Source organism: Pseudomonas borbori (assembly GCF_900115555.1).
GTDB classification, from domain to species: domain Bacteria; phylum Pseudomonadota; class Gammaproteobacteria; order Pseudomonadales; family Pseudomonadaceae; genus Aquipseudomonas; species Aquipseudomonas borbori.
The window spans coordinates 1-55,580 of record NZ_FOWX01000029.1; the positions used below are offsets into that span (position 1 = coordinate 1).

At 60.0% G+C, this 55,580-nt stretch carries 52 protein-coding genes, 1 pseudogene and 1 riboswitch (1 of these 54 running past the window's edge); of the genes and pseudogenes, 27 read left to right on the forward strand and 26 right to left on the reverse strand.

Annotated features, from left to right (window positions below):
- From istB to bfr, 3 genes and pseudogenes are all read left to right on the forward strand, one after another.
- Nucleotides 1-205, forward strand: a pseudogene (gene istB / locus BM315_RS18465) (IS21-like element ISPre4 family helper ATPase IstB); the annotation flags it as partial.
- Between the two features lie 299 nt (nt 206-504).
- The gene (gene katG / locus BM315_RS18470) at nt 505-2,655 is read left to right on the forward strand and encodes a catalase/peroxidase HPI (protein WP_090503905.1); all 2,151 of its coding nucleotides are present in this window, start codon (nt 505-507) and stop codon (nt 2,653-2,655) included.
- Nucleotides 2,656-2,799: 144 nt separating this feature from the next.
- Nucleotides 2,800-3,264, forward strand: a complete 465-nt coding sequence (gene bfr / locus BM315_RS18475) for a bacterioferritin (RefSeq protein ID WP_090503908.1) — start codon at nt 2,800-2,802, stop codon at nt 3,262-3,264.
- A gap of 92 nt (nt 3,265-3,356) precedes the next feature.
- Here bfr and uvrA read toward each other — a convergent pair whose 3' ends face one another.
- Nucleotides 3,357-6,212 carry an excinuclease ABC subunit UvrA gene (gene uvrA, locus BM315_RS18480; RefSeq protein WP_090503911.1) on the reverse strand — a complete coding sequence of 952 codons (2,856 nt, stop codon included), beginning with the start codon at nt 6,210-6,212 and terminating at the stop codon, nt 3,357-3,359.
- Nucleotides 6,213-6,346: 134 nt separating this feature from the next.
- On the opposite strand from uvrA, the gene BM315_RS18485 reads away from it, so the two are divergent.
- From BM315_RS18485 to BM315_RS18500, 4 genes are read left to right on the forward strand one after another with little or no spacing between them, the layout of a single operon-like run.
- Nucleotides 6,347-7,735, forward strand: coding sequence for an MFS transporter (locus tag BM315_RS18485; protein ID WP_090503913.1), 1,389 nt, complete (start codon nt 6,347-6,349; stop codon nt 7,733-7,735).
- Nucleotides 7,736-7,753: 18 nt separating this feature from the next.
- The gene (locus BM315_RS18490) at nt 7,754-8,254 is read left to right on the forward strand and encodes a single-stranded DNA-binding protein (RefSeq protein WP_090503916.1); all 501 of its coding nucleotides are present in this window, start codon (nt 7,754-7,756) and stop codon (nt 8,252-8,254) included.
- Between the two features lie 22 nt (nt 8,255-8,276).
- Complete coding sequence (locus BM315_RS18495; RefSeq protein ID WP_090503918.1) at nt 8,277-9,161, forward strand: sugar nucleotide-binding protein; 885 nt, start codon at nt 8,277-8,279, stop codon at nt 9,159-9,161.
- A complete protein-coding gene (locus BM315_RS18500) occupies nt 9,154-10,086 on the forward strand; it encodes an NAD-dependent epimerase/dehydratase family protein (RefSeq protein WP_090503920.1) in 933 nt (310 codons plus the stop codon). The genes BM315_RS18495 and BM315_RS18500 overlap by 8 nt, the downstream gene beginning before the upstream one ends.
- Before the next feature lie 57 nt (nt 10,087-10,143).
- Here the strand turns inward: BM315_RS18500 and BM315_RS18505 are convergent, their stop codons facing one another.
- On the reverse strand, nt 10,144-10,830 hold the full coding sequence (locus BM315_RS18505) for an OmpW/AlkL family protein (RefSeq protein WP_090503923.1): 687 nt from the start codon (nt 10,828-10,830) through the stop codon (nt 10,144-10,146).
- Between the two features lie 385 nt (nt 10,831-11,215).
- Here BM315_RS18505 and BM315_RS18510 point away from each other — a divergent pair, with 385 nt between their 5' ends.
- From BM315_RS18510 to BM315_RS18535, 6 genes are read left to right on the forward strand one after another with little or no spacing between them, the layout of a single operon-like run.
- On the forward strand, nt 11,216-11,989 hold the full coding sequence (locus BM315_RS18510; RefSeq protein WP_090503927.1) for a DUF3450 domain-containing protein: 774 nt from the start codon (nt 11,216-11,218) through the stop codon (nt 11,987-11,989).
- Nucleotides 11,986-13,335: a MotA/TolQ/ExbB proton channel family protein gene (locus BM315_RS18515; protein ID WP_090503929.1), complete on the forward strand. Its 1,350-nt coding sequence runs from the start codon at nt 11,986-11,988 to the stop codon at nt 13,333-13,335. The genes BM315_RS18510 and BM315_RS18515 overlap by 4 nt, the downstream gene beginning before the upstream one ends.
- 55 nt (nt 13,336-13,390) lie before the next feature.
- Complete coding sequence (locus BM315_RS18520; protein WP_090504058.1) at nt 13,391-13,873, forward strand: MotA/TolQ/ExbB proton channel family protein; 483 nt, start codon at nt 13,391-13,393, stop codon at nt 13,871-13,873.
- Nucleotides 13,874-13,884: 11 nt separating this feature from the next.
- Complete coding sequence (locus BM315_RS18525; RefSeq protein WP_090503932.1) at nt 13,885-14,295, forward strand: ExbD/TolR family protein; 411 nt, start codon at nt 13,885-13,887, stop codon at nt 14,293-14,295.
- On the forward strand, nt 14,295-14,978 hold the full coding sequence (locus tag BM315_RS18530) for an energy transducer TonB (protein WP_090503934.1): 684 nt from the start codon (nt 14,295-14,297) through the stop codon (nt 14,976-14,978). The genes BM315_RS18525 and BM315_RS18530 overlap by 1 nt, the downstream gene beginning before the upstream one ends.
- A 1-nt stretch (nt 14,979) precedes the next feature.
- Nucleotides 14,980-16,077 (forward strand): tetratricopeptide repeat protein, encoded by a 1,098-nt coding sequence (locus tag BM315_RS18535; protein WP_090503937.1) that lies wholly within the window; start codon nt 14,980-14,982, stop codon nt 16,075-16,077.
- 244 nt (nt 16,078-16,321) lie between these two features.
- Here BM315_RS18535 and BM315_RS18540 read toward each other — a convergent pair whose 3' ends face one another.
- The 5 genes from BM315_RS18540 to BM315_RS18560 all read right to left on the reverse strand — a co-directional run bounded on the left by BM315_RS18540 (nt 16,322) and on the right by BM315_RS18560 (nt 22,887).
- On the reverse strand, nt 16,322-18,214 hold the full coding sequence (locus tag BM315_RS18540) for a TonB-dependent receptor plug domain-containing protein (RefSeq protein ID WP_090503939.1): 1,893 nt from the start codon (nt 18,212-18,214) through the stop codon (nt 16,322-16,324).
- A gap of 101 nt (nt 18,215-18,315) precedes the next feature.
- Nucleotides 18,316-18,547: riboswitch (cobalamin riboswitch) on the reverse strand.
- Between the two features lie 77 nt (nt 18,548-18,624).
- Nucleotides 18,625-20,544, reverse strand: a complete 1,920-nt coding sequence (gene dxs / locus BM315_RS18545) for a 1-deoxy-D-xylulose-5-phosphate synthase (RefSeq protein WP_090503942.1) — start codon at nt 20,542-20,544, stop codon at nt 18,625-18,627.
- A gap of 346 nt (nt 20,545-20,890) precedes the next feature.
- The gene (gene ispA / locus BM315_RS18550; RefSeq protein WP_090503944.1) at nt 20,891-21,778 is read right to left on the reverse strand and encodes a (2E,6E)-farnesyl diphosphate synthase; all 888 of its coding nucleotides are present in this window, start codon (nt 21,776-21,778) and stop codon (nt 20,891-20,893) included.
- Entirely contained in the window at nt 21,775-22,017 is a 243-nt protein-coding gene (locus tag BM315_RS18555; RefSeq protein WP_090503946.1) for an exodeoxyribonuclease VII small subunit, read from the reverse strand. The genes ispA and BM315_RS18555 overlap by 4 nt, the downstream gene beginning before the upstream one ends.
- 99 nt (nt 22,018-22,116) lie before the next feature.
- Nucleotides 22,117-22,887, reverse strand: coding sequence for a sulfite exporter TauE/SafE family protein (locus tag BM315_RS18560; protein WP_090503949.1), 771 nt, complete (start codon nt 22,885-22,887; stop codon nt 22,117-22,119).
- Between the two features lie 300 nt (nt 22,888-23,187).
- Between BM315_RS18560 and mnmL the strand changes: the two genes are divergently transcribed.
- A complete protein-coding gene (gene mnmL, locus BM315_RS18565) occupies nt 23,188-24,186 on the forward strand; it encodes a tRNA modification radical SAM protein MnmL/YtqA (protein WP_090503952.1) in 999 nt (332 codons plus the stop codon).
- A 57-nt stretch (nt 24,187-24,243) separates the two neighbouring features.
- Here mnmL and BM315_RS18570 read toward each other — a convergent pair whose 3' ends face one another.
- A complete protein-coding gene (locus BM315_RS18570) occupies nt 24,244-26,220 on the reverse strand; it encodes a putative bifunctional diguanylate cyclase/phosphodiesterase (RefSeq protein WP_170862258.1) in 1,977 nt (658 codons plus the stop codon).
- Between the two features lie 454 nt (nt 26,221-26,674).
- Here BM315_RS18570 and BM315_RS24845 point away from each other — a divergent pair, with 454 nt between their 5' ends.
- The 3 genes from BM315_RS24845 (at nt 26,675) to BM315_RS18585 (ending at nt 28,977) form a co-directional block, all read left to right on the forward strand.
- A complete protein-coding gene (locus BM315_RS24845) occupies nt 26,675-26,833 on the forward strand; it encodes a heavy-metal-associated domain-containing protein (RefSeq protein WP_090503958.1) in 159 nt (52 codons plus the stop codon).
- Between the two features lie 315 nt (nt 26,834-27,148).
- On the forward strand, nt 27,149-27,481 hold the full coding sequence (locus BM315_RS18580; protein WP_090250716.1) for a DUF2790 domain-containing protein: 333 nt from the start codon (nt 27,149-27,151) through the stop codon (nt 27,479-27,481).
- A 173-nt stretch (nt 27,482-27,654) separates the two neighbouring features.
- A complete protein-coding gene (locus BM315_RS18585) occupies nt 27,655-28,977 on the forward strand; it encodes an OprD family porin (protein WP_090503960.1) in 1,323 nt (440 codons plus the stop codon).
- 375 nt (nt 28,978-29,352) lie between these two features.
- Here BM315_RS18585 and BM315_RS18590 read toward each other — a convergent pair whose 3' ends face one another.
- From BM315_RS18590 to BM315_RS18620, 7 genes are all read right to left on the reverse strand, one after another.
- Nucleotides 29,353-29,838: a toll/interleukin-1 receptor domain-containing protein gene (locus BM315_RS18590; RefSeq protein WP_244527327.1), complete on the reverse strand. Its 486-nt coding sequence runs from the start codon at nt 29,836-29,838 to the stop codon at nt 29,353-29,355.
- A gap of 490 nt (nt 29,839-30,328) precedes the next feature.
- Nucleotides 30,329-30,784 carry a DUF411 domain-containing protein gene (locus tag BM315_RS18595; RefSeq protein WP_090503967.1) on the reverse strand — a complete coding sequence of 152 codons (456 nt, stop codon included), beginning with the start codon at nt 30,782-30,784 and terminating at the stop codon, nt 30,329-30,331.
- A complete protein-coding gene (locus tag BM315_RS18600) occupies nt 30,774-31,637 on the reverse strand; it encodes a c-type cytochrome (RefSeq protein ID WP_090503969.1) in 864 nt (287 codons plus the stop codon). The genes BM315_RS18595 and BM315_RS18600 overlap by 11 nt, the downstream gene beginning before the upstream one ends.
- 9 nt (nt 31,638-31,646) lie before the next feature.
- Nucleotides 31,647-32,687, reverse strand: a complete 1,041-nt coding sequence (locus BM315_RS18605) for a copper resistance protein B (protein WP_090503972.1) — start codon at nt 32,685-32,687, stop codon at nt 31,647-31,649.
- Nucleotides 32,677-32,976, reverse strand: coding sequence for a hypothetical protein (locus tag BM315_RS18610; protein ID WP_090503974.1), 300 nt, complete (start codon nt 32,974-32,976; stop codon nt 32,677-32,679). The genes BM315_RS18605 and BM315_RS18610 overlap by 11 nt, the downstream gene beginning before the upstream one ends.
- A gap of 12 nt (nt 32,977-32,988) precedes the next feature.
- Nucleotides 32,989-34,806 carry a copper resistance system multicopper oxidase gene (locus BM315_RS18615; RefSeq protein ID WP_090503977.1) on the reverse strand — a complete coding sequence of 606 codons (1,818 nt, stop codon included), beginning with the start codon at nt 34,804-34,806 and terminating at the stop codon, nt 32,989-32,991.
- Nucleotides 34,807-35,003: 197 nt separating this feature from the next.
- Entirely contained in the window at nt 35,004-35,210 is a 207-nt protein-coding gene (locus BM315_RS18620) for a co-regulatory protein PtrA N-terminal domain-containing protein (RefSeq protein ID WP_090503979.1), read from the reverse strand.
- A 314-nt stretch (nt 35,211-35,524) separates the two neighbouring features.
- Here BM315_RS18620 and bufA2 point away from each other — a divergent pair, with 314 nt between their 5' ends.
- The 3 genes from bufA2 to BM315_RS18635 are packed head-to-tail and all read left to right on the forward strand — an operon-like array spanning nt 35,525 to nt 37,443.
- The gene (gene bufA2, locus BM315_RS18625) at nt 35,525-35,785 is read left to right on the forward strand and encodes a BufA2 family periplasmic bufferin-type metallophore (RefSeq protein WP_090503982.1); all 261 of its coding nucleotides are present in this window, start codon (nt 35,525-35,527) and stop codon (nt 35,783-35,785) included.
- 45 nt (nt 35,786-35,830) lie between these two features.
- A complete protein-coding gene (gene bufB, locus BM315_RS18630; protein WP_090503983.1) occupies nt 35,831-36,673 on the forward strand; it encodes an MNIO family bufferin maturase in 843 nt (280 codons plus the stop codon).
- Nucleotides 36,664-37,443 (forward strand): HvfC/BufC N-terminal domain-containing protein, encoded by a 780-nt coding sequence (locus tag BM315_RS18635; protein WP_090503986.1) that lies wholly within the window; start codon nt 36,664-36,666, stop codon nt 37,441-37,443. The genes bufB and BM315_RS18635 overlap by 10 nt, the downstream gene beginning before the upstream one ends.
- Nucleotides 37,444-37,523: 80 nt before the next feature.
- Here the strand turns inward: BM315_RS18635 and BM315_RS18640 are convergent, their stop codons facing one another.
- Genes BM315_RS18640 through BM315_RS18650 form a run of 3 tightly spaced genes read right to left on the reverse strand, consistent with a single transcriptional unit; the run spans nt 37,524 to nt 39,343 of the window.
- Nucleotides 37,524-38,186 carry a transmembrane anchor protein gene (locus BM315_RS18640; protein WP_090503988.1) on the reverse strand — a complete coding sequence of 221 codons (663 nt, stop codon included), beginning with the start codon at nt 38,184-38,186 and terminating at the stop codon, nt 37,524-37,526.
- Nucleotides 38,187-38,198: 12 nt separating this feature from the next.
- Nucleotides 38,199-38,936 carry a HupE/UreJ family protein gene (locus BM315_RS18645; RefSeq protein ID WP_090503991.1) on the reverse strand — a complete coding sequence of 246 codons (738 nt, stop codon included), beginning with the start codon at nt 38,934-38,936 and terminating at the stop codon, nt 38,199-38,201.
- Nucleotides 38,937-38,983: 47 nt separating this feature from the next.
- Nucleotides 38,984-39,343: a hypothetical protein gene (locus BM315_RS18650; protein ID WP_090503993.1), complete on the reverse strand. Its 360-nt coding sequence runs from the start codon at nt 39,341-39,343 to the stop codon at nt 38,984-38,986.
- A 118-nt stretch (nt 39,344-39,461) separates the two neighbouring features.
- Here BM315_RS18650 and mreA point away from each other — a divergent pair, with 118 nt between their 5' ends.
- Together mreA and BM315_RS18660 are read left to right on the forward strand one after the other, a co-directional pair.
- Nucleotides 39,462-39,749 (forward strand): metal-sensing transcriptional repressor MreA, encoded by a 288-nt coding sequence (gene mreA, locus BM315_RS18655; RefSeq protein WP_045733414.1) that lies wholly within the window; start codon nt 39,462-39,464, stop codon nt 39,747-39,749.
- Between the two features lie 9 nt (nt 39,750-39,758).
- A complete protein-coding gene (locus BM315_RS18660) occupies nt 39,759-40,880 on the forward strand; it encodes a nickel/cobalt efflux transporter (protein ID WP_090503996.1) in 1,122 nt (373 codons plus the stop codon).
- An 80-nt stretch (nt 40,881-40,960) separates the two neighbouring features.
- On the opposite strand, the gene BM315_RS18665 is transcribed toward BM315_RS18660, so the two are convergent.
- Together BM315_RS18665 and BM315_RS18670 are read right to left on the reverse strand one after the other, a co-directional pair.
- Nucleotides 40,961-41,353: a VOC family protein gene (locus tag BM315_RS18665; RefSeq protein ID WP_090503998.1), complete on the reverse strand. Its 393-nt coding sequence runs from the start codon at nt 41,351-41,353 to the stop codon at nt 40,961-40,963.
- Between the two features lie 56 nt (nt 41,354-41,409).
- On the reverse strand, nt 41,410-43,980 hold the full coding sequence (locus BM315_RS18670) for a heavy metal translocating P-type ATPase (protein ID WP_090504001.1): 2,571 nt from the start codon (nt 43,978-43,980) through the stop codon (nt 41,410-41,412).
- A gap of 371 nt (nt 43,981-44,351) precedes the next feature.
- Between BM315_RS18670 and BM315_RS18675 the strand changes: the two genes are divergently transcribed.
- From BM315_RS18675 to BM315_RS18685, 3 genes are all read left to right on the forward strand, one after another.
- Nucleotides 44,352-44,957 (forward strand): DUF6088 family protein, encoded by a 606-nt coding sequence (locus BM315_RS18675; protein WP_090504004.1) that lies wholly within the window; start codon nt 44,352-44,354, stop codon nt 44,955-44,957.
- 104 nt (nt 44,958-45,061) lie between these two features.
- Nucleotides 45,062-46,045, forward strand: coding sequence for an AAA family ATPase (locus BM315_RS18680; RefSeq protein ID WP_090504006.1), 984 nt, complete (start codon nt 45,062-45,064; stop codon nt 46,043-46,045).
- A 188-nt stretch (nt 46,046-46,233) separates the two neighbouring features.
- Nucleotides 46,234-48,582, forward strand: coding sequence for a S8 family peptidase (locus BM315_RS18685; RefSeq protein WP_090504009.1), 2,349 nt, complete (start codon nt 46,234-46,236; stop codon nt 48,580-48,582).
- Between the two features lie 106 nt (nt 48,583-48,688).
- Here BM315_RS18685 and BM315_RS18690 read toward each other — a convergent pair whose 3' ends face one another.
- The 6 genes from BM315_RS18690 to BM315_RS18715 all read right to left on the reverse strand — a co-directional run bounded on the left by BM315_RS18690 (nt 48,689) and on the right by BM315_RS18715 (nt 53,527).
- Nucleotides 48,689-48,889: a heavy-metal-associated domain-containing protein gene (locus tag BM315_RS18690; RefSeq protein ID WP_090504012.1), complete on the reverse strand. Its 201-nt coding sequence runs from the start codon at nt 48,887-48,889 to the stop codon at nt 48,689-48,691.
- Nucleotides 48,890-49,047: 158 nt separating this feature from the next.
- Nucleotides 49,048-51,414: a heavy metal translocating P-type ATPase gene (locus tag BM315_RS18695; protein WP_090504015.1), complete on the reverse strand. Its 2,367-nt coding sequence runs from the start codon at nt 51,412-51,414 to the stop codon at nt 49,048-49,050.
- A 5-nt stretch (nt 51,415-51,419) separates the two neighbouring features.
- Nucleotides 51,420-51,665: a DUF2933 domain-containing protein gene (locus BM315_RS18700; protein ID WP_090504017.1), complete on the reverse strand. Its 246-nt coding sequence runs from the start codon at nt 51,663-51,665 to the stop codon at nt 51,420-51,422.
- A 102-nt stretch (nt 51,666-51,767) separates the two neighbouring features.
- Nucleotides 51,768-52,301, reverse strand: a complete 534-nt coding sequence (locus tag BM315_RS18705; RefSeq protein WP_090504020.1) for a cupredoxin domain-containing protein — start codon at nt 52,299-52,301, stop codon at nt 51,768-51,770.
- A gap of 145 nt (nt 52,302-52,446) precedes the next feature.
- Nucleotides 52,447-53,004 carry a cupredoxin domain-containing protein gene (locus BM315_RS18710; RefSeq protein WP_090504022.1) on the reverse strand — a complete coding sequence of 186 codons (558 nt, stop codon included), beginning with the start codon at nt 53,002-53,004 and terminating at the stop codon, nt 52,447-52,449.
- A gap of 163 nt (nt 53,005-53,167) precedes the next feature.
- Nucleotides 53,168-53,527: a co-regulatory protein PtrA N-terminal domain-containing protein gene (locus BM315_RS18715; protein ID WP_090250653.1), complete on the reverse strand. Its 360-nt coding sequence runs from the start codon at nt 53,525-53,527 to the stop codon at nt 53,168-53,170.
- A gap of 207 nt (nt 53,528-53,734) precedes the next feature.
- On the opposite strand from BM315_RS18715, the gene BM315_RS18720 reads away from it, so the two are divergent.
- Nucleotides 53,735-54,418 (forward strand): heavy metal response regulator transcription factor, encoded by a 684-nt coding sequence (locus BM315_RS18720; RefSeq protein WP_090250649.1) that lies wholly within the window; start codon nt 53,735-53,737, stop codon nt 54,416-54,418.
- On the forward strand, nt 54,415-55,580 hold the 5' portion of the coding sequence (locus BM315_RS18725; RefSeq protein WP_090504025.1) for a heavy metal sensor histidine kinase. The gene runs 214 nt beyond the window's last position; the window shows 1,166 of its 1,380 coding nt (coding positions 1-1,166); its start codon is at nt 54,415-54,417; its stop codon lies beyond the right edge, outside the window. Before BM315_RS18720 ends, BM315_RS18725 begins: the two co-directional genes overlap by 4 nt.

A 55,580-nucleotide genomic window follows, 5' to 3' on the forward strand; every position in this document is an offset into this window, starting at 1 on the left:
ACTGCTGGACGACCGCTACGGCAACCGCTCGACGCTAGTGACCAGCCAGATGCCAGTGGACAAATGGCACGCACTGATCGGCGATCCGACCTTGGGCGATGCGATCCTCGACCGGCTGGTGCACAACGCTTATCGGATCGAACTGAAGGGCGAATCGATGCGCAGACGCGCAACGAAATTGACGGCGACAGAGACTTCAGACTAACAATGCAAACCTGCGTCGCTGCGCTCCGACTGCCTGTCCAACTGGACGTGGATCAGGTGTCCAAGTGAGCATGGAACGAGTGTCCAAATGATCGTGGGCTGAGTGTCCAAGTGTCGTGGAATCCGCAATCGTGGACAAAAAACGGGCCTGTTGGCCCGTTTTTTGTCCGGAAGAGGCAAGGAAATAACTATCGAGTTGTTACGCTTCATAAATTGGTTCGCCTGCCCAAGCGGGTCTAGGCTTGTTCCATCGTCGGCCGCAGTCGATGGGTCCGACCCGATGAGGAGAAGGAGAGAACGATGTCGAACCAAGGTAAATGCCCGTTCAATCACGTGGCTGGCGGTGGCACTGGCAACAGGGACTGGTGGCCGAGCCAGTTGCGTGTGGATCTGCTGAATCAGCATTCTGAGAAATCCAACCCGCTGGGCGAGAAATTCAACTACGCCGAAGAATTCAAGAAGCTCGACTACAAGGCGCTCAAGGCGGATCTGGTCAAACTGATGACCGATAGCCAGGACTGGTGGCCGGCCGACTTCGGTCATTATGGTCCACAGATGGTCCGTATGGCCTGGCACGCCGCCGGCACCTACCGCACCACCGACGGTCGCGGTGGTGGCGGTCGCGGCCAGCAGCGTTTCGCCCCGCTGAACTCCTGGCCGGACAACGTCAATATCGATAAATCGCGCCGCCTGCTCTGGCCGATCAAGCAGAAGTACGGGCAGAAGATTTCCTGGGCCGATCTGATTATCCTCGCCGGCAACGTCGCCCTCGAGTCCATGGGGTTTCGCACCTTCGGCTTTGCCGCCGGTCGTGAGGACGTGTGGGAGCCGGACCTCGACGTGAACTGGGGCGCGGAGATTGCCTGGCTCGGCGTCGATCCGGAGCGGGTCAAGGGCGACCGCGAGCTGAGCGCACCGTTCGGCGCCACCCACATGGGCCTGATCTATGTCAATCCGGAGGGCCCGAACGCCAGCGGCGACTATATGCTCGCGGCCAAGGACATTCGCAGCACCTTCGGCCGCATGGCCATGGACGACGAGGAGACCGTTGCCCTGATCGCCGGCGGCCATACCTTCGGCAAGGCTCACGGCGCCGCACCGGAGTCGCACAAGGGGCCGGAGCCCGAAGCCGCGCCGCTCGAGGCCCTAGGCCTGGGCTGGCTCAGTGACTTCGGCAGTGGTCATGGCAAGGACACCATCTCCAGCGGCATCGAAGTCACCTGGAGCAAGACCCCGACGCTATGGAGCAACAACTTCTTCGAGAATCTGTTCAAGTACGAGTGGGAGCTGACCCAGTCGCCCGCCGGGGCCAAGCAGTGGGTGGCCAAGGATGCGCCGGAGATCATTCCGGATGCGCACATCCCGGGCAAATTCCACAAACCGACCATGCTCACCACCGACCTGACCCTGCGCTTCGATCCGGAGTTCGGCAAGATTTCCAAGCGTTTCCTGGACGATCCGCAGGCCTTTGCCGAAGCCTTCGCCCGCGCCTGGTTCAAGCTGATCCATCGCGATATGGGGCCGAAGGCCCGTTACCTGGGGCCTGAAGTGCCGAAAGAGGATCTGATCTGGCAGGACCCGCTGCCGGCGCCGACCCATAACCCCAGCGCGGCCGATATTGCCGACCTCAAGGCCAGGATCGCCGCCTGTGGGCTGTCGGTGGGCGATCTGGTCTCGCTGGCTTGGGCCTCGGCCTCGACCTTCCGTGGCGGCGACAAGCGTGGCGGCGCCAACGGAGCGCGTCTGGCCCTGGCTCCGCAGAAAGACTGGGAGGTCAACCGGCGCGCCATCCAGGCTCTACCCAAGCTGGTGGAGATCCAGAAGGCATCCGCCAAGGCCTCGCTGGCCGACCTGATAGTGCTGGCCGGCAATGTCGGCGTGGAGCTGGCTGCCCAGGCCGCCGGGGTGAGTGTCGATGTACCCTTCGCCCCGGGGCGGGTGGATGCCCGTCAGGATCAGACGGATGTCGAGTCCTTCGCCCTGCTCGAGCCCGTCGCCGACGGCTTTCGCAACTACCGCATGGGCGCGCTCGGTGTGCCGACCGAGGCCATGCTGGTCGACAAGGCCCAGTTGCTGACCCTGAGCGCACCGGAGCTGACCGCACTGGTCGGTGGCCTGCGGGTGCTGGGGGCCAACCATGACGGCAGCCAGCATGGTGTGTTCACCGACAAGGTCGGCGTGCTGAGCAACGACTTCTTCGTCAACCTGCTGGACATGGGCACCGAGTGGACGGCGGTGGATGCCGAGGCGGAAACCTTCGAGGGCAAGGATCATAAGAGTGGCCAGGTGAAATACACCGCCACCCGCAACGACCTGGTCTTCGGTTCCAACTCGGTGCTGCGTGCCTACGCCGAGGTCTACGCCAGTGCCGATGGCAAGGAAAAGCTGGTCAAGGACTTCGTCGCCGCCTGGACCAAGGTGATGAACCTGGACCGTTTCGACCTCGCTTGAGCCGTTGCCGGTGGAGCGCCCTGTGGCGCCCCGCCGGCCGGGTTCAACCGCCTCGCTGATGCAGGCGCCCTGCTTTTCGCTTGACCGTAACGAACGGCAAGCGGAGCATTCGCCCATTCCACGGATGTCGCAAGGATTCCAGGCATGAAGGGTCATATCGAAGTCATCGACTATTTGAAAATGCTGCTCAAGGGCGAACTGGCTGCGCGCGACCAGTACTTCATTCACTCGCGTCTGTACGAGGATTGGGGCTTCAATAAGCTCTACGAGCGGATCAACCACGAAATGGAAGAGGAGACTCAGCACGCCGATGCGCTGTTGCGGCGTATTCTGTTCCTCGAGGGGTTGCCGGATATGACACCCAATCCCTTCAGGTTCGGGCAGAGCGTGCCGGAGATGTTCAAGCTCGACCTGGCTCTGGAATACGAGGTGCGGGCCGCGCTGAGCAAGGGCATCGAGCTGTGCGAACGCCATCAGGATTATCCGAGCCGTGACATTCTGCAGGCTCAACTCAAGGACACCGAGGAAGATCATGCCTATTGGCTGGAGATTCAGCTTGGCCTGATCGACAAGATGGGCCTGGAGAACTATTTGCAGAGCCAGATGTAGATTTCAGCTACAAGCTACAAGCCGAGCCAGGGCGGAGGTGATCCGTCCTGGCCTTTTTCTTGCCGCTTATCGCTTGAGCGCAGCGGCAAGCCTCAAGCGCGATCCCGTTCCAGCAATGGCTTGAGGAAGTGACCGGTGTGCGATTGCGGCATCTCGGCGACTTCTTCCGGGGTGCCGCAGGCGATGATCTGGCCGCCCTTGGAGCCGCCTTCCGGGCCGAGGTCGACCAGCCAGTCGGCGGTCTTGATCACGTCCAGGTTGTGCTCGATCACCACCACGGTATTGCCGTGGTCGCGCAGGCGATGGAGCACGTCGAGCAGTTGCTGGATGTCGGCGAAGTGCAGGCCGGTGGTCGGCTCGTCGAGGATATACAGGGTCTTGCCGGTGTCGCGTTTGCTCAGCTCGCGGCTCAGCTTGACCCGCTGCGCCTCGCCGCCGGACAGGGTGGTCGCGCTCTGCCCCAGCTTGATATAGGACAGGCCGACATCCATCAGTGTCTGCAGCTTGCGCGCCAGGGCCGGCACGGCATCGAAGAACAGCCGCGCTTCCTCGATGGTCATGTCCAGCACTTCGGTGATGCTCTTGCCCTTGTACTTCACCTCCAGGGTTTCGCGGTTGTAGCGCTTGCTCTTGCACACATCGCAGGGCACGTAGATGTCCGGCAGGAAGTGCATCTCCACCTTGATCAGGCCGTCGCCCTGGCAGGCTTCGCAGCGCCCGCCCTTGACGTTGAAGGAGAAACGCCCCGGCCCATAACCGCGCGAACGCGACTCCGGCACGCCGGCGAACAGCTCGCGGATCGGGGTGAACAGGCCGGTGTAGGTCGCCGGATTGGAGCGCGGCGTGCGGCCGATTGGGCTCTGGTCGATATCCACCACCTTGTCCAGGTGCTGCAGGCCGTCGATGCTGTCGTGGGCGGCGGCCTCCAGGGTAGTGGCGCCATTCAGCGCGGTGGCGCTGAGCGGGTAGAGGGTGTTGTTGATCAGGGTCGATTTGCCCGAGCCGGACACCCCGGTGACGCAGGTGAGCAGGCCGATCGGGATCTCCAGATCGACCTTTTGCAGGTTGTTGCCGCGCGCGCCCTTGATCTTCAGCGAGAGCTTCTTGTCCTTTGGCGTGCGCTGGGCCGGTACGGCGATTTTCACCCGCCCGGAGAGGTATTTGCCGGTCAGCGAATCCGGGTGGGCCATGACCTCGGCCGCGCTGCCCTGGGCGACTATCTGGCCGCCATGCACGCCGGCGCCGGGGCCGATGTCGACCACGTAGTCGGCCATGCGGATGGCGTCTTCGTCGTGTTCGACCACGATCACCGTGTTGCCGATATCGCGCAGATGCCGCAGGGTGCCGAGCAAGCGTTCGTTGTCGCGCTGGTGCAGGCCGATCGAGGGTTCGTCGAGGATGTACATGACCCCGACCAGGCCGGCGCCGATCTGGCTGGCCAGACGGATACGCTGGGCCTCGCCACCGGACAGGGTGTCGGCGCTGCGGTCCAGGGTCAGGTAATCCAGGCCGACGTTGACCAGAAACTGCAGGCGCTCGCGGATTTCCTTGAGGATCTTCTCGGCAATCTCGCCGCGCCGGCCGGGTAGCGTCAGGTTGCCAAAGTACTCGGTGGCGTCGCCGATCGGCAGGCCGCTGACCGCCGGCAGGGTCTTCTCGCCGACCCAGACGTGCCGGGCCTCGCGGCGCAAACGGGTGCCGCGGCAATCCTGGCAGGCCTGGGTGCTGAGGAACTTGGCCAGCTCTTCGCGCACGCTGGCCGATTCGGTCTCGCGGTAGCGGCGGTCGAGGTTCGGCACTATGCCTTCGAACGGGTGGGAGCGCTTGACGATGTCGCCACGGTCGTTGAGGTACTTGAAGTCGACGTTCTGCGTGCCGCTGCCGAACAGAATGCATTTCTGATGCTCGGCGGCCAGGTCGTCGAAGGGGATTTCCAGGCTGAAACCGTAATGCCCGGCCAGCGCGCCGAGCATCTGGAAGTAGTAGACGTTGCGCCTGTCCCAGCCGCGGATCGCGCCCTCGGCCAGGGTCATCTCGCCGTTGATCAGGCGCTTGGTGTCGAAGAACTGCTTCACGCCCAGGCCGTCGCAGGTCGGGCAGGCGCCGGCCGGATTGTTGAAGGAGAACAGCTTGGGCTCCAGTTCGCTGATCGAATGGCCGCAGACCGGGCAGGCGAAACGCGCGGAGAAGATGATTTCCTCGCCGTCTTCGCCTTGCTCTTTGTCGCCTTCGGCGGGGAGGGGGGCAACCAGGGCCAGACCGTCGGCCAGCTTGAGCGCGGTCTCGAACGACTCGGCCAGGCGCTGCTGCAGGTCGCCACGGGCCTTGAAGCGATCGACCACGGCATCGATGCTGTGCTTCTTCTGCTTGTCCAGCTTGGGCAACTCGTCCAGTTCGTAAAGCTTGCCGTTGACCCGCACCCGCACGAAGCCCTGGGCGCGCAGTTCGTCGAACACCGCCAGGTGCTCGCCCTTGCGTTCACGCACTATCGGCGCCAGCAGCATCAGCTTGCTGCCTTCGGGCAGCGCCAATACCTGGTCGACCATCTGGCTGACGGTCTGCGCTTCCAGCGGCAGGTCGTGATCCGGGCAGCGTGGAATGCCGGCGCGGGCATACAGCAGGCGCAGGTAGTCGTAGATCTCGGTGATGGTGCCGACGGTGGAGCGCGGGTTGTGCGAGGTGGATTTCTGCTCGATGGAGATCGCCGGTGACAAGCCTTCGATGGTGTCGACATCGGGTTTTTCCATCATCGACAGGAACTGCCGGGCGTAGGCCGACAGCGACTCGACGTAGCGGCGCTGGCCCTCGGCGTAGAGGGTGTCGAAGGCCAGCGAGGACTTGCCGGAGCCGGACAGGCCGGTGATCACGATCAGCTTGTCGCGCGGCAGGGTGAGGTCGATGTTTTTCAGGTTATGGGTGCGGGCACCCCGGATCACAATCTTGTCCACAAACAGCGGCCTCGCATGGCGGGCGGAAAACCAGCGAGTATACGGCCCTGTGCCGCAGTGCGGCAAAGCATGACGGCTGTGCCGCGTCGAGCGGGGCTGCTAGAATCGCCGCCTATTTTATCAAGGCGTTCTCCATGCACGATTCCTACAGCGAGCGCATGAGTGGCGGTGAAACCCGTGCGGCCGCCGGGCTGGCACTGGTGTTTGCCTTCCGCATGCTCGGCATGTTCATGGTCCTGCCGGTGCTGGCGACCTACGGCATGGAGCTGCGCGGCAGTACGCCGGCATTGATTGGCCTGGCCATTGGCGCCTACGGCCTGACCCAGGCCCTGCTGCAGATCCCCTTCGGCATGCTCAGCGACCGCATCGGCCGGCGGCCGGTGATCTATGCCGGGCTGCTGATTTTCGCCGCCGGCAGCCTGCTGGCGGCCAATGCCGATTCCATCTGGGGGGTGATCGCCGGCCGTGTGCTGCAGGGCGCCGGGGCGATTTCCGCCGCGGTGATGGCGCTGCTCTCCGATCTGACCCGCGAACAGCACCGGACCAAGGCCATGGCCATGATCGGCATGAGCATCGGCTTGTCCTTCGCCGTGGCCATGGTGGTGGGTCCGTTGCTGACCCGCGCCTTTGGCTTGTCCGGGTTGTTCATGGCCACCGCCGCCATGGCCTTGCTCGGTATTCTCATCGTCGCCGGGGTGGTGCCGCGCGCGGCCGGACCGCTGCAACACCGCGAGTCCAAAGTGGCCAGTCAGGCATTGCTGCCAACCTTGCAGCATGTCGATTTGTTGCGTCTGGACTTCGGCATCCTGGCCCTGCATGCGATTCTGATGGCCAGTTTCATCGCCTTGCCGCTGGCGCTGGTGGAGCAGGGAGGGCTGCCCAAGGAAGAACACTGGTGGGTGTACCTGACCGCGCTACTGATCGGCTTCTTCGGCATGCTGCCGTTCATCATCTATGGCGAGAAACAGCGGCGCATGAAGCGTGTGTTGCTCGGGGCGGTAGCGGTGCTGCTGGCCTGTGAGCTGTACTTCTGGCAGTTCGGCAGCAGCCTGCGCGCACTGGTGCTGGGCACAGTGGTGTTTTTCACCGCGTTCAATCTGCTCGAGGCGTCGCTGCCGTCATTGGTCAGCAAGGTGGCGCCTGCCGGCGGCAAGGGCACGGCGATGGGGGTGTATTCGACCAGCCAGTTTCTCGGCGCGGCCCTGGGCGGTATCCTCGGCGGTTGGCTGTACCAGCATTACAGCCTGTCGGGGGTGTTTCTCGGTTGCGCCGCCATGGCTCTTCTCTGGCTGGTCTTTGCTGTTACTATGCGCGAACCGCCTTATGTCACCAGCCTGCGCTTGCCGCTTTCAGTCGCGGCATTGCACGAAGTGGGGTTGGCCGAGCGTTTACAGGCAGTGCCCGGAGTGGCGGATGCCGTGGTGGTGCGTGAAGAAGCCGCCATCTATATCAAAGTGGATACCCAACAATTGGATCGCATGTCCCTCGAGCGCCTGATCGAAGCGCCGCCGGCGACGTGCTGAAAGCTCTAGGAGAACGTTATGGCCCGTGGGGTTAACAAAGTCATTCTGGTCGGTACCTGCGGACAGGATCCGGAAACGCGCTATCTGCCCAGCGGCAATGCGGTCACCAACCTGAGCCTGGCCACCAGCGAGCAGTGGACCGACAAGCAGACCGGGCAGAAGGTCGAGAAGACCGAGTGGCACCGTGTCTCGCTGTTCGGCAAGGTTGCCGAAATCGCCGGCGAATACCTGCGCAAGGGTTCGCAGGTGTATATCGAAGGCAAACTGCAGACCCGCGAGTGGGAAAAGGACGGCATCAAGCGTTATACCACCGAGATCGTCGTCGACATGCAGGGTACCATGCAACTGCTCGGCGGCCGTCCGGATAACGCCGGTGGCGACTCCGCGTCGCGTCAGCAGCGCCCTGCGCCGCAACGTGAAGCGCAGCGCGAACAGCAGCAGGCACCGCGTCCGGCAGCGCCGCAGCAGACCAAGCCCGCGCAGGATTTCGACAGTTTCGACGACGACATCCCGTTCTGATTAGTTGAGTCAGCGTTCTATCATGCGTATGCGGCTGATGCTGCTGGGCGGTGGCAATGCCCTGGGGCAGGCGCTGATCCGCCTCGGCGCCGAGGAGGACATCGCCTTCCTTGCGCCGCGCCCGCCGGAAACCGGCTGGGATGCCGCCAGCCTGACCCAACTGCTGGACGACACGCGCCCCGATGCGTTGATCAACCTTGCTTACTATTTCGACTGGTTTCAGGCCGAAGAAGCGAGCGAGGCGCGGCTGGCTGCCCAGGAGCAAGCGGTCGAGCGCCTGGCCGAGCTTTGTCAGCACCATGAGATTCGTCTGCTGCAACCGTCCAGCTATCGGGTGTTCGATGGTTCGCGGGTCACCGCCTACAGCGAAAAGGAAGAGCCGGTGCCCTTGGGCATGCGTGGTCAGGCCTTGTGGCGGATCGAGCAGCGCGTACGGGCGGTGTGCCCGCGGCATGTGTTATTGCGCTTCGGCTGGTTACTGGATGAGAGTCCGGATGGCCAGCTCGGGCGTTTTCTGCGGCGTGCCGAGCGCGATGACAGCATTGCGCTGGCCGATGATCGACGCGGCAACCCGACCCCGGTCGACGATGCCGCGCGGGTGATCCTCGCGGTGCTCAAGCAGCTCGATTGTCAGGCGCCGTTATGGGGGACTTTCCACTATGGCGGCCAGGAAGCGGCGACCTCGCTGGCCTTGGGCCAGGCGGTGCTGAGCGAAGCGCGCAACTTGCGCAGCAACCTGCTGGAAGACATCACGGCGCAGGCCCATGCCGCGCGCCCGGATGCCGCCGAGGAGCCGCAACACGCGGTGCTGGCCTGCAAGAAAATCCTGCATACCTTCGGTATCAAGCCGCGCGCCTGGCGCTCGGCATTGCCGAGTCTATTGGATCGTTACTACCGTCATGTCTGATGCACCTATTCTGATCACCGGAGGAGCCGGTTTTATCGGTTCGCATCTGGTTGACGCGCTATTGGGCCAAGGCCATGCGGTGCGCGTGCTGGACAACTTATCCATGGGCAAGCGCGCCAATCTGCCGCTGGATAACCCGCGCCTGGGTTTTATCGAAGGCGATGTGGCCGATGCGCGCCTGGTCGATCAGGCCGTGGCCGGTTGTGCGGCCGTGGTGCACCTGGCAGCAGTGGCCTCGGTACAGGCCTCGGTGGATGACCCGGTGAGTACGCACCAGAGCAACTTCGTCGGCACCCTCAACGTCTGCGAGGCCATGCGTCTGCACGGGGTCAAGCGGGTGGTCTATGCATCGAGCGCGGCGGTCTATGGCAACAATGGCGAAGGTCAGGCGATTGACGAAGATACGCCCAAGGCGCCGCTGACGCCCTACGCCGCAGACAAACTGGCCAGTGAGCATTACCTGGACTTCTATCGCCGTCAGCACGGTCTGGAACCAGCGATTTTTCGCTTCTTCAATATTTTCGGTCCACGCCAGGATCCGTCCTCGCCTTATTCCGGGGTGATCAGCATCTTCACCCAGCGGGCGCAGCAAGGGCTGCCGATCAGGGTGTTCGGCGATGGCGAGCAGACCCGCGACTTCTTCTATGTCGGCGACCTGTTGGCGCTGCTGATCCAGGCGTTGGAGATGCCGCAGGTGGTGGCGGGCGCGGTGAATGTCGGCTGGAATCAGGCGGTCAGCCTCAACCAGCTGCTGGCCGAAATCGGCAGTCTGTGTGGCGGTTTGCCGGCGGTTGACTATCGGGCGGCGCGGCCCGGCGATATTCGCCATTCGCGAGCGGACAACCGGCGCTTGCAGGATTGTTACCGGCTGCCGCCTGCGACCGCCATGCGTGAGGGCTTGCGCAGGTTGCTAAACCAGGGCTGATCTGTACCCACAAAAAAAACCGGCGCTGAGCCGGTTTTTTGTGGGTGGCGGTTTGCCTTAGAACTTGTAGCCGAGGCCGACCATGTAGACCAGCGGATCGACATCCACGTCGACCTTGACCTTCTCGCCGCCAAAGGAGGTGGTGCCGGTGGTGTCGATGTCGATGTAACGCACGCTGGCGTTGAGCAGGAGGGTGTCGGTCAGCAGATAGTCCATGCCCAGTTGGGCGGCGAGGCCCCAGGAATCTTTCATGTCCAGGCCGCTGAAGCCTTTGCCTTCGGCTTCGCTGCTCAGCTTGTCGTCGAAGAACCAGGTGTAGTTGATGCCCGCTCCCGCATAGGGCTGGAAGGCGGAGGCGCTGTCGAGCGGGTAGTAGACGACGCTCAGGGTTGGCGGCAGGTGCTTGAGTTCACCCAGCTTGCCGTTCAGGCCTGCGAATACTCCAGGCATGCCTTTCACGCCGACGTCGTGGCTGAACGGCGTGGCGGCCAGCAATTCGATACCGATGTGATTGCTGATCATGTAGGTGCCGGTGAGGCCCAGCTGGGTATCGCTGTCCAGTGTGGCTTTGGTGCCGGCCACGTCGGTGTTCAGCGCGCCTACCCAGATATCGCTGCTGCTTTCATGCGGGTCGACGGTGGCTGCACCGGCGCGCAGGATGATGTCGCCTGCCTCGTAGGCCTGGGCGAGGGGTGCGGCCAATACGCTGGCCAGGATGGAGAGAGCGAGCAGGGACTTGCGCATGGAGAACTCCGGTCGAGTCATCAGTTGGTTGGGCTGAGGGCAATGTTAGGGAGCTAAGCACGTCGAGTTTTGACCCAGCTCAATGAATTGGCTTGCTGGTAGTGCGGGTATTTGTCCGGCGTCGCCTGGGCTCACCCTGTTCAGCCAGCGGCTGGCGCGGGATGCAGGAGGCTGAAGGGGTGGACGCTGCGGCATCTGGTCGCGGTGCATCGCTTGCCGTGCGCTTTGACAATGGCAGCGCGTGAGGGAGGTCTCTCCCCGACTGTTCAGAGGTGTCGGTATTCGCCACGCCCTCAGCGGGTATTTATCAGTCCGGAGTTGCCGAGTGTTCGCTCTCAGTTGATAATGCTTCTCTTTAAATTCTGGTCTTATCAAGGAATTCCCAATGCCCCTCGTGTCGACGCGCTTGCTGGCGGTTACGCTGGTTTTGGCCAGTACTCCGCTTGCGGCGACCTCCCTGGACGCAGCCCTGGATGAAAGTCAGCGCCTGGCCGCCGAAGCCAAGGCCTCGCAGGCGCGCATCGAACAGCTCGACGATGCCAGTCGCGAGATGCTTGCCGAATACCGCAATGCCTTGCAGCAGGCCGAGGCGTTGAAAGGCTATAACCAACAACTGCAAGAACTGGTCGTGGCCCAGCGCCAGGAACTGGCGGGGTACCAGGCGCAGCTGGACGGCATCGAGCGCACCCAGGAAGCGGTGACGCCACAGATGCGCCGGATGGTCGAGGTGCTCGGCGAATTCATTGCCGCCGACCTGCCGTTCCTGCCGGATGAGCGCAGCGATCGCCTGGCGCAGTTGCAGGAGCTGCTGCCGCGTGCCGATGTCAGCCTGGCGGAAAAGTACCGACGTATCCTCGAGGCCTATCAGGTCGAGAGCGACTACGGCCGCACCCTGGAGGCCTGGCGTGGCGAGCTGCCGGTCGACGGCGCGGCGTCGCGCAGCGTCGAGTTTCTCCGTCTCGGCCGGGTGATGCTGTACTACCAGACCCTCGACGGCCATGAGAGTGGCTGGTGGAACCCGCAAAAGCGCGGTTGGGAAACGCTCGATGGCAGTGCCCGGCGGCCGTTGCACCAAGCCATCGCCATCGCCCGTCAGGAACAGGCGCCGGCCCTGCTCGATCTCCCCGTGAAGACCCTGGCTCAGGAGGCCAAGCAATGAGCCGTCGTGTTATCGCCATTCTGACCCTGGGGTTGTTGCCCGCGCTGGCCAGTGCTGCCGCGCCGCTCAGCCCGGATCAACTGTTGCAGCGCATTCGCAGCGAACGTGCCGCCGAAGTCACGGCCATGCACAGTCGCGAGCAGGCATTTGTCGCCGAGCGTGGCGAGCGGGCGCAGTTGCTCGCCGCCGCACGGGCGGCCTTGCAGGCCCAGAAGGCCCAGGCCGAGAACCTGAAAGCCGAGTTCGATCGCCAGGAGGCCGAACTGGCCGAGCAGGAAAAACTCCTCGCCCAGCGCGTCGGCCATCTCGGCGAGTTGTTCGGCGTGGTGCGCCAGAGCGCCGGCGATGTCGCCGGGCAGTGGCAGGACAGCCAGCTCAATGCGCAGTATCCCGAGCGCTTGCGGCGCCTCAAGGCGCTGGCCGAGAGTCGCACCTTGCCGTCCGCCGCGGATCTCGACGGTTATTGGATGTTGCTGCTGGAAGACCTGGCCGCCAGCGGTCGGGTCGAGCAGGTGCAAGTGCCGGTGGTGGCCGCCGATGGCCACCGCAGCGAGCAGTCGGTACTGCGTGTCGGCACCTTCTCGGCCTTCAGCGAGCAGGCCTTCCTGCGTTACGACGCCGATGCCGGCGAGTTGCTGGCGCCGCAGCGGCAACCGTCCGGCCTGGGCCGGGTTGACGACTATTTGAATAGTGGCGAGGCGCTTGCCAGCCTGCCGGTCGATCCCAGTCGCGGTACCTTGCTGGCCCAGTTGCAGCGGCAGCCGACCCTGTGGGATCGCCTGCAGCAGGGCGGCCTGGTCGGCTGGGTGATAGTCGCCTTGGGCGTGGTGGGCCTGCTCCTGGCCATCTGGCGCATGCTTCATCTGGCCCGGGTCGGGCGTGGGGTGAGCGCGCAGATGCATGATCTCAGCGCGCCGCGTGGTGATAACCCGCTGGGCCGGGTGATCGGCGTGCTGGGGCCGCAGCCGCAGTTGGCCGACCTGGAAACCCTGGAGCTGAAGCTCGACGAGGCGATCCTGCAGGAAACTCCGCCCCTGGAAAAAGGCCAGGGCCTGCTCAAACTGCTCTGCGCTGTGGCGCCGCTGCTCGGCCTGCTCGGCACCGTGACCGGCATGATCGTCACCTTCCAGGCCATCACCCAGGGCGGTGGCGGTGATTCGCGGCTGATGGCCGACGGCATTTCCCAGGCCCTGGTGACTACGGTGCTGGGCCTGGTGGTGGCGATTCCGCTGCTGTTCCTGCACAGCCTGCTGGCCAGTCGCAGCAAGGGCCTGATCCAGTTGCTCGAGCAGCAAAGTGCCGGCCTGATCGCCCTGCATCTGTCCGGGGCGCCGCGTCGTGACTGATTGGCTCGGCTTATGGCTGTCTCTGGTCGACAGCAGCTACGCGCTGCTCGACTTCATGAGCGCCGGCGGCGTGGTGATGTGGGCACTGGCCGGGCTCTGCGTGGTGTTCTGGACCCTGGTGTTCGAGCGCTTCTGGTATGTGCGGCGGGTCTTCCCGCGCTGGGGGCGCGAGCGGCGCAAGGCCTGGCAGTTGCTGCAGGACGACAACGGCAACTGGCAGCGGGCGGTGCGCGCCGCCTGGCTGGCGCAGGCAAGGCAACACCTGCTCGGTCCGCTACGCCTGAGCAAGACCCTGGTGGCGATGTACCCGCTGCTCGGCTTGCTCGGCACCGTCAGCGGCATGGTCGCGGTGTTCGACGTGCTCGCCATCAACGGCACCGGCAACCCGCGCGGCATGGCCGCCGGTGTCTGGCAGGCGACCCTGCCGACCATGGCCGGCATGGTCCTGGCGATTACCGGATTGTTCAGCCTGGCACGCCTCGAACGCGATGCGCGCCGGGCCCTCGAGCGGCTGGCCGACCAGCTGCGACACGATTGAGGCTGTAAAAAATGCGAATGCGCCGACACCACCAGCAAGACGAAGACACCGGCATCGACCTGACGCCGATGCTCGACGTGGTCTTTATCATGCTGATCTTCTTTATCGTCACCAGCTCCTTTATCAAGGAGTCCGGGGTCGAAGTACAGCGTCCCCAGGCGGAAACCGCCAGCCCGCAGGACAAGGGCAATATCCTCATCGCCGTGACCGCCGACGGCCAGGTGTGGATGGACAAGAAAGTCGTCGACGTGCGCAGCGTGCGCGCGCATGTCGAGCGCATGCGCGTCGACCAGCCGGAAGGTGCGGTGGTGGTGCAGGCCGATCAGGATGCGCGTACCGGCCTGGTCGTGCAGGTGATGGATCAGGCGCGTCTGGCCGGGGTGCAGGATGTCGCCCTGGCTGCTAGCTCGGGAGCGCTTTGATGCGTGTGCCTTTGGCCTTTCTCGGCGCCTGCCTGATGGCCTTGGCGCTGTTCGCCTTGATGTTGTACATGGTCGCGCCGCCGCGTAGCCAGCCCTCGGACGCGCCGCTGACGGTGGCCAACTTCGTCCGTCTCGATGGCAATGCCAGCGACACCGCGACCCGCAGTCGTCAGCAGGCGCCGCAGCCACCCCAGCCGCAAACCCCGCAACCACCGACACCGCCCACGCCGGTCGCCGCCACCCCGAGTGCCAAGCTGCCGGCGCTGGATCTGCAGCTGCCGAGTCTGAGCAGCGGCATCGCCGTCAACAGTGCGCCGACCCCGAGCCTCAGCGGCCTCAGTGTCGGCGCTGCCGCGCCCAGCGCGCCGGCGCCAAACGAGTCCGCCGGCCAAGCTGGCGGCCCGGAAAGCGAAGTGATGCCGCTCAACGATGTCAGTCCGGACTATCCGCGCTACGCCTTGCAGCGCGGCATCGAAGGGCACGTCAAGCTGGCGTTCACCATCAACCGCGCCGGTGCGGTGGAGAATATCCGGGTGGTCGAAGCCCGCCCGCAGAATGTATTCGAGCGCGAGGCGCGGCGCGCCGCGGTGCGCTGGCGTTTTGCCCCGCGTACCGAGAGCGGCCTGGCGGTGGCCCGCGAAGCGGTGAAAACCCTGTACTTCCGCCTTGAAGGAGGTCGCTGAGATGCAGCGTTTGTTGCTGTTATGGATTCTGTGCGTGGCGGGGGCCGTGCAGGCCGCCGGGCAAAGCGTCGAGCCGGGCGTTTTCCGTGCCCTGAACGCGGCCCAGGAGGCTCAGCAGCAGGGCGACTATGCCGCGGCGAGGCGGGCGCTGGATGCGGCCAAGGCCAAGCCGGACAGCCTGGAGCAAGCCTTGCTGTGGCGCAGCCGCGGTTACCTGGCCTGGGCCGAAGGGCAGAACGCCAAGGCCATCGAATTGCTTGGCAAGGCCGTCGGGAGCGGCAAGCTGGACGCCGAGTTGCAGGCCGGCGAGCAGCTGAATCTGGCCCGGCTCAACCTGGTCGAACGGCGTTACGCTCGGGTTGTCAGCCTGCTGGCGCCGCAGCAGGCGACGGCCGGGGAAGAGGTCCTGCAGATGCTGGTGCAGGCCTACCAGGGGCTGGGCCAACCGGCCAAGGCGTTGCCGCTGGCCGAGCGCTATGTGCAGGCCAATCCGCGGGCGGCTGACAGCTGGTTGCAGTTTCTCGTCGCGGTAAATGCCGACCTCAAGCGTTATGCCGCCGCCGAGCGCTGGCAGCGCCAGCTACTCGGGCGTCAGCCCGATCATGCCCAAGGCTGGCGCCAGCTGGCCGCCTTGCAGCAACTGAGTGGTAGCCACGACAAGGCGTTGGCCACCCTGCGTACGGCACACAGCAAGGGCCTGCGCTTCAATGAGGCCGAGCTGGACAACCTGGTGCTGCTGGCCGGCGTGGCCGAGCAACCCTGGCAAGGCGCCAAGCTGCTCACCGGCCTGCTCGAACAGGGCCTGCTGCCGCGTACCACCGCCCGTGAAGAGCGCCTGGCCCTGCTCTGGTGGCAGGCCCGCGAGCGTGCTTCGGCGGCGGGTATCTACCGCCAACTGGCGGGGCGTTCGGGCAGCGCCAAGCATTGGCTGAACCTGGCCCAGCTGGAGATGGAACAGGGCCGCTGGCAGGCCGGCCTGGACGCCCTGGCCAAGGCCGAACGTGCCGGCGCCGAACGCAGCAAGGTGCGCTCCTGGCGCCGCTGGGCGGAAAGCGAACTGAATTTCGAGCGGGAAAAACGCCTGGCCAGTCGTCACTGATCGCGCCGGGCTGCCTGCTGGCGACCATCGGTGGGCAAGACTGCGCCATGCCCCCCTGGAAAAGCGCGCCTCGCAACGGGGAGGTAATCCGGGAAAGTCGGGCCAGTCCGTGCCTACGCCAACGCTCCCCGGAGCTTGAGAATCCGCGTAGTGCGGTTTTTTGCAGGGTGGGCCGGGCGGTGTCCGTTTCGGCCCAGCGAAGCCCTGCTGGTGGGCTGAAGCCCACCCTGCTACAGGTTGCGTCTCAAAGCTGGGGCGTCCAGGTCACGGCAAACAGCGCGGTGCGGCCCTCGGTGTTGTAGCCGAAACGGCCATTGGCTGTGCTGTAGGTCGCTTCGGCATAGTCCTTGTCAAAGAGGTTGGTCAGTTTCAGGTCTAAGGCCACTTCCTGGCTGGCTTGCCATTTGCCGCGCAGGCTGAACAGGCCATAGCCGCTCAGCTCCGTGTTGTTGTCGGCATCGTCATAGCGGCCACTGACTGCGCGCCAACTGGTGCCGACAGCAAATTCGCCGAACTGGCGATCCAGGTCCAGGCTCAGCGTGCGTTTGGCCCGGCGTGCGAGGGTGTGGTCAGTGTCGCGATCCCGCGGGTCGATCAAGGAGAGCGCCAGGTTGCCCTGCCAACCAAACAGCTCCTGTTTGAGTGCAGCTTCGAAGCCATTGATGCGAGCGGTCTGGACGTTCTGAGGAATGAAGTTCTGGTCGAGAACAATCGCGTCTTGCAGGTCGATGCGGTACAGCGACAGCTCCAGTGCGCCGGTTTCGCTGTAGCGGCTGCGCCATTGGGCTTCGTAGCTCTTGGACGTTTCAGGCTTGAGGTCGGGGTTGGCGCTAGGGAAGCAAAAGCCGCCGAAACAGAAGTCGGGGAAGTACAGGTCGTTGAAGGTCGGTGCGCGGAAGCCTTCGCTGTAGGACAGGATCAGGTCGTTGTCGGCGTTAAGCGGTACGGTTAGCGCGGCGTTCCAGGTGTTCTTGCTGCCGAACTGCTGGTTCTTGTCATGACGCAGGCCCAGTTCGGTGGAGAAGTGTTCAGCGTTGTAGCGGTGCTGGATAAATGCCGCCCGGTTCCAGCGCGAGTCCTCGACGAAGTCTGTGTCGCTATGCAGGCGATCCTCGTACCAGTCGGCACCCAGCAGTACCTGATGATGGTCGCTGAGGGCCAGGGTATTCACCCAGCTGGCCGAATCGCGGTAGGTGTTGAAGCTGTAGAACGAGTCGGCGCTGGCTTGTGGCTGATCGTTGCCGGTGTCGCGCTTGTCTTCACTGTGGCCGATTTCCAGGCGGCTATTCCAGGCTTCGCCGAGGTTGGCATCGATGAAACTGGACAGGCTGCTTAGCTGGAAATCGGTGGTGGGCAGCGAGGTGCTGAAGATGTCCTCGAACTCGGCCTGGCCGCGCTGGTCGAGGGCGCTGAAGCCGATCTTCAGGTCGTCATTGAAGCGGTGCGATAGGTTCAGACTCAGCGACTGATTGCGATAGGCATCGTCATCGCCGTTGGCGCCGAAGTTGTCGCGTGTCGCATCGATGCCCTGGGTTTCATCGAGTGCGGCGCCCAGGTTGAAGCGGGTCTGCGCGTCGCCGCCGGACAAGCCGAGGCTGCGCTCGAAAGTCTGGTTGCTACCCGCTCCAAGGCGAACATAGGGCTTGAGACCGTCGCCGCTGCCTTGGCGGGTGAAAATCTGCACGACCCCACCGATGGCGTCCGAGCCATAGAGCGCCGAGCGCGCGCCGCGGACTACTTCCACCCGCTCGATCTGCTCCGGGCTGAGAAATTCCAGGCTGCTGGTGCCGCTGGAGGCGGCGGCAATACGTTGGCCGTCTACCAGTACCAGGGTCTGCGCGGTCGAGGTGCCGCGCATGAACAGACCGGTCTGGCTACCCGCGCCGCCGGTACGGCTGACGCTGACGCCCGGGACGCGCTCAAGCAGTTCCGCCACGCTGCGCACTTGCAGGCGCTCGATGTCCTTGCGGGTAAACACAGTGGTTGCAGCTGTCGCCTGCTGGAGCGGTTCGGTATACCGCCCGGAGGTCACCACCAGGGGCGGTAGCGCGAGCGAGTCCTGGTAGGCGTTGGATTGCTCAGCCTGAGCAGCCAGCGGCAATAGCGTCACAGCGAGAGCGATTCGGGACAATTTCATCGGTAAATCCTCAAAAGGCAGAAAACTCTTGAGGAGGGCAGGGACAAGCACCGGGCAAGGAGGCAATAGCCAGCGCTTGACGGTGATGCCCTCCGCAACACCAGTCAGATTGCGCCGAGGCAGGTCTCCGGGCTGCCGACTGGCACTTTCCCGCCTTCCCAGGCGAACCCAGTGGCGTATCGAGAAAGCTTGCGCCCTGGCCGTGCCGGTCGGGCGCTGTCGGTTACCGTTGCGGGGGCAGCGCAGGCGTTGCGGCTGTCGAGTCGACAGCGACGCACCTGCTTCCCTTTTCACGCGGCTGGTATGGCCGCGACCTCGAACATGTAAAACGTAAAACGTCGCGCACCATATAAATGCTGCGGGATAAAAGCACAAGCAGTCCTGTACGCAGACCTGGGAACAGGTCGTTCCTATGCCTGAATCGTCCCCAGTAGCGACAGCCGTTGGCGTACTGCCGCCTCGATGCCGGCTTGGTCCAGGCCGCACTCGGCGAGCATCTGGCTCGGCTTGGCGTGCTCGACGTAATAGTCCGGCAGGCCGAGGTGGAGCATCGACTTGAGGATATTCTCGCGGGCGAGGAATTCGCTGATCGCGCTGCCGGCGCCGCCCATGATGCTGTTTTCCTCGACGCTCACCAGCAGTTCATGGCTGGCCGCCAGCTCGCGCAGCAGGGCTTCGTCCAGGGGTTTGACGAAGCGCATGTCGACCACTGTGGCATCCAGGGTTTCGCCGACTAGCAGCGCGTCGGCCAGTTGCACGCCGAATACCAGCAGGGCAACGTGCTTGCCGGCGCGGCGAATCACGCCCTTGCCGATTTCCAGGGGCTGCAGGTTGGCCTCTATGATCGCGTTCGGCCCACTGCCGCGGGGATAGCGTACCGCCGCCGGGCCGTCGAACAGGTAGCCGGTGCTGAGCATGCGGCGCAGTTCGTTCTCGTCGCTCGGGGTCATCACCAGCATGCCGGGGATGCAGCGCAGATAGGACAGGTCGAAGCTGCCGGCGTGGGTCGGGCCGTCTTCGCCGACCAGGCCGGCGCGGTCGATGGCGAACAAGACGTCGAGGTGCTGCACCGCGACGTCATGGACCAACTGGTCGTAGGCGCGCTGGAGGAAGGTCGAGTAGATCGCCACCACCGGTTTGATGCCGTCGCAGGCCATGCCGGCGGCCAGGGTCACCGCGTGCTGTTCGGCGATGGCCACGTCGAAATAGCGCTCGGGGAAGCGTTCGCTGAAGGCCACCAGGTCCGAGCCTTCCTTCATCGCCGGGGTGATGCCGACCAGGCGCGGGTCCTCGCTGGCCATGTCGCACAGCCACTGGCCGAATACGCTGGAATACTTGGGGCCGGCGGCCTGCTTCTGGCTGGCGAGGGGGGCGGCGGCCGGAGCCTTGATCGGCTCCAGTTTGGTGATCGCGTGGTAACCGATCGGGTCGGCTTCGGCCGGGGCGAAGCCCTTGCCCTTCTTGGTGATCACATGGAGGAACTGCGGGCCGTCGAGGTCGCGCATGTTGCGCAGGGTGGCGAGCAGGGTCGGCAGGTCGTGGCCGTCGATCGGGCCGATGTAGTTCCAGCCCAGCTCCTCGAACAGGGTGCCGGGGACCAGCATGCCCTTGGCATGTTCCTCGGTCTTGCGCGCGATCTCCCAGGCGCCGGGCAGACGCGAGAGGATCTTCTTGCTGCCCTCGCGCATGCTCGCGTAAGTGCGGCTGGAGAGGATCTTGGCCAGGTAGTTGGACAGGCCGCCGACATTCTGCGAGATCGACATGTCGTTGTCGTTGAGGATCACCAGCATGTTGGCGTTGACGTCGGAGGCATGATTGAGCGCCTCGAAGGCCATGCCGGCGGTCAGCGCGCCGTCGCCGATCACCGCCACTGCTTTGCGCTTGCTACCCTGCAGGCGCGCGGCAATGGCCATGCCCAGGGCGGCGCCGATGCTGGTGCTGGAGTGGCCGACGCCGAAGGTGTCGTACTCGCTCTCGCTGCGCCGCGGGAAGGCGGCGATGCCGTCCTTCTGCCGCAGGCTGCCCATGCGCTCGCGGCGCCCGGTGAGGATCTTGTGCGGATAGGCCTGGTGACCGACATCCCACACCAGGCGGTCGTCCGGGGTGTCGAAGACGTAATGCAGTGCCACGGTCAGCTCGATCACGCCGAGCCCTGCGCCGAAATGCCCACCGGTCTGGCCGACGGTGTAGAGCAGGTACTGGCGCAGTTCGTTGGCCAGGGTTTCCAGCTCGTTCTCGCCCAGCCGGCGCAGCTCATCCGGCGTGTTCGCGCGGTCGAGCAGGGGCGTCAGTGGGCGTTGGCGAGGAATCTCGTGGAAGGTCGTCGGCATCAGGCTGATCGTTATAGGGGCAAAAGATGCGGCAGTTTACCTGAAAGTAGCCATAAGCTTTAAGCAACAAGCTGCAAGCAGGGTGCTTTGGCTTGCCGCTTTAAGGCTGGGTCACCAGGTGGCGACAAATGGCCGCTACGCGCCGGCGCGTGGCATCTGGCCCGGGGATAGCTCATCAATCGTCTGAGAGGGGGGCTGTGTTCCGCTTTAGCCGCGACTGGACTGGCACAGTCGCGCGGCTAAAGTCCCTCCTGCAAAGAACGTCATGACCCATGAAATCGATTACATACAGGTTGTTTTATACGGGCGGCTGGAGGGCTACAAAAGCGTCAAGCCCGACAGGCTGCTAGTGCTTGCGCTCGACGATAAACCGGGCCAGTTCGCGTAGCGGCTCGGCGCCTTGGTCGAAGGGGCGCAGGGCGTGCAGAGCCTGGTCGCGCAGTTCCAGCGCGTAGGCCTTGGCGGCGTCGAGGCCGAGCAGCGCCGGGTAGGTCGGTTTGTGGTGGGCCTCATCCTTGCCCTGGGTCTTGCCCAGGGTGGCGGTGTCGCTTTCCACGTCGAGGATGTCGTCCTGCACCTGGAAGGCCAGGCCGATGGCCCGGGCATAGCTGTGCAGGGCTTGCAGTGCGTGCTCGTCGGCACGGCCGCTGGCCAGGGCGCCGAGGCGCACGCTGGCTTCGATCAGGGCGCCGGTCTTGTGCCGGTGCATGGTTTCCAGCGCCGCCTGATCGAGCGTGTGGCCGACCGAGCCGAGGTCGATCGCCTGGCCGCCGACCATCCCCGCGGGACCGGCAGCCCGGGTCAGGCTGACGATCATTGCCAGGCGCAGTTCGGCGCTCTGTGGGTTGTGCCGGGCATCGGCGAGAGCCTCGAAGGCCAGGCTCTGCAGGCCGTCGCCGGCGAGTATGGCGCTGGCTTCGTCGAAGGCCTTGTGGGTGGTCGGTTGGCCGCGGCGCAGGTCGTCGTCGTCCATCGCCGGCAGATCGTCATGCACCAGCGAGTAGGCGTGGATCAGTTCGACCGCGCAGGCCGCCGCATCGGCCTGGAGCGGTTCGCCGCCCAGGGCCTCGCAGGCGGCGTACACCAGCAATGGGCGCACCCGCTTGCCGCCGTTGAACATGCTGTAGCGCATGGCTTGGTAGAGGCGCGTCAATTCAGGCCGGGGTGGTTCGAGCAGGCTTTCCAGCGCCGCATCGACGCGGCGCTGGCACTGCGCCTGGTAGGTCGCGATCATGCCTGGCGATCCGCGTCGAAGGGGGCTTCCTCCAGTTCGCCGTCGCGCTCCATGAGGATTTGCACCTTCTGCTCGGCCTGAGCCAGGGCGGCCTGGCAGTCGCGGGTCAGACGGATGCCTTGTTCGAAGGCGGTCAGCGAGTCTTCCAGCGACAGTTCGCCGTTTTCCAGGCGCTCGACCAGGTTCTGCAAGTCGGTGAGGGACTGCTCGAAGTCGAGCGAGGCTTTTTTACGGGCCATGGCGGGCGTTCTCTGGCGGGGCTCGGGCGGGAGGTGCAATCGGCGCGACACTAGCAGAGCCGCGCCGCGTGGGCAAATCGACGGTCGTCGCAGATGGCGTCATCCGGCGAAATAGGTCGCCCGGAAATAATAGAGCGTCATGCTGGTGCCCACCACAACGACCAAAGCGCGCAGCAGCGCCGGCGGCAAGCGCTGACCCAGGGCGCCGCCGGCATAGCCGCCGAGAGTCGCGCCGATCAGCAGAACCGCCAGCTCGTACCAACTGACCCGCCCGGCGACGATGAAGGTGGCGGTGGCGACGCTGTAGATCACCGCCGAGATCAGATTCTTCAGGGCATTGGCGCGGCCCAGCGGGTGGCCTTCGATGGAGAATGCCGCCAGTTGCAGGATGCCCATGCCGGCGCCGAAGTAGCCGCCGTAGATCGACACGCCGATATGCGCGGCAAGCGACAGCTTGCTGTGCGGCGGTTGTGCGGCTTCGGCGCGGCGCGCCGCCAGCCAGCGGCTGAGCCAGGGGCTGGCAGCGAACAACCCAGTGGCCGTCAGCAACAGCCAGGGGATCAGGTTGGCGAAGATGTCGTCGCCACCGGCCAGCAGCAGCAGGCCGCCGAGCAGGCCGCCGCATAGCCCCGCCAGCAGCAACGGCAGCAGGTAACGGCCGAGCGGGCGCAAGGATGTCCGCGCCGCCCAGGCGCCGGCCAGGCTGGCCGGCCACAGCGCCACGGCATTGGTGGCGTTGGCGGTCACCGGCGGCAGGCCGGCGGCGAGCAGGGCCGGGAAGGAAAAGAAGGTGCCGCCACCGGCCAGGGCGTTCATGCCCCCTGCGGCGAAACCGGCGAGGACCAGCAGCAGAATGTCGGACAAGCTCATGGCGCGCTTCGCACAAAAGACCGCAGCTTACGCAGGTCGCCGTCGGCGGCCAAGCGGCTATCCGTCAGGACGATGAGCGAGGGGCATGCCCCCGCGGGCTGCTACTGCACATGGTCGGCGGATGAGCGTGCGGCGCGGTTCGTGATCGACGTCATCGACAAATTCGAACTAATCCCCATGCTGCGGCGCCTGGCCAAGCGCTTATTGCGCGGCACATGAGCGTTGAGTCTGGTTTGCCGGGCGCCGGGCGAGCCGTGACCCTTGCGCCGTCAATAAAGTCGTTGAGGAGGCATTATTCCAATGAGTGCAGATACCCCGTGGCAGGGACGGCGCTATTACCCGATCAGCCAGTATTTTCGCCGGCGCTTTGGTGAGCGGGTAGCCAAGATATCGGTGAGCATTGCCGAAACGTGCCCCAATCGCAGCCCTGACAATGCGCTAGACCCCTGCATTTTCTGTGACGAATGGGGCTCGGCTGCGTATCCCATGGAAAAGGATCGCGCTTTGCTGGAGCAGATTCGCTTCAATAAGAATCTGGTCAGCCGTCGGCTGAAGAGTCAGCGCTTCCTGGTGTACTTCCAGTCCTATACCAACACCCTGGATAAGGTGGAAATCCTCCGTCAGCGTTTTGCGACTGCGCTGTCGGAAGACTATGTCGATGGCTTGGTGGTGGGGACCCGCCCCGATTGTCTGCCGCGGCGGATATTTCCCCTGCTGGAGGAAATGAGCCAGCGCAGCTATGTCATGGTCGAGCTGGGTGCCCAGAGCTTCTTCAACGACCAGTTGGAGTTTCTCAAGCGCGGACACAGCGCGGAGAAGAACATCGAGGCGGTTTTTGCCCTGGCCCGGCACACTCATGTGGATATTGGCGTGCATCTGATTTTCGGCATGCCCGGCGAGACGCCCGCGCGGCTGATCGAGACGGCGCGGATCATCAATAATTTGCCGATTTCCAATGTGAAGTTGCACAACCTGCATGTGTTGACTAACACCGCGTTGGCGCAGATGTATCGGCGTGGCGAGTTCGTGCCCGACGAGCTCGATGCCTATGCCGACAAGGTCATCTTGTTCTTGCGCCACCTGGCGCCCACTGTTGCCGTGCAGCGCCTGGCCGCGGTCGCCAGTCGCTGGGATGAGTTGATTGCACCCAAGTGGACCGGGCAGAAGATGCAGCCCATCGATTTTATCGAAAACAGAATGCGCCACGCCGGGGTTGTTCAGGGTGACCTCTATGCGGCGGACAGAATGCCCGAACGCATATTGCTGGCCAGCGGCCAGGAGCCGAACTGCTCCGGCTGAGTGATGGGGTTAGCGCGAGCGCCAGGAGGTGGTGTGGCAGCGGCGAGCCATTCGCGTTCAGCACTTGAGGCCCGCTGCCCGCCAGCGTTCATGGGGTTTCCAGCTCCGTTGCCATTCGGCGAACCTGGCGGCGGGCATTGGCTCGGCGATGGCGTAACCCTGTGCCACCGTACAGCCAAGACCGATCAGCACCTCGCCGTGGCGCACTGTTTCCACGCCCTCGGCAATCAGGTTGTGATTGAACACCCTGGACAGGCCGATAATGGCGCGCAGAATTGAAATGTTGCCAGTATTCTGCAGTGAATCCAGGACAAAGCCCTGGTCGATTTTCAGGGTCTGTACGGGCAATTGCTTCAGGTAGGAAAGGGACGAATAGCCGGTGCCAAAATCGTCCAGGGAGAAGCTGACGCCCAGCGCCGCACATTGCAGAATGACCTCGGTGGCCTTGTCCAGGTCGCCGAGGGTAGCTGTTTCCAGGATCTCAATATCCAGCCGTTGCGCGGCGATATCGGGGAAGCGGGCGAGAATGGCCTGTAAGCGGCTGACGAATGCGGGGTGAAGCAGTTGCAGTGCGGCAATATTGACGCTCACGTTTACCCGAAGTCCCTGCTCATCCCAGCGGCGCATCTGCTGCAGCGCCGCTTCGATCACCCACTCGCCGATATCGACAATGATCAGGTGATGTTCGATCGCGGGCAGGAAGGCTCCCGGCTGGAGCAGGCCCAGTTGCGGGTGCTGCCAGCGGATCAGGGCTTCCAGACCAATCAGTTCACCGCTGCACAGGTCGACCTTGGGCTGGTAGTAAAGGCGGAACTGGTCGTTGTGCAATGCGAACTGCAGCTCTTCCAGGCGCTTCTGCCTGGATCGGTACTGGCGCTGCTCGCCCGCCTCGAGAAATAACCAACTGCCCCTGGCCTCCTGCTTGGCGCGGAACAGGGTTTGGTCTGCCTGCCGCAGCAGGGTGTCGGCATCATTGGCGCTATCGTGAAGAAACAGCACGACGCCTGCGGTGAAACTGGCCGTTACCGCTCCACCGCCCAGGTCGCAGGGTTGCCAGGCGGTCAGGCGCATTGCCTCCAACTGCGCATGCACTTGTTCGCTGTCCTGGACCAGCACCACAAATTCATCGCCACTGACCCGCGCCAGTGCTCCACCCGGGTACAGTGCATCGAGCCAGCGGCGACCGAGCAGGCCAAGATAACGGTCCGCGGCTTCTTCTCCAACGCGCGCATTCACATCGTAGAAGTTATCCAGGTCCAGCGAAATCAGGGCGGCCTCGCCCTTGGCCGGATGCTCGAGCGCGAGGGTTTTCTTCAGCTCCCGAATGATGCCGTTCCTGTTCAGCAGGCCGGTCACGGGATCATAGTAGGCAAGGAATTCCAGCTGTTGCTGGTAGTCGCTGGCCTGCTCTTCCAAGGCCTGGCGGATGTGCTGCTGTTGCACGCGGGTCAGTTCTTCTTCCGCTCTCAAGCGTGCGCTTTTTTCACGTATGAACTGGATGGCCAGGGCCGAGAGCTTGCCGTAGATGTCCAGCAGACCGGCAACCAGAATGGAGGCGGAGTTGTCAGTAAAGGCTTTAGCCTGTTCCAGAGTGGAGCCGCCCTCAACCGCTTGCGCCGTCAGGGCCATTTTGCGATCCGAATCCAGGATATGGAACGCCAACCAGCGGGTGAGGTATTTGAAAAGGGACGTCAAGATGTCCTCTTGCGACGCCTCACTGCTTTGAAATTCCCGAATTCTGGCGAAGAACAACTGATGACTGTCGAGGTGATCTTGCAGCTGCCGGCAGCCGGGGAAAACCTGGCGCCAGATCCGCTCCTCCTCCTCGAAGTGAAACGCCGCATAGTCCAGCAGTTCATCGAGTACCTGGCTGCAGACCTGCTCCGAGGTGCTGGCGGCAGAGTGCCTGGCCAGCCGGTTAAGAATCTCCACCAGGGTTCTATGTTGTTGGTCGATCGAGTCGATGCCCGTTTCGAAATTCCGGTTCCAGGGGAATATTTCAAATGCCAGATTTTCGCTGTTGTCTTCTACCATCCTGGATGCCTCGTTGGCGGTGATTATCATATGAGGCGAAGCTAGCAGCCTGTCGGCGGGGAGGTGTGGGGTGGTCGGGCGCTGCACAATTGTCGAACTGGGCTAAGCCGCATCATGCGCTCCTAATAACCGCCTGACATGGGGGCCGTCAGGTGTATTCGTCGGCGGGGCTACCCGTATATCCGGGGGGGGGGGGGGGAAGAGGTCGGGAGCCTGTTGGGCAAGAGTAGCATCCGGCTTCGGGTTGTAGCACCTGCGTTGGCGTTTCGCCTCCGACGCTAGTGGGGCAGCGGATGGCTTCGGCATTTTGCAGGCATAAAAAAACCGGCTTGTGGGCGGCATTTTTGAATATCTAATATATTGATTTTATTGGGCTTATTTTTTATACAGCTATCTGTCCCCCCACTTGTCCCCCCATGCCAGCGTTGCGTGACATTATCCGTTCTCTGGGTGCATGGACAGATGCGCTGGGTCGCTGATATCTTTGAGCTGCAGTTCCTGCGTCAAACATATCAACGCAGTGCTGCGGCCTATTGCGGGCGTCAACGAGGTAACTGTTGACCTACCCTCTGGCCAGGTCACTGTCAGAGGCGACACCGTAGCGCCCTGCTGATTGCCGCTCTGCGAGAGGCGGGTTCCCCAGCTCATTTACGCACGCCAAGCATTTCTGCTGGTCCCAACCAGTGGTTCCGGCTGCTGCTGTTCTGGGTTTCTAATATGCACATACCATCGAGGATGGCCGAGGTCGCAGCATTGCGGCTGAGAGCAGGGGCCTCAAATCGATACAGTGGCAGGAGAGTCATTTCATATTTTTGAGCTACTAAAAAGCCCCCTAACACTGCAATTACGAAGATGTAATTTTCGCTTCACTTTGATGACAGGTGCCTACGTTTATATTTTCACTACAACCTAAGTAGAGGAATTAAACGTGAACATTCTTAAAGCTGTCTTGGCGGTATCTATTCTTTCTGCATCGTCCCTGGTTATGGCCGAAGGCGGCGGTGACCGCGTCTATGGTCGAATGATTCAGGATAATGAAAGAGCGATGCAGGAATACGCTGCTGCTCGTGGCAAGACTCCGCCCGAGGTGACTCACTATCGCTACGGCATGAAGCTGGACATCGCGAAGGTTGTACATACGAGTCCTACAGGCTCTGGTTGCGAGGTAATGCCGGCTCAGATGACCTATGAGGACTCCAGCGGCGATTTGCAGACTATTGAATATCGGGCAATGGGTACAGCCTGCCGGAATCAAAACTGAGCTACATGGGAGCTTACAGGTCACTGACTTAAAAGTAATTTTCAAGTCACCCTGACGTTATTTGGCGTGTGGAAGTATGGCGTGAGCGCGCACGGGCGATGCCTGGCGCGCTACGGCAACTACTACAAGAAATCTCACCGAGATAAAACTGCCAAATAATTCAGGAGTTTCACATGAATAACCCCCTTTTTTGCTTATCGCTGATAGCTCTGAGTATCGGCACCGGACAGGCTGCAATTGCCGCCGAAGAAAAGGCCGAAGGCTTCGTCGAGGGCAGCAGCCTCACTATTCTGAATCGCAACCTCTATTTCAATCGCGACTTTCGTAAGGGTCAGTCGAGCGGCACAGGTAATGGTTACTCGGAAGAGTGGGCCCATGGAATCATCGGGCAGTTTGAGTCTGGATTCACCGAGGGTACCGTTGGCTTTGGTATCGACGCGTTTGCGATGCTGGGCCTGAAACTCGACTCTGGTGATGGGCGATCCGGCGCAGGTGGCTCCGTTGATGTGATGCCTTACAACAGTGCAGGGCAACCCGAGGATGACTACTCCAAGGTGGGAGGTGCGGTTAAAGCCAGGTTCATGGATACAGTTATCAAAGCTGGCGATGTTTTCCCTGTCAGCCCCGTCGTTCAATACGGCGACTCGCGACTCCTGCCCGAAAGCTTCCGCGGTATCACCGTGGCCAACAACAGTATTGACGGCTTGGCCCTGCAAGGTGGCCGCCTGCATTCAATGAGCGAGCCCAACTCAAGCAGCATGCGCGATGGCTTCGCAACGTTCTATGCTGGCTCCGTCGACGCCCCCTGGATTGCCTATTTTGGTGGTGATTACTCGGTCAACGACAACGTCGGCATCAGCCTCTATACCAGCCGTCTCAAAGATGCTTGGAACCAGTACTACGCTGGTACCACGTTGAGCTATCCGCTCTCCGACGATGTTGCCTTGATCGGTGGACTTAATTACTACAAAGCTGTCGATGAGGGAAAACAGCATCTGGGCAGCTTCGATAACAACATCTGGAGCGGTAAGGCTGGAGTGCAATTTGGTGCCCATACCGTCATGGTTGGCATTCAGCGCAATAACGGCGATGACGATTTCGATTACCTGCGTCAATCCGACTCGATCTATCTGGATAATTCCATCCAGTACAGCGACTTCAACTCGCCCAAGGAAAAGTCCTGGCAGGTGCGCTATGACTTGGACATGGAGCCTTTTGGTGTACCCGGCCTGAGCTTCATGACCCGCTACGCGCAGGGCTGGGATGCTGACTACACCAACGCCAACGAGGTTTACATGCGGCGCGACGATGATGGTAATCCGCTGACCGATCAGAAGCGATGGGAGCGCGACATCGAAGCCAAGTACGTCGTGCAAGCCGGATCACTGAAAGACATGTCCTTCCGCATTCGCCAGGCAACGACCCGTGCAACCGATTTCGAGTCGGACCTGGATGAGGTTCGCCTCATAGTCGAATATCCGCTCGAAGTGCTTTAACGCGTTGTCGGCGAGTGCCTGCGGGCACTCGCCTTGCTCGGCTGCTGCCTCCTCAGTGCTCCTTTGGTTTGGAGGTAGCCTTCGGCACCCTCGGGTGCCCTTTTTTGGCGCAATTGCAACGCGTTTGACCATACACTTCCACGCGACCCGAGCAGTCATTTGTATTGGGTTTGACCACTGATGGCAGAGAGTTTGGTCGACCATAAGTCGAAGCTAGGGGCTCATACCCGCCCTAATCTTCCCTGCACAGAGGGCGAACAGGGGCAAAAGCTGACATTACCGTAGTCTGCCGGAGACGGAGCTGGTTGACCGAGAGGTTGGAGCGCATTTTTCCGAACAGCGCATCTGAATGGCGAACATCTGTGGGCAATAGCGCTAGAGAGCGACCAGTTCGGCGATTTTTGCCGCGACCACTGCCATTGAGTCTTCCTCAGTGTCCAGACCACTTCGGGAGGCGAGCAAAGGGCTGACATTGCGGAGAGCTTCATACGTCGTGTTATGCACGATCGGAACGAGCTGATTACCCGCCAGGAGTGCCGAAAGCTCTTTGTCGGCGACGCTCTCTTTGGGGAGGCGGGCAAGCAGCGCAGGGGTCACCAGCACAAGCCCAATTCGCGAATTTGCTAAGCCCTTGTCGATGGCGCGCATCATCGGAACGCCGAGGCCAAGGTCCTTCTCACTGAACCAAACTTTGACACCAGCCGCCACGAGCAACTCGTGCAGCTCTTTGGCCGGCCCCTGCCGGTCGTCCCAAGCATGGCACAGGAAGACGTCACGAAGATCAGGCTGCGCCGCTGCTCGCGCCTCAACGGTTTCGCGGATTGGTGTGAGTGACTGCACCTGGGTAGGCGTGTACGACACGGACGACCCCGCTCTCGACCAGCGCGGCCTTGAACTGCTGCTGGATCTGCCACCACCACCATTGTTGCCAAAGCTACCTCCGCTGATACCCGACGAGGAGTAGGATGAGGGCGAATATGAGTTTGACCTGTAACTGCTATAGCGGCTGCTACATGCGGGGCAGTCCGCTGCCGCGCTCGCTGAGCGATGTCCTCTTGTTGGTGCTGTGCATCTAGCCATGTCGTAATTCCATTGGTCAGTCCCTTTGCAACACCCGGATGTAGGTCTGACTGAACAATAGCTTAGTGCCATGCCTAGCAGAAGAGGAAATTCGGCCACCCGTAGGCGCGAGAAATATTGGTCAACTCAGCGCAATTACCCATTTTCATATGGATATACAGCGGCTAATTGCTTGGCCAGTCGTACTTTATTTGGGTTTGAAAGAGGGCGCAGTGATGATTCCGAGCACTCACTCTTTTAAAGAGTGAGTGCTCGGTTCTAGCTGGGAATATTACTGCGCGGGGTAGTCGGCAATAACTTGGTCAGTACCCGCCTTGGTCAACCCGATAACCTGATAGGCATGCTGCGTACCACCAACTTCCATACCAGGTGAGCCTGCCGGCATGCCGGGAACGGCGATACCAGCCAGATCATCATGTTTGGATAGTTCGATGATTTGCGCTGCTGGTACGTGACCTTCGACGAATTTGCCGTCGATCACGGCGGTGTGGCAGGACGCCAGTCGTGGTGCAACACCGAGTCGTTGCTTCACCGAGGTCATATCGCCCTCGACATGGTCGATGACTTTGAAGCCGTTCGCTTCCAAGTGTGAGATCCACTTCTTGCAGCAACCACAATTTGCATCACGGTGCACGTCGATTGTCAGGGCATCTGCTGATTGAACTGCCGAGGTCATAAACAAGGCGGCCAGCATCGCCACCCGCGCTCCTTTACATTTAGCTGTCATGAAGGTGCTCTTTGCCATCGGCATGGGTGTGAGTGTTGGGAGCAGCGGCCGGGGTCTGCTCCTTTTGAGCTGGCTCTGTTTCGTGATGACCAGCAGCACCTTCCGCCGTTTGGCCATCCGTCGCATGGTGGTCTGCGCCGCTGCCTGATGGCGTCATATCTGCTGCGTGATGATCTGCACTGCTCGACGAATCACCGTGGTGATCGGCACCTGCGTTCGCCTTTGAACTATCCGAAGCATGATGATCTGTCGCAGTCTCAGGCTCGGCGTGATGATCCGCCTTGGCGCTTCCATGTTGACCTTCGTGGTTATGCATCTGGGTCTCACCGCCGCCATGATCGTGACCGCCGCTCGATGCAACTAGGGCTTGATACTGCCCGGCATCCATTTTCGGCAGTTGATCGAGGAACGCGACCATGCCCCAGATGTACTGATCACCCATGCTCTTGCCCCAGGCCGGCATGCCTGTGGCCTTGATACCGTGCTTGATCACCCAGAATGCAGCGGCTGGATTGCCATCGATGCCAACCTTGGTCAGGTTCGGCGGAGTGGGATACAGGGATTGGCTGAGCTCTGTTTCAGCAACACCCGGTGCCAAATGACAGCCGATGCACATAGAGTTGTAATTGCCAGCTCCGGCTTTTATAAGCGCGTCATCATTGAGGTTGGGTACTTCTATATCCTTGGACCGCACTTCGATAGAGCGGTCTCTGGCCATTGTCAGGAAAGCATGTACCGCCGGGAAGTGGGGGTCATCGGCACCCACGTTGACCAAGCCCAAGTAGGCACCGCCAACTAATACAGCGCTTCCGACGACACCCGCGGCCACCAAGGTTTTAATTGTTCTTTTCATGTCAGGCTCTCAAAACCACATCCGAATACCGGCAACGAAGCGTGCCTCCTCAACATCCTCACCCTCATCTCGCACCAGGTCGGCCGTGTTGCCGAAGGAGCGACTCCAGGAAACGCCGATGTAGGGTGCGAACTGGCGAATGATCTCGTAACGCAGCCGTAGACCGACCTCGGCATTGGCCAGGCCGGAGCCGATACCTCGTTCGGGATCGTTCTTGCCGTAGAAATTCACTTCAGCGGTCGGCTGAAGGATTAGGCGATTGGTCAGCAGGATGTCGTACTCGCCCTCTAAGCGCGCAGCCGTCTGGCCGTTCTCGCCGACAAAGGCAGTGGCCTCCGCCTCGAAGGCATACAGCGCCATACCCTGGATGCCGAATGCGGCCCAAGTCTGTGGCGACTCTGGCTTGAAGTCTTGGCGAACACCCGCGACCACATCCCACCAAGGGCCAATCGAGCGCCCGTACAAGGCCTGCAATTCAGCATCCTCAGTGACGCCATTGGTGCGTTCACCTTCGGAGCGAAGCCAGAGACGATTGATGTCTCCGCCAATCCAGCCGGACGCATCCCAAGCCAAGGTGCTGCCTTCATCGGCATCCTGGTATTCGAGCTGGTCGAGCAGGAAGAAGCTGTTGATGGCGCTGTCGTGAACCTTGTGGCCTGGCAAAGGCGGGAACGCTGCTTCACGATCCGCATCTGTCAGCACCGGGATAGGCGTGCGACTGGTAGTTCTCGGGGCTTCAGCGGAACCATGGTTCATCGTTGAATGATCCATACCTCCCATTTGCCCCGGCATAGCGCCGTGACCCATCTTGCTGTGGTCCATAGCCGGAGCCTTTTCTTGGCTCTGGCTATGGCCCATCTGGCTATGATCCATGCCCTCCATCGGCTCTTTGGCAGAACCGTGGTTCATTTTCCTATGGTCCATCTGCATGGAGCCGTGGCCCATTGCCGAATGATCCATTTCTTCGGCAGCGAGGGTGAGCCCGCTGCCAAGCATGCTCAGCGACACTGCCAGTGCTGTTAGGGACGGACGTAAAAACCTAGTGGTCATGGTTCGAACCTGCTTCGGCTTCGGTGCCGCCATGCTTATCCATCATGCTTTCGTGGTCCATGCCGCCATGGTTCATGTCCCCGTGATCCATCTGCTGACTAGCAGCCTTTTCCTTCGCTTGTGCGGCCTTCTTGTCAGGTACCGATTTGGGAACCTGTGTCTCAGTAGCATGTTGTTCGTGCTCACTGTGATCTTCACCGGCCAACAACACCGGAGCATGCAGGGCAGCCAAAAGGCTCAACACGGTAGCGCGGCCAACCAGGGCCTTCCGCTTCATAAAAGTGCTCATCAGATATCTCCTTTACTCATCCACACGAACTTCACGGAACATGCCCATTTCCATGTGGAGTAGTAGGTGGCAGTGGTAAGCCCAGCGCCCCAATGCATCCGCAGTTACTCGATAACTGCGTTTGGAACCTGGCGGCATGTCGATGGTGTGTTTACGAACCATGAAGTTGCCGTTTTCATCCTCCAGATCACTCCACATGCCGTGAAGGTGGATGGGGTGAGTCATCATGGTGTCGTTGACCAGCGTGATGCGGACACGCTCGCCGTACTTAAGGCGCAAAGGCTCGGCATCCGAGAACTTGATGCCGTCGAACGACCAAGAAAATTTCTCCATGTGCCCGGTGAGGTGCAGCTCAATGGTTCGGCTGGGTTCGCGGCCATCCGGGTCGGGGAAGATGCTTTTCAAGTCGGAATAGGTCAGCACGCGACGACCATTGTCGCGTAGGCCGATACCTGGATCGTCCAGCTTGTGGGTCGGAGTCATGGTTTGCATGTCGACCAGCGGGTTATTGGTTTCAGAGGCCGGATGCGATTGCATTGCTGCGCCCATACCCGCCATACCTGAATGGTCCATGCCGGCCATTTTGCTGTGGTCCATACCGGCCATATCACCTTGCATTCCGCCAGCGTCCATCCCGGCCATCTTGCTGTGATCCCTGCCGCTCATGCCGCCTTGCATGCTGCTGTGGTCCATGCCCGCCATGCTTCCGTGATCCATACCCATGTCGCCCATGGCGATCAGGGGGCGAGGATCAGTTTCTGGTACTGGCGCGCTCAAACCTTCACGCGTCGCCAGAGTGCCGCGGGCATAGCCGGTGCGATCCATGGACTGGGCGAAAATCGTGTAAGCCTCTTGGTCCGCGAGCTCGACAATTACGTCGTAGGTCTCTGCCACAGCGATGCGGAGCTCATCGACGCTGACTGGCTTGACGTGCAGCCCATCAGCCGCAACCACCGTCATCTTCAGACCCGGAATACGCACGTCGAAGTAGGTCATGGCCGAGCCGTTGATGAACCGTAAGCGGAGTTTTTCGCCCGGCTTGAAGATGCCTGTCCAGTTGCCATTTGGAGCTTGGCCATTCATCAGGTAGGTGTAGGTATAGGCGCTGACGTCGGCAAGATCGGTGGGGCTCATCTTCATCTCGGCCCACATCTTGCGGTCGGCAACCGCTGCCGACCAACCTTGCTCGCTCACGTCATCGATGAAGTCGCCAACGGTGCGCTTGTGCTGGTTGTAGTAGTCCGACTGCTTCTTGAGCTTGGCCAATAACCGGGTTGGGTCTTCATCAGTCCAATCAGTCAGCATTACCACGTAGTCACGGTCATAGCTGAACGGCTCGGGCTCTTTGGCATCGATGACCAGGGCACCGTAAACGCCGATCTGCTCCTGCAAACCAGAGTGGCTGTGGTACCAGTAGGTGCCATTCTGATTGACCTTGAATTTGTATTCGTACATGCCATCGGGCGCGATGCCGTGGAAGCTCAAGCCAGGCACACCATCCATGTTTGCGGGCAAAATGATGCCGTGCCAGTGGATCGAAGTGTCTTCGGCTAGGCGGTTTTTCACGCGCAGCGTGACGGTATCGCCTTCTCGCCAGCGCAAAATTGGTCCTGGAATGGACCCGTTAATCGCCATCGCAGTCCGGGCGGTACCGGTTATATTCACGGGCGTTTCACCAATGAATAGGTCGAAATCAGTGCCCGTTAATACGTTGGGTTGTCCGGGACTGGTCACCGCCCAAACGGGTGTGCGCCACAAGCCAAGGCCTCCGAGAATGCCGGTAGCGGCCAGGCCTTTAACGAAGGTTCGTCTTGAGGTTTTGCAGTGCATGCCGTTATGTCCAATCAGTCAGAGGAGTCAGGGCGGAACAACCATGACATTGGGTTATTTTCAGCTTCATCCTGGGAGGTTTTCCCTACCAGCCTTGCCCACTGTCGTGGCTTTTCAAATCGTTCCGACAGCGAGCTTGAGAAATTGCCATATCTCAACCGGCTAAGTGATTACATTTCTGTCAGGTTGACCGCGAATTAGCAGTTGGCGTGATCGGCTGTTTTGGCTTTAGTACCAGCTACCGGCGACTCTTTTTTCTGTTGTTGGGCCAGTTGGTAGGCTTCCATCGAGATCTTGCTGGCCTGTTCCATGCGCGCAAAAGTACGGTCAGCACCGCCTTCTGCCATTGCCAACGAAGACGCGGTAAGAGCGATAACCACGAACAGGGTTTTGATTGATTTCATCTGGAAAGTCCTCGATTTAGTTCAGTTAGCCTAGTGACCCTGAGTGGGTCGCCATCAGGCATTGAGCTTCAGGCTCGAAGTAACCTTAACCAGAGTGCCCTGTCATAAACCTGAGCTGAACATTACAGTTCTGTCAGGTTGTTACTTCTTTCTTGTGGAGGCTCTGCAGGGCTCTGTAGTGTCTGTTCATGCCCGCTAATGAAGCCTGTGCGGATTCGTTTTATGGCATGCCTGGCAGCGATGCCTAAGCTTCTTCGGGTCAGTGGCACTAAATAGTCCTGACCTCCACATAACGCTCATGAGAGATTGCCACTATGTCGACCAAAAATACCGTTGCTACCGGTGCTGCATTGGCACTCGTTGCCGCCAGCCTATTTGCCACCCTGCCTGCACAAGCGGCTCAGGATGCAAAAACTGCCGAAGTAAAATGCTTTGGTGTGAATGGCTGCAAAGGTCAAAACGATTGCATGACTGCCAAGAACGCCTGCAAAGGCCAGGGAGAATGTAAAGGTCAGGGCTTCAACTTGATGACCCAAGAAAAATGCGATGAGGCCGGCGGTAAAACCAGCGAGTAAGCCCATCCAAGGGAGTGCAAGTCACTCCCTTGACTCGGAGTCCTAATGAGTAAAAGCAACATGCTGGGCTTTGGCCTGGGCTTGCGTAGCGAGTACTACCAGCAGATTCTGGAGCAACGCCCCGCAGTCGACTGGTTCGAGATCATCTCCGAGAACTACATGGTCGGCGGGGGAAAAGCCCTCTACTTCCTCGATGCGATCAAAGAGCAATATCCGCTGGTCATGCACGGGGTTTCCCTGTCGATTGGCGGTCCTCATGAGATCGACGCTGATTACTTACGCCAATTGAAAAATCTAGCCGACCGAGTTCAGCCCCGCTGGGTAGCTGACCATCTGTGTTGGAGCCGTGGCAGTGCTCACCATCTGCATGATCTACTTCCACTGCCGTTCACCCAGGAGAGCCTACTGCATGTGGCATCAAGGGTTCGGTTGGTTCAGGATGTGTTGCAGCGGCCCTTGGTGCTTGAGAACGTATCGGCCTACGTGCAGTGGAAAACGTCCTGCATGAGCGAGTCTCAGTTTCTGGCCGAACTGAGCAGCCTTACCGGCTGCGAGCTACTGCTCGATGTGAACAACGTCTACGTCAGTTCGAAAAACCAGGGGTTCGACCCTTGGCAGTTCATCATGGAGTTGCCCCATGAGCGGATTCGCCAGATCCACCTGGCCGGCCATAGCGACTACGGTCACTACCTCATCGACACCCATGATCAGCCGATTGCCGATCCGGTTTGGGCTCTGTATAGCAAAACGTTGAGCTATCTGGGCGCTACTGCAACTCTGATTGAGCGAGATGATCATTTCCCGCCCTTTGACGAGCTATTAGCGGAGCTGTCCAAGGCGCGCTCTATCTCCGCCAATGCTCTAAGGGCTGCCGCACCATGCGCCTGAGTGCTCAGCAGAAAGCGCTGGAGCGTTACCTGGCCACAGGCGATAGCGTTATCCCTCCTGAGCTGTTGGAGCAGATTCAAGGTAGCAATACGCTGCCTGCCGCAGATGGCCTGATGATTTACCAAAATGCTTATCGCGCCAGGCTTCTTTCGGTCATGAGGGAAGACTTCCCAGCGTTGCATCGCTGGATGGGTGATGAGTCATTTGCACAGTTGGCCATGACTTATATCAGCGCGTGGCCATCGAGACATTTCAGTTTGCGCTGGTTAGGCGAGAAGCTGCCGGAGTTCATCCGCGGCTATATTGCCGAGCCGCAACGTTCCCCGATGATAGAACTCGCCACACTTGAATGGGCCTTTACCCTGGCCTTCGACGCCCCCGATGCAGTGCCACTGTCGTTGGATTTAATGAGCCGTTTTTCAGCTGATGACTGGGTCAATCTACGGGTATGCCTGACTCCCTCGGCTCGTTGGTTGCAGCTACAGCACAACACCGTGGGTATGTGGGCGGCTGCCAAGGCCGAGGCCGATATGCCTGATGCCGTTGCGCTATCCGAGCCCCTGGATTGCTTGGTTTGGCGGCGTGAGTTGGTCTGTCAGTACCGTACTCTTGAGCCGGGCGAAGCTGCGGCCTTGCGGCTGCTTATTGATGGTGGCTCGTTCGCTTCAATGTGCGAGAATCTCGTGGGTCAACACGGCGAACAGGCACCCCTGCAAGCGGCTACCTGGCTGAAGCAATGGGTCGGTGAGGGTCTGCTTCAGCGTGGATAGATAGTGCTGTGGATGTGCGGGGCGTGGTGTCATTGGCCGAGAGTTACCTCTTCCGCCAGTTGACGGAAGAGGCAAAAGCCTTAAATCACGCGTTTGACGCTCAGGTACTCGCCCTTGGTCTTCAGCGTGATGGTCACGTCGCTGTTGCTGCGATTGCGCCAGAACCAGCCGTGGGTGCCGTCGAAGATGGCGGTGAACTTACCCTTGTCGCCCTTGATCTGCTTACCCTTGCTGTAGCTGTGGTAGTAGCCCTTTGGGCCGTTGTAGGGCTCGCCGTGGGTGTCGTGGTTGACCGGAATACCATTGGTCGTCCACTCGTAACTGACAGTGGCCTTGTCCAGCATCTCCAGCTTGATTTCACTGGCCTCGCCCGGCTTCAGAGTGACGGTTACCTCATCCGACTTCAGGGCTGGCTCAGGCTCAGCTACGGGTTCGGCCACAGGTGCTGCTGCAACAGGCTCTTGAACTACCGGCTGAATAGGCGCGGGAGCTTGAGCGACTGGAGCCGCCGCTGGCTGAACCGCTGCATCCGCTGCCGCTTCTTCGGCCAGGGTTATCTTCATTTCGCCCATCTGGGTCAGGCCGAGTACGCGGCCAACGCCCGTTGGGTCGATGGCGTACTCCGAAGGCATCACCACGGTGACCAGCAAGGCAGCGGCAACACCCACAGCGATCACAGTGGAACGCAGCAATTGGCGGCTGGTAGGTAATTCGCTTTGAGTTGGAAGTTTGGTATTAAACATGCTGAGAATTCCTTACTGAGAGACGATCAAGCCGGTGAGCTGGTAACCCATTAAGAGGAAACCGGCGCTCATCATGGCGACGTTGGCGGTGTAGGCATGACGCCAGAAGCTGGCGGTGCGCCGCCAGTAGCCCATGACAATTAGGATGGCGCTCAAGGCCAGAAGCTGGCCGATTTCAACGCCGACATTGAAGGCAACTAGGTTGGCGATCAGACCGTCTGCCGATATCTCGTACTCCTGGATCTTGGTCGCCAGACCAAAGCCATGCAGCAAGCCGAAGATCAGCGTGGCAGCCTTGGTGTTCGGCTGGTGGCCGAACCAGCGCTGGAATGCGCCCAGGTTATCCAGCGCCTTGTACACCACCGAGAAACCGATGATGGCGTCGATCACGTAGGAGCTGATGTTGATTTCCGCCAATACGCCAAGCAGCAGCGTCACTGTGTGGCCCACGGCGAACAGAGTGACGTAGAGCCCCACGTCTTTCAGGCGGTAGAGAAAGAAGATCACCCCGAAGAGGAACAGCAGGTGGTCGTAGCCGGTGATCATGTGCTTTGCGCCCATGTAGATGAACGGCAACACCATCACCCCGGAGCTTTCCTGGATAAAGCCCTTGTCTCCCTCGGCGACAGCGTGGGCCAGTGCTTCAGGCATGCCGAGAAACAGCAATGCCGTGAACAGCAGCAACAGTAGTAACGAGTGATTCGGGCGCACGACAGATGCGTCCATTGCGCCCATAGATAGCGAATGCATGGTTGAGTCCTAAGTTAAAGGGGTCTTAGGCCGCACAGCGGCCTGTGTCAGAGCACGAATGTGGCGCGCGGTGGCCGCTCGATCAGGAAGATCGGGCTTGGTGGAATGGAGTAATGAGGGGCGGGTATCGGCTGCGCAAGTTCTGGCGGCGTGCTGATGCTTAGACGCGCGGTCAGATGTGGTGTTTCATGCAGATGGTCGGCGGTCAGCGGCGAGTGGCAGTGATCCCCGTACGCCGCACAGGCCAGCGTCTCGTCACCATGCGCATGCGAATGAGCACCGTTATTGTCACCCAAGGCAGGCAGGCTCGACCCCATAAACAGCGCAGAGGTATGCCCGGCCCAGGCCATCAAGATGGCGAGAGCAAGGGCAAAAATCACCTTGGTACTGATGGGATTGCTGAGCATGTTGTGGTTCTTTCGATGCCTAAGCGGGTGGCTTTTCTGGAGGGTCGGTCGGTTTGACCATATCCCCCCCAGGGGGATAGCATGCGAGCGTAATTCATCGACGCACGAGACTCAAGGCATGAGCGATCACGAACACGGCCACCAGCACCAAAGTCATGGCGACATCATCAAGAGGTTGAAGCGTGCGGAGGGTCACCTGCGCAGCATCGTCACCATGATTGAAGACAGCCGGGCCTGCGTCGACATCGCTCAGCAGCTGCATGCCGTGGAAAAAGCCGTCTGCCAGGCCAAGCGTGTGCTTATCCAAGACCATATCGACCATTGCCTGGAGCATACGGTCGAAGCACTTGCGATAGGCGAGCGCGCATCACTCGAAGACTTCAAGCAAATCACCAAGTACCTCTAGGCCCCTCCCATGTCGAGTTTCGCCGAACTACTGCAACAGGGGGCCTCGCAGGCCTGGCTGTATTTCCCCAGTGCCATCCTACTGGGTGCCTTGCACGGCCTGGAGCCGGGGCATTCGAAAACCATGATGGCGGCATTTATCGTGGCCATTCGCGGCACGGTGAAGCAGGCCGTTCTGCTGGGCCTTGCCGCAACGCTTTCGCACACCGCCGTAGTCTGGCTGGTGGCCATGGGCGGCATGTATCTAGGGCAGAATTTAGATGCCGAAACTACCGAGCCTTATTTCCAGCTCGCGTCCGCCGCCATTATTATCACCATCGCCTTGTGGATGCTCTGGCGCACCTGGCGTGGCGAGCAGATGTGGCGTTTCGAGGAGGGTGATGAGCATCCACACGATCATCACCACCACGATGAAACGCACCGTATCGACACCGGGCGCGGGCGTATTGAGCTGTCGATCTTCGAAAAAGACGCTCCTCCGCGTTGGCGACTGAAGGCCTTGAGTGGACACTCTTGGTCGGCTATTGAAGTGAGCCTGCTGACTACCCGGCCCGATGGCCGGACCGAACAGTTCTGGTTCGTAGACCGAGGAGGCTATCTGGAATCACTTGTCGAGATTCCTGAGCCCCATGACTTCACTGCACGACTTAGCCTGGGCCATGCCGGACATTCCCATGACTATGATCTGGAGTTCCGCGAGCACAGCCACGGCCATTGCCATACCGAGCGACTGGAGCTGTCCCTGGAGGGCTATCAGGATGCCCATGAACGGGCGCACGCCAATGACATTCGCAAGCGCTTCAGCAACCGCAACGTGACCACAGGCCAGATCATCATGTTCGGCCTAACGGGCGGGCTGATTCCCTGCCCAGCGGCAATCACCGTATTGCTGCTCTGCCTGCAAGTGAAGGAAGTCGCGCTGGGAGCCGTGCTGGTGTTGTGCTTCAGCATTGGTCTGGCCATCACCCTGGTCACCGTTGGCGCTGCCGCCGCTATCGGCGCTCGCCAGGCATCCAATCGCTGGCCCTGGCTTGGCGCTGTAGCGCGGCGCGCACCGTACTTCTCCAGCCTATTGATCATCGGTGTGGGGATTTATGTAGGCGTCCATGGCTGGATCGGCCTGAACGCGTAACGTGATGTGGGAATTCTCCGGCTATTTCGGTCTGTTCCTCGCCGCCTTCGTTACCTGCACAGGACTGCTGGTCCTTGGTTTTACTGGTAGTGCCCGCCTCGCTGGAGAACTTTGATTTTGTAGCCGTCGGGGTCCTGAATAAAAAAGGAGCGGGCCAACAGCTCGTCTCCTCTTCTAAATTCCTTGATGGGCGCAGGCTTTAAACCGAGGTTGCAAAGCTGTTTGAAATGCAGGCCCAGATCGTCGACGACGAACGCGACCTGACCGTAACCACTGCCGTGGCTGTATTCGGCCTGTCCGCTGTTCCAAGTGAGTTCGATTTCAGCCTCGCTCTCGAAATTGCGCAGATAAACGAGGGAGAAATCGTCAAACTCAATGCGATGGGTTTCCTTGAGTCCAAAGGCTTGCTGGTAGAACCGCAGTGAAATATTGATATCCGTCACCCGGATCTCCGTGTGAATAAGTTTCGGCATGCAGTTCCTTCCTTAACCTGTATTGGTGTTCAGTGCAGAGGCGCTTCGGGCCAAGATCAGTGCTCGGACACCAGGCGTGACTTGGTCGATATCGCCAGGTTTACTGAGTTCGCGGTGCTGGTTTCGACCGTCATAGGTGCCCGGAAGCGTTTGAGTCGGAGCGCGTTACCGAGCACGAAGACACTGGAGAAGGCCATCGCAGCAGCAGCGAAGATCGGCGAAAGCAGCGTGCCGTTTACCGGGTAGAGTGCGCCCGCCGCGACCGGAATCAGCACGGCGTTGTAGGCGAAGGCCCAGAACAGGTTTTGCTTGATGTTGCGGATCGTTGCCTGGCTGATAGCGATGGCGTTCGGCACGCCACGCAGGTCACCCGACATCAGTACTACGTCAGCTGCCTCGATCGCCACATCGGTTCCCGTCCCGATGGCCAGCCCGACGTCCGCTTCTGCGAGTGCCGGCGCGTCGTTGATACCGTCGCCCACGAAGGCGACCCGCGCCCCATTGATCCGGAACTTCTTCAGTGCTGCGACCTTGCCGTCGGGCAAGACCTCGGCAGCGACTTCATCGATGCCGAGCTGCTTGGCGATCGCTGCGGCTGTAGCTGCGTTGTCACCGGTGATCATCGCGACTTTGAGCCCGAGCGCGTGCAGCGCCTTGATCGCCGCGGGTGTCGTTTCCTTGATCGGATCGGCGACCGCGATAACCGCCGCCAAGCGGCCGTCGATCGCGGCGTAGAGCGGACTCTTGCCTTGCTCGCCAAGACGCTGGGCGGTTGGCAGGAAACTCGACACATCAAGACCGAGCTGCGTCATGAACCGGTCCGCGCCGACAGCGACGGTCCGACCGGCGACCTTTGCCGACACGCCGAAGCCTGGTGTCGCGCCGAAGCCCTCGATGGGTGCGAGCGTGAAATCCGCCTGCTTTGCGGCTGCGACGATCGCTTCGGCGATTGGATGCTCGGAGCGGGTCTCGACCGCCGCAACGAGAGCCAGCACTTCGTTGTATTCGAAACCCTCGGCGGGGACGAGGTCAGTCAGTTCTGGGCGTCCTTTAGTCAGTGTGCCGGTCTTATCGAGAGCGATCACGCTCACATCGCGCAGCGCCTGCAAGGCTTCGCCCTTGCGGAAGAGAATGCCGAACTCGGCCGCGCGGCCAGTACCGACCATGATCGAGGTCGGCGTGGCCAGCCCCATGGCACACGGGCAGGCGATGATGAGAACCGCGACCGCATTCACGAGCGCGAAGGTCAGCGCCGGGTCCGGACCGAAGATCAGCCAGACCAGGAAAGTCAGCGCGGCCGCCGCCATCACGGCCGGGACGAACCACATGGTCACCTTGTCGACCAGCGCCTGTATCGGCAGCTTGGAACCCTGCGCTTCTTCGACGAGGCGGATGATCTGCGCGAGCATCGTGTTCGCGCCGACCTTGGTTACGCGGAAACTGAAAGCGCCCGTCTTGTTGATCGTGCCACCGACGACCTCTGCCCCCGCTCCCTTTGACACGGGCACCGGCTCGCCGGTGATCATGCTCTCGTCAACATAAGAGGTGCCCTCGACGACCTCGCCGTCGACCGGAATCTTCTCGCCCGGACGAACGAGCACAACGTCACCTGTCGCCACTTGATCAAGGGCAATTTCGATCGTCTCGCCGTTGCGCTCGACGCGCGCGGTCTTGGCCTGAAGTCCGACTAGCCGCTTGATCGCCTGCGACGTTCGCCCCTTGGCGCGCGCTTCCAGCGTTCGTCCGAGCAGGATCAAGGTCACGATGACCACGGCAGCTTCGAAATAGACGTTGGCGGTACCTTGCGGGAGTACTTTGGGGATAAAGGTCGCGACCACCGAATAGCCGTAAGCAGCCGCAGTGCCGAGCGAGACCAGCGAGTTCATGTCGGGTGCAATGCGCAGCAACGCCGGTACGCCCTTGCGGAAGAAGCGCAGGCCTGGACCGAACAGGACCAGGGTGGCAAGAGCGAACTGGATATACCAGCTCGCCTGCTGACCCAGGACCCCCATCACCCAATGGTGCATGGCGGGAATGAGGTGAGAGCCCATCTCAAGGATGAAGACTGGCAGGGTGAGGATGGATGCAACAAGCAGATCGCGCCGCAGCGCCCGAGCCTCAATCTCACGACGCTCGGCGTCCTGATCGCCCGCAGTCGGCGTTTCGGCGGACACGCGGCGGGACTTGTAACCCGCCTGTTCGACCGCTGCTTCAAGGTCGGCGGTGGAGGCGACACCGGCAAGGTGGCGCACCCGCGCGCGCTCGGTCGCCAGGTTGACAGTGGCTTCAAGCACGCCAGGGACTTTTGCGAGCGCCTTCTCAACCCGGCCCACACATGATGCGCAGGTCATGTCCTCGATCGCGAGCTCGGTGGTCTCTTCGCGAACGGTGTAGCCGGCGCTCTCGATGGCGCGCACAGCGGCCTGCGAGTCGGCCAAGCCCGTGAAAGTGATGTCGGCGCGCTCGGTGGCCAAATTGACCGAGGCCATCTGCACGCCGGTGACCTCTTTCAGCGCGCGTTCGACGCGGCCGACACACGAAGCACACGTCATGCCTTCGACGGGCAGGCTCAGGCGAGTGACTGAGGACATGGATGGATTGACGTCTTGTTGGGCAACGGAAGCCATTGAAATATCCCTTGAATGTTTCTGTTGAAGAGAAGTTTCAAGCTTCCCCGTGTGGGAAGGTCAAGGCCTGTGGGCGATTTATTTCACGACGCGCCAGTTCGAACTGCCGTAGCCCGTATCCAGCCTTCGGGCAGAGCCCACGCGACGACCTTTGTGGCGACAGTTGCTTTGCTCGTGCCTGTTCCGTATTGGCCAGCAACTGTGCCTCTTTAGCCGTCGCTCCGCCGTGGCGTTCAGCGCGGCCTGGAACACCCGTAGCTCAATGAGAAATAGCCGGTTAGCCCAACCCTGGGGATAGAAGATGAACGGCTGTTGCTCATATGTCAGAAGTATAATTAAATATCTGACATTGATATGAGCCGAGCTTTCATATGCGATCGATCCCGCAAGCGATCTTGGAGCGCAGCCAATCCCAGGGCGAGGGTGGAGTTCTTGCGCCCAAGGAATTTCTTCACCTTGGTAGTCGTGCTGCGGTTGATCAGGCGTTTTGTCGCTTGGCTAAAGCCGGGCAACTGATGCGAATTGCGCGCGGTATTTACGTTGCGCCGGTGCGTGACAAAGACCAGGCCAGAGCCCCGTCGGCAGAGTCATTGGTGAAATCAATCGCCGCTCAGGGCAAGCAGTGCATCTCGCTCGATGGCGCACAGGCCGCGAAATCAATGGGGTTGACGCGAGCTGCTTCGAGTAAAGAGGTGTACCTCACCACAGGACGCAGTAAGCGGTTGGTAGTCGGCTCACGGACAATTTACTTCCAGCACGCGCCCTACTGGCTGTTCTCCTTGGGGGCGACGCCAGCTGGGGATGCGCTCAGGGCGATGGCCTGGGTGGGTGAAGATCAGGCTGAAAATTCGGCCCAGAAACTTCGGCGGCACTTGGCGAAGGTGGACTGGGAAAGCCTAGGTTCGGTCCGTGCGAGCCTTCCCAGCTGGATGGCCACGGCCCTTGGCAGGGCCGCGGTGTTAAACGAATTGCGTTGAACTCAGGCCAGACACTGATTGCTTGTGTGAATAAAAGTTGACGTATTCCAGGTCAGAAGCGGGTCTTAACGATTAAACTAACCCCTACGGGAAGGTAGATAACCATGGCTAGCGGCGAACAACTGAAAGCGCTTCTGCGCTCGCATATCAAGGGAGATGACACGCATTTCCTTGCCGTTGCTATGCAGATGGCGGCCCATGAGGCTAAGCAGGGTCACGGGAAGCTTGCAGAAGATTTGCGGGCTCTAATTGATTCGGCCAAGAAAAATCGTCTGCCTTCCGGGCAGCCGGTGCCCATCGGTCAGCCTCGCGGCGAGCTGAGTAACCTGCTTTCAGTAGCTCTTCCAAAGACCCGCTTTTCGGAAATGATTCTGGACGAGGCCACTCATGCCCGTCTTGGAAGAATCATCAATGAGCAGCGCAATTTCGAGAAGATTCGTGCACACGGCCTCTCCCCTCGCCGCAAGCTGCTTTTGGTTGGGCCACCTGGTACCGGCAAGACCATGACCGCCTCGGCGCTCGCCGGCGAGCTTGGGATTCCGCTGTACATCGTCCGCCTTGATAGCCTCATCACCAAGTACATGGGGGAGACCGCAGCCAAGCTGCGTCAGATTTTTGATGCCATTCGCGATACTCGTGGCATTTATTTCTTCGACGAATTCGATGCCATCGGTTCCCAGCGTGGTCTTGCCAACGACGTGGGCGAAATCCGCCGCGTCCTGAACAGCTTTCTGCAGATGATCGAGCAGGATCAGTCCAACAGCCTGATCATCGCTGCCACAAACCACCCGGAAATTCTTGACTACGCCTTGTTCCGACGCTTCGATGATGTTATCGAATACGGACTGCCCAATCAGGAACAGACCAAGGCTGTGCTCAAGAATCGACTAGCGAACTTTTCCAAGTCGATTCGCAGCTGGGACAAACTCTGCAAGGTCGCAGAGGGGCTCAGCCATGCAGAACTTGCGAGGGCGGCAGACGACGCGATCAAGGACACGATCATTCATGACCGTACCGAGATGGAGGTCAAGGACGTGGAAAGACACCTTGAAGAACGGAAGACTTTCCACGGGAGACGGCACTCCTAACGTAGTTGAGCATTTAGATGACGGAATCGATCAACGGACAACGGCCTCACTTTCATCTCCAGGGACAGGGACTACCCGAACGGTTCCGATCCACAGCATCAGCAACACGAGACCCTCGTTACCCCACGCCAAATCGAGGGGCTCATGGCGGAAAACTACTCGCTCAACTCCAACACGTCAGCGGTCAGATGGCCTCTGCAGTACAGTTGCAGCGCGAAGCATCTGAAAGGCAAATGCGACAAGGAGACAGGTCCGAAGGTGGGTACGGCCTGCAAATCGAATTTCGGAGCGAGCCTGGTTACGCGCTTGCATTCGAGGGCCTTGCCCGAGGCGCTCAGCGCATTGAGCTCATGAACCTGCGTCATGACCCCGCCACGAATACTGACTTCGCCACGGTATTCGTTCCAGATGGTCAGCTCAAAGCCTTTGAGAACCTCGTCAGGCAATACCTGGAGGTGGAGACCTCCAAGGGGAGTCCGCGCAACGCTCCGCTCCTGAATCCAATCCAAGAAATCCGAGTCGCAGCTTTCAACGCCCTGTGGACTGATGATCCCGCAGTGTTGCCGCCAGATGAAAACGAAACCATTTGGTGGGAATTCTGGTTGCCTATCAGGGAAGGCCGTGAAGCAGTGCTGAACCGCTTTAAGTCGGTTGCCGAAGCATGCGGCTTTCACACGTCCGAGAAAGTGCTGAAGTTTCCTGAGCGGACAGTACTCAACGTTTATGCCTCGCGAGCAGCCATCACTCGGTCACTCTTGCTGCTCAACGAGGTCGCCGAGATTCGTAGAGCCAAGGACACAGCCGAGTTTTTTGATGCCCTTGCGCCGCTAGAACAAAGAGAATGGGTCGAGAACCTGCTTGAGCGAACCACCCCCGCAGGGGACGACAGTATCCGCGTCTGCCTTCTAGATACCGGAGTCAATCGGGGCCACCCACTCTTAGCTCAGCACATTGACGCGAATGACCTTTACACCGTCAACCACAACTGGGGTGTTGCGGATACTACGGGTCATGGCACACAGCTCGCAGGCATCGCCCTTTATGGTGATCTGTTTGACCCTCTCAATGGGCAGAACCCGATTTCGATCGAGCACCGCCTTGAGTCGGTGAAATTGCTCCCCGCAGCCCAGGGAAATCAAAAGGAGCCCTACGGCGCGTTGATGATCGACGCCGTAACCCAGCCGGATACCGCCAAGCCGGAAGTGCGCAGGGTCTACAGCATGGCGATCACCAGCCTCGACGACCGAGATCGCGGCCGCCCTTCTGCATGGTCAGCTGCAGTTGATGAACTCGCATCCGACGTATTGGGAGAGAGAGCTAACCCTCGGCTGATCGTCGTGTCCGCCGGCAATGCGGACAAGAACCAGGCCACGCACTACCCGCATAACACCACCACCGACGGAATCCATGATCCGGCCCAGGCCTGGAACGCATTGTGCGTAGGCGCTTACACCCAGAAGGTCACTATCGACCCTCCCAACCCTGGATTGCGCCCGATCGCTGCCGCAGGCAGCCTCAGCCCATACAGCACGACTTCGGGGACCTGGAGCAACTCGGCTTGGCCCTTGAAACCCGATGTAGTGTTCGAAGGAGGCAACCTGGCCACAGACGGGCAACAAGCCTACACCGAGCCCTGTCTTTCCCTTGTCACCACGGCACACGAACCAGAACAACGGCTTTTGACGACGACCAGCGCCACCAGCGCAGCATCCGCGTTAGCAGCTCGCATGGCCGCACAAGTATCGACGAACTACCCACAGTTCTGGCCCGAGACTGTACGAGCTCTAATCGTACACTCAGCTGAGTGGCCTGATCGTATGAGGCAGGATTTCCTTGCTGCTGGCACCAAGGCAGGCTACGAGAATCTGGTTAAACACTGCGGCTTTGGCGTACCAGATCTGAGTCGTGCCCTGTGGAGTGCCGGCGACTCCTTGACCATGATTGTCGAGGACCATCTCAGGCCGTTCATGAGGCAGGGCACCAAGCCGCCCACCGCGCGGGATATGCATCTTCATCTGCTTCCCTGGCCGCAGGAGGAACTGCTCAACCTAGGCAACATCGAGGTGGAAATGCGAGTGACACTTTCCTACTTCGTAGAGCCAAACCCCGGCATAGCCGAGCGCGGTATCAAGGGGCGCTATCGGTACGAGTCGCACGGCTTACGCTTCGATGTCAGCCGCCCAAACGAAGATCGTGACCAGTTCCGCCAGCGCATCAACAAGCGTGCACGGGATGAAGAGGAAGGTGGTTACCAGGGCGGCGGCTCAGATCCGAACTGGCTGCTCGGAACCCAGACACGGCATCGAGGCTCTCTACACTCGGACATCTGGCGAGGCACTGCAGCTGAACTGGCAGGACGGGGAATGCTTGGTATCTATCCCGCACTGGGGTGGTGGAAAACGCTTGTTAAGCAGCAGCGATATGACGACACCGTAAGGTACAGTCTGGTGGTCTCGATCAAAACTCAGCAAACGGAAGTTGACCTCTATGCGGCAGTGGAAACTCTGATCGAGGCACAGACGGCGGTACTGGTCTGAGATCAAGGGTTTCAAATGAGGTCATGGCCCTGAAGCCATGACCTCAACGTTCGCAAAAGCTCGGATTGAGGGTGTCAAAAGGAGTCGATCACAACTCAGTCGGCTCTTACGGGCTGACCTGCGCGGTATAGCCCAGATCCTGAATCACCTTGCGGATAGATTCCGCGGGTTCTTGGCTGTCTACCAATACCTTACCGGCAGCACGGTCAATCTCCACTTTTGCGGTTTCATCTACCGCCTGAATTGCCTTTGTGATCTTGCTGACGCAACTGCCACAACCCATTCCTGATACCTGTAGAGCGAACATAAATCACCTCGTTGGTTAGGCGGCATAGATGCCGTAACCTGAGCATCGACCTTGACACGATGGCAAGGTCAAGCTTGTTTTTTAGCGCTGAGTAGATGTCCTTTCGGAGTTGATGGAGTTATTGATAGCTGCCCACTGGCTTTAGATTCACGTTCATTTCAATCGATGCGGATTTTCCGCAGCCTCAATGCGTTGAATACAACCGACGCTGAACTGACGCTCATAGCCAATGCCGCAATCATGGGCGACAGCAAGTGGCCTGTCAGGGGATAAAGCACCCCTGCTGCGAGTGGAATTCCCATGGCGTTATAGATGAAGGCAAAGGCTAGGTTCTGCCGCATGTTTTTTACCGTGGCCACGGACAATGTTCTTGCCCGTAAGATGCCCATCAGATCACCTTTGACTAAGGTCACCTGAGCACTGTTCATCGCCACATCTGTACCGGTTCCCATCGCGATACCCACATCGGCACGAGCCAGCGCAGGGGCGTCGTTGATGCCATCGCCAGCCATGGCTACTCGGCGGCCATAGCTCTGCAGATCGGCAACCAACTTTTCCTTGTCCTGAGGTTTAACCTCGCCATGGACTTCTTCGATACCCAACTCCCTGGCTACAGCCCTTGCGGTTGTAAGTCCATCGCCAGTGGCCATGATGACTTTCACATTGACCTCTTGAAGCCTGGTGACTGCTTGTTTGGAGGTTGGTTTGATCGGATCGGAGACCGCCAGAAGTCCTGCTAGAACGCCATCCACCGCCAAGAAGACAATGCTGATGCCCTCCAGACGGAGCTGCTCAGCCCGGTTACTCAGAGGTGTGGCATCTACTCCGGCGTCTGCCATCAATGCTGTATTACCCAATTGCAGCTGCCGACCTTCCACTTGGCCGCGCACACCGATGCCGGAGCCCGACTCGAAAGAGTCCGGCTTGGACAACTCAATACCCTGGGTGCGGGCGTAATCAACGATCGCATGGGCCAGCGGATGCTCACTGCCTTGATCAAGGCTTGCAGCCAATCGCAGCACCTCGTTCGGTTCGAATGGGCCGGCACCTTCTGCGCTGTGGAATACAGGCCGTCCCTCGGTCAGCGTGCCGGTTTTGTCGACGATCAGCGTATCGATCTTGCACAGGTTCTCTATGGCACTGGCATCGCGGAACAAGACACCACTGGTTGCAGCCTTGCCAGTCGAAACCATCACCGACATAGGGGTCGCCAGGCCCAGTGCACAGGGACAGGCGATGATCAGTACGGCAACCGCGTTAATCAGACCAAATACCCAGCCCGACTCCGGACCGAACAAGCCCCAGCCGAAGAACGTGAGGATCGCGATAGCGATCACGCCAAGCACGAAGTAACCCGCTACGGCATCGGCCATACGTTGCATGGGTGCCTTGGAGCGCTGTGCTCTGGCGACCATCTGCACGATCTGGGACAACATGGTATCGGCCCCCACCTTCTGCGCCTGCATTACCAGGCTACCGTGGGTATTCATGGTTGCGCCGATCAGCGTATCGCCAACGCGCTTGGTCACCGGTAGCGGTTCGCCGGTTAGCATGGCCTCGTCGACGGCGCTTTCGCCTTCGAGAACGGTGCCGTCCACTGGGACTTTCTCGCCGGGACGTACTCGCAAATGGTCGCCCAGGTGCACATGGGTCAACGGAACGTCTTCTTCCTGGCCGTCAGGTTTGATGCGTCGCGCGGTTTTGGGTGCCAGGCCCAATAGTGATTTGATAGCGGCTGAGGTTTGTGAGCGTGCCTTTAGTTCGAGTATTTGGCCCAATAACGTCAGGGAGATGATTACCGCCGCAGCCTCGAAGTAGACACCGATGCGCCCGTCCTGAAAGAAGGCTTGGGGGAACTGCTGTGGGACTAGGGTCGCAGCAACGCTGTAGAGGTAGGCAGCCACTGTACCCAGGCCAATCAGTGTCCACATATTTGGGCTGCGATGGCGGATCGAGTCGATGCCTCGGGCAAAGAATACCCAGCCACCCCACAGGGTTACAGGCGTTGCCAAGGCAAGCTCCACCCAGTTCTGCGTTGCGCCATGGAATAGCGTTAACGAGTGGCCGGCCATAGCCAATACAGTCACGATGATCGTGAGAGGGAGCGTCCACCAGAAGCGCCGGGAGAAATCCTTGAGTTCTGAATTCTCCTCTTCCTCTAATTCCGGGATCACTGCCTCCAGGGTCATGCCGCAGATGGGGCAATTGCCAGGTTGTGGCTGACGTATTTCCGGATGCATCGGGCAGGTGTACTCCGCAGATCCAGAGGCTCCAAGTGCGGTAAGCGGTGTTTCATGGTTTATATGTTCATCATGCTGGGGACGGTGCACGTAGCGGGTAGGGTCTGCGCGAAACTTCTCCTGGCATTTCGCGCTACAGAATCGGTATGTCTGGCCTTCGTGGCTTTCAGTGAATTGGCTGTCTGGCTTGACGGCCATGCCGCACACCGGATCGTGCTGACTTCCATGCTGGTCTTCCTGATGCTTGGAATGGTCATGGTCGAGATGGCACTGGGTGCTGTGCATTGGGCTTACTTCCTATTGTCGTCCTTGGGAGTATCGGTCTCGCTGCGATGGGAATGCCCACCGTGGTTGTGGCCGAACATGTGCATCAGCGGGCACAGCAGCAGAATCAAGTAAGGCAGCGCTTGGGAGATGTGGCCAAAATGCTCGCGGGCCACATAAAAAACGCCGATGACAGCCAGCATGATCAGCGCAATGCCAGTTTTGCGTTTCCAGAATGGCAATTCAGAGCCTGGGTGGTGGGAGTGGTCCATGGCTCGATCCTCGTTTGAGTTGAGGCAGTATTGGTGGGGCAGAAATGACATTAGTCTCTACTGCGCCCGAGCGATTGACGTATATCAATCCGAACTCAATGATTAGCGTACGTTCACTTTGCCGACCATTCCCGATTGATAATGGCCTGGGATGTTGCAGGCGAACTCAAGCCCCGTTGCGTTGGTAAAGGTCCATACCAGTTCTTCAGTGGCCCCCGGCTCGATCAGGACGCTGTTTGGGTCGTCGTGTTTCATACCGACCATCTTCATCCCGCCCATAGCATGATCCATGTTGCTCATGTCCTGTGCTCCAGTTGGAGAAAGCGTGCCGTTCTGAAACATTGCTGCCATTTCTTTTTGATGGGCGGCATGTGCGGCTGCCATGCCTAAGTTGAACTCATGCAGCAGCGATCCCTCATTCTTGAGTACGAAGCGGACGGTTTCTCCTGCTTTGATATCAATACTCTTCGGCTCGAAAAAGATATCGCCCATCCTGATTTCGATGGTTCGATCCGCTTTTGTGGAGCCCCCAGGCTGACCGATATCGCTTTTACTATGGCTCGGGCTAGCCATGGCTATAAAGGCGGAAAAAATCAGGGTTGTGGTAATAAACAAAGAAGCGAGTTTGGCTTTCATAATAAATCTCGAAAATGGAGTTGTTGGGAACGAGATTGATGTTAACCAGGCGGTGCTGTTAGTAGCCTTACGCGAAAACTACATATCTGAAAGATTCACTAAAGTCAGGTGCGGCCCGGCATTTGCCGGGGCACCGGCTTTTGATTCAACGCATTACGAACTCACCGACCATCCCTGCCTGATAATGTCCTGGGAGGGTGCAGGCGAAGTTGAGGTTAGCCGTGTCGTGGAAGGTCCAGACAAATTCCTTGGTAGTTCCGGGCTCAACAAGGATGGCGTTGGGATCATCATGTATCGCTTGAACGACTTCAGGAATGCCCGGTGGATTGGAGTCCCCTAAGCCTGATCGTTCACGCCAGACAATTGACGTTGCTTTGCCTGTTGGCGTCAGTGTGCCGTCTTTAAACAAAGCAGCCATTTCGCGTTGATGCTCCAGTTGCGATACGGCTTTACCGATATTGAATTCGTGCATCAGCGCTCCTTCATTTTTCAACACTAAGCGGACAGTTTCGCCAGGCTTCACATCGATAGATTTCTGGCCGTAGCTGATGTCATCCATCTTGATGAAAACGGTACGCGTAGCGGGGGTCGCTTGGGCCTGCTGGCCAATGCTGGGTGCGCTGCTGGAAGTTTGCGCAGAGGCTTGAGCTACAGCTGCGAAGAGAAGTGCTGTGACCAACAGTTGTGGACGTGAACGTTTCATGATGAGACCTCACTGAGGTGGTTGGAAACCTCATGCTATTCCCCGCATCCTGCCGGGGGGCTTACCCCAAAACTACAAATTAGTCAGCTTGAAAAAAATGCGGCACCGTCAAGGTGCCGCTAGGCCAAAGGAGCAATCATGAAGGCCTTGAAGATGGGGAATCCTATGGGTGGCACTCTTTATCAGCCATCATCAGCTTGTGCTCACGCATCATTTGCGCGAGGACGTCATCAACCAATTTGTCGTGCCGCTCCATCCACGCGAGATGTTCTTCCGTAGATATGCCGGGAGCAGGATGCTCGTTGTGAAGCTGGCTCATCATCTCGTCGAGCATTTTCATGTGCTCCTTCATATGCACATGGCGCTCGCTGGCGGGAGCCTTTTCCGCTTGAATCAGCACCGCTTCGGCTTTGTCGCGCATGCTCTCGATGCGTTCGAAGATGCGGTCGCTCCCTCCCTCTGCCAGAACAGCTGAAGAAAGCAGGAGCGAACCAGCCAGAAATAAGGGTTTAAGCAGTTTCATAGGGCAGTCTCCTCAGTTGACGCTGTGACTGGCACCTCTGGTTGTTATTCATTCGAGGGCCAAGAGCACAACCTAGTGCTCATGTCTGCACCCTAGACAAGGCACCCTGACAGAGAGCTGAGGCTAGGATTACATTTGCGTAAGCTTCTGGTTGGGAGGGGGATTTGACTGCACACTCAGGCCACTCAAAATTTGGGAACAGCCCGCATGAAACTTCTGGTCGCTGAAGACGAACCAAAAACAGGCATTTACCTGCAACAGGGTCTCACTGAGGCTGGATTCAACGTCGACCGTGTTATGACGGGAACGGATGCGCTTCAGCATGCACTGAGCGAAGCCTATGACCTGCTGATTTTGGACGTAATGATGCCGGGTCTGGATGGCTGGGAAGTGCTGCGGATGATCCGGGCCGCAGGGAAGGATGTCCCGGTGTTATTTCTGACGGCACGTGACGGTGTTGAGGACCGTGTGAAAGGTCTAGAGCTGGGGGCGGACGATTACCTAGTCAAGCCATTCGCCTTCTCTGAGCTGTTAGCCCGCGTCAGGACATTGCTCCGCCGCGGTAATAGTTCTCCCACGCAGACCACCATGAAAATAGCCGACCTTGAAGTTGATCTGCTGAAGCGACGTGCCGTACGCAGTGGCAAGCGAATTGACCTGACGGCGAAGGAGTTCGCGTTGCTCGAACTACTGCTGCGCCGGCGCGGCGAAGTCCTTCCGAAGTCGTTGATCGCTTCCCAGGTATGGGACATGAATTTCGACAGCGATACCAATGTTATCGAAGTTGCTGTCCGGCGCTTGCGGGCGAAAATTGACGATGAATTCGAGCTGAAACTGATTCATACCGCTCGTGGCATGGGTTACATGCTTGATGCTCCGGAGTCGGAATGAAGCACCTGTCACTGACCGCGCGCATGAGCTTGATGTTCATGCTTGCGGTGATTGCAGTCCTCACAGTGGCAGGCCTGAGCTTTAATGAGCTCAGTCGACATCACTTCATGATGCTCGACCAGCAGACACTGGATGAGAAGCTCGAATCAACTCAGCAGATTCTGAGTAATACACGGAGCCATGCAGACCTTGAAGGAGTGTTGCCTCAGCTGAAAGCGCTATTAGGGGCTCACCACGATCTGGCGGCAGTCATCTTTGCAAACGACGGCACTGTACTTTTTGCCGAGCCACAGGCGTTCAATGTTCCAGAAAAGTACCGCCTCAACCCTGATCACGGTATGTGGGAGTGGGAGGAGAACGGGCACATGTACAGAGGTATGACTGCGCAGGTTTCGACCCCTGATCAGCCCGCGTTCCTTACGGCCCTATTGATCCTTGACGTGACCAATCACGTGCATTTCTTTGAAACGCTGCAGCGGTGGTTCTGGCTTGGCTTGGTCATTAGCGCATTGGTCAGCGCTGCGTTGGGCTGGGTTGTTGCGCGTAGTGGTTTGAGACCCCTGCGACAGGTGACCCTGGTTGCTACGTCAATGTCGGCGAGGTCGCTGAAAGAGCGTATCCCACTGGAGCCCGTCCCCCTTGAACTTCAGCAGTTGGTTACTTCGTTTAATGCGATGCTTGCCAGGCTCGACGACGCATTTGTTCGACTCTCAAATTTCTCTGCCGATATCGCTCATGAGTTACGCACACCTCTCAGCAACCTGATGACGCACACCGAAGTGGTACTCACCCAAAAACGCAACCTCGAAGCCTATGAAGAGAACCTCTACTCGAATCTAGAAGATCTGAAACGCATGTCGCGCATGATCGATGACATGCTGTTCCTAGCTAAATCGGACAACGGTTTGATCATTCCCGAGCAGACGCGCATTGAGTTCAGCGAGGTAGTCACCAAGCTGTTTGAGTACTACCACCTAATAGCTGATGAGCATGGCATCCAGTTGGTTGTGACCGGTTCAGGCAGCGTGCTGGGTGACAAGCTGATGCTGGATCGGGCGATCTCGAATCTGTTGTCGAATGCACTGCGCTATACACCTGCCGGGAAAATTATCTCGGTAACGATCAAGTCGACTGCAAGTGCTATCACGCTCATCGTCGAGAA

What these genes read in the sequence shown, in the direction of transcription:
- BM315_RS18650 (WP_090503993.1), bottom strand. Translation starts at nt 39,343, where the DNA reads ATGCTCAGCAATCCCATCAGTACCAAGGTGATTTTTGCCCTTGCTCTC.
- BM315_RS18595 (WP_090503967.1), bottom strand. Translation starts at nt 30,784, where the DNA reads ATGACAGCTAAATGTAAAGGAGCGCGGGTGGCGATGCTGGCCGCCTTG.
- BM315_RS18610 (WP_090503974.1), bottom strand. Translation starts at nt 32,976, where the DNA reads ATGAGCACTTTTATGAAGCGGAAGGCCCTGGTTGGCCGCGCTACCGTG.
- BM315_RS18635 (WP_090503986.1), top strand. Translation starts at nt 36,664, where the DNA reads ATGCGCCTGAGTGCTCAGCAGAAAGCGCTGGAGCGTTACCTGGCCACA.
- BM315_RS18485 (WP_090503913.1), top strand. Translation starts at nt 6,347, where the DNA reads ATGCACGATTCCTACAGCGAGCGCATGAGTGGCGGTGAAACCCGTGCG.
- BM315_RS18535 (WP_090503937.1), top strand. Translation starts at nt 14,980, where the DNA reads ATGCAGCGTTTGTTGCTGTTATGGATTCTGTGCGTGGCGGGGGCCGTG.
- BM315_RS18645 (WP_090503991.1), bottom strand. Translation starts at nt 38,936, where the DNA reads ATGCATTCGCTATCTATGGGCGCAATGGACGCATCTGTCGTGCGCCCG.
- BM315_RS18615 (WP_090503977.1), bottom strand. Translation starts at nt 34,806, where the DNA reads ATGCACTGCAAAACCTCAAGACGAACCTTCGTTAAAGGCCTGGCCGCT.
- BM315_RS18665 (WP_090503998.1), bottom strand. Translation starts at nt 41,353, where the DNA reads ATGCCGAAACTTATTCACACGGAGATCCGGGTGACGGATATCAATATT.
- BM315_RS18720 (WP_090250649.1), top strand. Translation starts at nt 53,735, where the DNA reads ATGAAACTTCTGGTCGCTGAAGACGAACCAAAAACAGGCATTTACCTG.
- BM315_RS18570 (WP_170862258.1), bottom strand. Translation starts at nt 26,220, where the DNA reads ATGGTAGAAGACAACAGCGAAAATCTGGCATTTGAAATATTCCCCTGG.
- BM315_RS18705 (WP_090504020.1), bottom strand. Translation starts at nt 52,301, where the DNA reads ATGAAAGCCAAACTCGCTTCTTTGTTTATTACCACAACCCTGATTTTT.
- BM315_RS18670 (WP_090504001.1), bottom strand. Translation starts at nt 43,980, where the DNA reads ATGGCTTCCGTTGCCCAACAAGACGTCAATCCATCCATGTCCTCAGTC.
- BM315_RS18600 (WP_090503969.1), bottom strand. Translation starts at nt 31,637, where the DNA reads ATGAAAAGAACAATTAAAACCTTGGTGGCCGCGGGTGTCGTCGGAAGC.
- BM315_RS18660 (WP_090503996.1), top strand. Translation starts at nt 39,759, where the DNA reads ATGTCGAGTTTCGCCGAACTACTGCAACAGGGGGCCTCGCAGGCCTGG.
- BM315_RS18495 (WP_090503918.1), top strand. Translation starts at nt 8,277, where the DNA reads ATGCGTATGCGGCTGATGCTGCTGGGCGGTGGCAATGCCCTGGGGCAG.
- BM315_RS18640 (WP_090503988.1), bottom strand. Translation starts at nt 38,186, where the DNA reads ATGTTTAATACCAAACTTCCAACTCAAAGCGAATTACCTACCAGCCGC.
- mreA (WP_045733414.1), top strand. Translation starts at nt 39,462, where the DNA reads ATGAGCGATCACGAACACGGCCACCAGCACCAAAGTCATGGCGACATC.
- BM315_RS18505 (WP_090503923.1), bottom strand. Translation starts at nt 10,830, where the DNA reads ATGCGCAAGTCCCTGCTCGCTCTCTCCATCCTGGCCAGCGTATTGGCC.
- bfr (WP_090503908.1), top strand. Translation starts at nt 2,800, where the DNA reads ATGAAGGGTCATATCGAAGTCATCGACTATTTGAAAATGCTGCTCAAG.
- BM315_RS18500 (WP_090503920.1), top strand. Translation starts at nt 9,154, where the DNA reads ATGTCTGATGCACCTATTCTGATCACCGGAGGAGCCGGTTTTATCGGT.
- BM315_RS18620 (WP_090503979.1), bottom strand. Translation starts at nt 35,210, where the DNA reads ATGAAATCAATCAAAACCCTGTTCGTGGTTATCGCTCTTACCGCGTCT.
- BM315_RS18555 (WP_090503946.1), bottom strand. Translation starts at nt 22,017, where the DNA reads ATGGCCCGTAAAAAAGCCTCGCTCGACTTCGAGCAGTCCCTCACCGAC.
- BM315_RS18510 (WP_090503927.1), top strand. Translation starts at nt 11,216, where the DNA reads ATGCCCCTCGTGTCGACGCGCTTGCTGGCGGTTACGCTGGTTTTGGCC.
- BM315_RS18585 (WP_090503960.1), top strand. Translation starts at nt 27,655, where the DNA reads ATGAATAACCCCCTTTTTTGCTTATCGCTGATAGCTCTGAGTATCGGC.
- BM315_RS18560 (WP_090503949.1), bottom strand. Translation starts at nt 22,887, where the DNA reads ATGAGCTTGTCCGACATTCTGCTGCTGGTCCTCGCCGGTTTCGCCGCA.
- BM315_RS18520 (WP_090504058.1), top strand. Translation starts at nt 13,391, where the DNA reads ATGAGCGCCGGCGGCGTGGTGATGTGGGCACTGGCCGGGCTCTGCGTG.
- katG (WP_090503905.1), top strand. Translation starts at nt 505, where the DNA reads ATGTCGAACCAAGGTAAATGCCCGTTCAATCACGTGGCTGGCGGTGGC.
- BM315_RS18710 (WP_090504022.1), bottom strand. Translation starts at nt 53,004, where the DNA reads ATGAAACGTTCACGTCCACAACTGTTGGTCACAGCACTTCTCTTCGCA.
- BM315_RS18685 (WP_090504009.1), top strand. Translation starts at nt 46,234, where the DNA reads ATGGCCTCTGCAGTACAGTTGCAGCGCGAAGCATCTGAAAGGCAAATG.
- bufB (WP_090503983.1), top strand. Translation starts at nt 35,831, where the DNA reads ATGAGTAAAAGCAACATGCTGGGCTTTGGCCTGGGCTTGCGTAGCGAG.
- BM315_RS18715 (WP_090250653.1), bottom strand. Translation starts at nt 53,527, where the DNA reads ATGAAACTGCTTAAACCCTTATTTCTGGCTGGTTCGCTCCTGCTTTCT.
- BM315_RS18605 (WP_090503972.1), bottom strand. Translation starts at nt 32,687, where the DNA reads ATGACCACTAGGTTTTTACGTCCGTCCCTAACAGCACTGGCAGTGTCG.
- BM315_RS18530 (WP_090503934.1), top strand. Translation starts at nt 14,295, where the DNA reads ATGCGTGTGCCTTTGGCCTTTCTCGGCGCCTGCCTGATGGCCTTGGCG.
- ispA (WP_090503944.1), bottom strand. Translation starts at nt 21,778, where the DNA reads ATGATCGCGACCTACCAGGCGCAGTGCCAGCGCCGCGTCGATGCGGCG.
- BM315_RS18695 (WP_090504015.1), bottom strand. Translation starts at nt 51,414, where the DNA reads ATGCACAGCACCCAGTGCCATCTCGACCATGACCATTCCAAGCATCAG.
- dxs (WP_090503942.1), bottom strand. Translation starts at nt 20,544, where the DNA reads ATGCCGACGACCTTCCACGAGATTCCTCGCCAACGCCCACTGACGCCC.
- bufA2 (WP_090503982.1), top strand. Translation starts at nt 35,525, where the DNA reads ATGTCGACCAAAAATACCGTTGCTACCGGTGCTGCATTGGCACTCGTT.
- mnmL (WP_090503952.1), top strand. Translation starts at nt 23,188, where the DNA reads ATGAGTGCAGATACCCCGTGGCAGGGACGGCGCTATTACCCGATCAGC.
- BM315_RS18700 (WP_090504017.1), bottom strand. Translation starts at nt 51,665, where the DNA reads ATGGACCACTCCCACCACCCAGGCTCTGAATTGCCATTCTGGAAACGC.
- BM315_RS18680 (WP_090504006.1), top strand. Translation starts at nt 45,062, where the DNA reads ATGGCTAGCGGCGAACAACTGAAAGCGCTTCTGCGCTCGCATATCAAG.
- BM315_RS18525 (WP_090503932.1), top strand. Translation starts at nt 13,885, where the DNA reads ATGCGAATGCGCCGACACCACCAGCAAGACGAAGACACCGGCATCGAC.
- BM315_RS24845 (WP_090503958.1), top strand. Translation starts at nt 26,675, where the DNA reads ATGGACAGATGCGCTGGGTCGCTGATATCTTTGAGCTGCAGTTCCTGC.
- BM315_RS18540 (WP_090503939.1), bottom strand. Translation starts at nt 18,214, where the DNA reads ATGAAATTGTCCCGAATCGCTCTCGCTGTGACGCTATTGCCGCTGGCT.
- BM315_RS18515 (WP_090503929.1), top strand. Translation starts at nt 11,986, where the DNA reads ATGAGCCGTCGTGTTATCGCCATTCTGACCCTGGGGTTGTTGCCCGCG.
- BM315_RS18690 (WP_090504012.1), bottom strand. Translation starts at nt 48,889, where the DNA reads ATGTTCGCTCTACAGGTATCAGGAATGGGTTGTGGCAGTTGCGTCAGC.
- BM315_RS18675 (WP_090504004.1), top strand. Translation starts at nt 44,352, where the DNA reads ATGCGATCGATCCCGCAAGCGATCTTGGAGCGCAGCCAATCCCAGGGC.
- BM315_RS18490 (WP_090503916.1), top strand. Translation starts at nt 7,754, where the DNA reads ATGGCCCGTGGGGTTAACAAAGTCATTCTGGTCGGTACCTGCGGACAG.